Here is a 49,608-nt window from a genome sequence, read left to right on the forward strand (position 1 = left end):
GTTCTCGTTCCAACTACTTTGCTCGCTGGTCAACATTTTGAGAATTTCCGAGACCGTTTTTGCTCAATTTCCTATCAATATTGAATTATTATCTCGCTTTCGTAGTGGCAAAGAAAGCGAAAAAGTAATTGAGTCATTAAAAAATGGCCAAGTGGATATCGTTATTGGTACTCACAAACTTTTTTCCAAAGATATCCAGTTTAAAAATTTAGGTTTACTCGTAATTGATGAAGAGCATCGCTTTGGTGTCAAGCAGAAAGAACATATACGTTCCTTGCGTACGCATGTTGATATTCTATCAATGACTGCGACCCCTATCCCACGAACACTCAACATGGCAATGGCCGGCATACGTGATATTTCCCTAATCGCAACACCACCTGCCAAACGACTAGCAATTAAAACGTTTTGGCAAGAAAAAATAACTCTATCCTGCGTGAAGCCATATTGCGTGAAATTTTACGCGGTGGGCAGGTTTATTTTCTCCACAACAATGTCCAAACGATTGAGCGTGTAAGTCAAGATTTACAAGAATTAGTTCCAGAAGCAAAAATTCGCAGCGCCCACGGTCAGATGCGTGAACGTGAACTAGAGCGTATTATGTCCGATTTTTATCACCATCGATTTAATGTGTTGGTTTGTACAACCATCATTGAAACAGGTATCGATATACCAACTGCCAACACAATCATTATAGATAGAGCAGATAAATTTGGTTTAGCGCAATTACATCAATTACGTGGTCGCGTTGGTCGTTCTCACCATCAAGCTTATGCTTATCTTCTCACACCCAATGAAAAATCATTAACTGCAGATGCTGTTAAACGGTTAGAAGCCATTGTTTCTCTCGAGGATTTGGGTGCAGGCTTCACTTTAGCTACTCATGATTTAGAAATTCGCGGTGCTGGCGAATTATTAGGAGAAGAGCAAAGTGGCAATATACATGCCGTAGGTTTTAGTTTGTTTATGGAAATGCTAGACAGGGCCGTCAGCGATTTAAAAGCAGGGAAAACACCTGAATTGACCGCACCAATCCAACAAGGCCCAGAAATTGATCTACGTTTAAGCGCAATTATTCCTGAAGATTATATCGCCGATGTACATACTCGCCTTATTATGTACAAACGTATTGCGAATGCAAAAGACAAACAACAATTACGTGATTTGCAAATTGAAATGATTGATCGCTTTGGCTTACTGCCTCAACCAGCAAAGCAGTTATTGCTAATTACAGAATTAAAATTATTGGCAACCCAATTAGCGATTAATAAAATTAATGCAGCCCAACAGACGGGCAAGATTGAATTTGGTGAGAACCCTGCCATCGATCCCGGCATGTTGATCAATCTGATTCAGCTACAAGCAAAACGCTATCAAATGGAAGGACCTACCCGTCTGCGTTTTACCTTGGATAGTACCTCCCCAGAAGAGCGTATTCATGAGATTCAAGCTTTATTAATGAAACTAGCTAATAAAGCCAGCGCGTAATCTAGGCCCAAATAATGACATTATGGTCTGTAATTGCTTTCTGTATTAAGTCTTGATAAGTTGATTCTACACTACGGCGCTTAACTTTCAGTGTTGGCGTAAGCAATCCATTCTCAGGTGTCCATGCCTTTTGTGAAATAATCACATGGCAAATTTTTTCATAACTTACCAGTTCACTATTAATTTTATGTAGATCTTCTTGCAGGCTCTTCTTTACTCGCTCTTTATCCTGGCTCTGTCCCGCTTCACTTAAAGTAATTAGTAAAACATTATGAGGCAGTTCCCTGCCAACCATACAAAGCTGCTCTATAAATTTATTGGCTGCAAATCGTTTCTCAATGGCTGCTGGAGCAATAAACTCTCCTTTTTGATTTTTAAAATTCTCTGATAAACGCCCTAGTATTTTTACATTATTGTATTCATCGATTTCAGCCACATCTCCGGTATGCAACCATCCATCGTTGGTAAAAGCAGTTTTAGTTGCTGCTTCCTCTTTAAAATATTCCTTCATCAAACAAGGTGATTTCATAAGCAACTCGCTCTCATCTCCGAGTTTGATCTCAACGTATTTTCTTGGTGTCCCCACATAACCGGGACGACGTAGTTCTAAAGTAGAAAAAGTAGCATAAGCAAGATTTTCTGTTTGTCCATAGCCTTCTTGAATATGAATATCGAGCTTGTCAAAAAAACCAAGAATTGATACCGGTAAATGAGAAGCACCAGAAAAACTATTAGTGCAGCGGCCAAGACCAAGCTGGTGTTTAATTTTCTTTTTGATTAAAGAGGCAATACCAGGTATTTTAAGTAAAAAACTCAAGATTATAGGGGATAATTTCTGCTCTATTTTTGCTGAAAGACTCCCCAAATCCGTGGCACTGCAGTAAAAAAGGTTGGCTCAGCCTGACGTAAATTCGCAATAAATTTATCCAGGCCTTCCACAAAAGACACATCACAGGGTATTGTTACACTTCCCAATTGGATTGCTGAACGTTCATAAACGTGAGCCAGCGGCAAGTAAGACATAAGATGATAATGAGTAACTGTTTTAATACGCTGAATATCTTCAGGAAATATCTTTAGGTAATTAGCAATTATTGCATGCGTATATACAGCTCCCTTTGGCACACCGGCGGTACCTGAAGAATAAATAATCGTGAATATATCATCTGGAGAAGAGTCTACAATATCTGTTAAAGGTTCTTTAGCGAGAATATCTGCCCAACGATTATCGGTATTGAGCTCCGGATGATAATCAAAATTTACTGTCGGTAAATCAGCAGGAATGTAACCACGAACTCGTACACAATTATCTAATTTTCCAATAAATACCAGTTTTACTTCAGCATGCTTTAAGACAAATTCAATACTATCCCTGTGCTGGTTTGCAAATAAAGGTACACTCACCATACCTGCCAAACTGATACCGAAATCGGTAATAAACCATTCGGCACAATTTTTGGAAAAAATAGCGAGATGCTCACCTTTTTTCAGACCAGCATCCTGCAAAAATCGGGCAACTTGCCGGGCTTGGCGAATGACCACCTGCCATGTATATTCATACCATTTTCCATTACGGGGTTGTCTTAAATAGACTTTTTCACCACGCCTTTTTTCATTTTCTACTAAAAGCTGGTTAAGCGAATTTTGTAACAATTTCTTTGTCATAGCCTAGCCTTGAATGTTTTTAATTACTATTTTAGTAGTAGAAATTTAAAAACCTCAAGTTACATCTTGATTATTAACTTAAACGATTACAGCAAATTTTTTCTACAAATAATAGGTTAAGACATTGAAGACGCTGCCGGATAGGACAGATCCTTATCATCTATGGGGAGCTCTTCACTATTTTTTGCCATAGTAGCCTTTCGATGAGCGAATTTTTTCCGCTCATTGCTGAATATACCATAGTATTCAAGATGCCTACTTCCTGTTTCCATTTGCACTTCTTTGTGCGCTCTTGGCGGCTTACCCAACTCTTCACGTAAATAGTCTATCATCTCTATCTGCTTCGTTGCGTTGGCCTTTCGAAGAGCAAATTCTAGTATATGTTTTCGAGGTTTGTTATCTGATAGTAAACTACAAAAACCTTGCACAAGAGCAATTTGTTTGCCGTTAACAGCAGATAATAAACCTTGTTCAACTGTACGTTGCGAAGGAGCATTGGTTGGCAAGTTACAAAGATACAATGCCATTGCTGTATCACCCAATTTAATGGCTGCGTGCAACGCATTTTCAATGCCCTGACGAGAAGGTGGATTAGTTAAATGACAGAAAAACTGCACAGCAGTTAATTGCCGTGATTTCACTGCCGATAATACTCCAAAATCTACTGAGCCCTGTAAAAAACGATTTGTTGGCAAACTGCAAAAATAAGCTATAACATCTCGCTTGCCTGCTTTTATAGCTGCTTGTAACGCTTTTCCTTGGACTTGTTGACTGGGTTTATTTGATTCTATATTTGATAAATATTTTACTAAAGGCAAATGGCCATTTTCCGCAGCCTCTATTAAGGCCGACTCAATAAGAGATTGGCGTAAAGGATTATCCGCCAAGCCACAGAAATAGCTTATAAACTCAAGATTTCCAACTTGAGCCATTTTATTAATTACTCGTTCAACCACGATTTGGCGAGGCGCATTATTTTCTAATCTATAAAGACGTTTAGCTAACTCCAAACAATGAGCGTCTGCCGCCTGCATAAACATTTTTTCAATTTGTAACTGCGAAGGTGCTACTGACAAAGAACAAAAATATTCCGCTAAATCGCAATGTTCCAACTTAGCTGCAAGTTTAAATACCCTCTCAATAACCTCTTTACTAAAAGAATGCTCTGCTAACTGGCATAGATAGCGCACTACATTGATATGATTATTGGTAACCGCAGCCTCAAGTGCTTTTTCTATAATTTTTTAGGAGGTAAGCGTGTATTGTCGTTACAAAAGGTCTGTACAGCAGTTAATTCCCCTTGTTCAGCAGCCTGAATTAAAACAATACCAGTTGTTATTCTTGTGAATGGCTTAATTGTGTCGACACAAAAATAATTGATCACAGACCAATGACCAGCTTCGGCCGCAAGCAACAACGCTTTATTCATCATAGATTTACTTTGTTGTTTTATTGCCGCAATATCAATAAGAAGTCCCAAATTACCTTGTCTAACAGCTTTAAGAAAAACTGTCTCACCACCATAATCCCTCTCTCTCCAATTGAGGCGTTGAATGGGAATAGCTTCAAGTTTGTCGATAATTGTATTTCTAATCAATTCATCATCAATTGCCGTCAGGATTTCAAGTAGTACCCGCTCATATTCGCTAATATCTTCTGATGGTTGTATTGGAGGCTCCAGTGACAATAACTCCATAAAGGCATTAATATCAAAAGTACTACCCTGCTTTTTAAAACAGGCTTGGGCAATTCGAATATGCAATTTATATTTATCATAAAAATCAAATTTGGCTTGAGCATTGAGATAAGTTAAAGTCTGCAATTTTCGAGACACCTCAAACCAAGTGTCTTCAATTAACTGATAATTATCCTTAGTCAGTGGACTCTGTTCAGTACAACGAGCAATGCACTCTTCAATCTGTTGTTGTAACTGTGTAGAATAACGAACCAGGTGAATCGCCCATCCAGGGTATCTTTTTAACTGCCGCAGCAACTCCATATCATCGATTAAGTGAGCGTTATCAAAAAGTTTCTCAATAATTGCATCAAATGCCTGGCCAGCAGAAGGATGCTTATATTTCAATAAGACGGCAAGCATTATCAATAATTGAGCAACCACATCAGGTCCCGAGGAGTCAGAAACATTAAGTTGCTGAATATATGCCTCTATATTAATTGCTTTTATCTTTTCAAATAATGTTGGCTTATAAGCCAATAAATGCAAGATTGCTCCACTATTTAATGAAATCAAATGCTCAGCAGTTGATTCCTCTATTAATTGAGCTAGCCCCTTCAACAATACAGGCCTTCTTGCAGCAATAAAATTAATCAGAGCTGGCAACTCTTTTGCTAACATACTTTCATGATTCAATCTGTGCTTTAAAGCATTCAACCAATCTTCATTGTCAGATGTAGTGGGGGTTACAACCGCAGCAAATAAAAAAGGTTGACCAAATAACTTAAAAAGCGCAGTAAAATTTTCTTCTGTAGGCGTAAAATCCAGGGGCGCACCCATCACTTGCACCGAAGGAAGTTCTCCTTCTCTATGTAGAACGCCATCTAAGCTATAAGACTCAAATCCCCTCTCATCACAACTCACCTTTCCAACCTGAGTAACTAATTCTTCTGCTTCAGGAAATTGGGCCAGGAGTGTATATAATTGACTGATAGCACTTTCTTCCCGATGAAGTGTAAATAGATGATATCTTAGAAAATCATGCAATAAATTCGTTCTTATGATTGATTCAGAGGAAGCTCCTCGCTGTAACAGCCATAATAATAACGCTGCGAATTTTTCAGCATCATCCAATTCAGTCTTAAATAATTCACTCACCCCTAGCGCGTTTTCCTGTTGAGCTAATTGCTCTGTGAAGAAGACTAGATATTTTCTGACTGAGTTTACTGCCTCACCCATTTTGATGTCGGCCAACTCTTTCGCTACCTGGCGATTTATCTCCTCACAATTATTAAATAAAGCTTTATTTTCTTCATAAAATTTTAATGTTTTAGTTTTATTTTCATGGAGCAAAGCCATAAATAGATGCGTACTTTTGTGAATAAGTGTGGCCTCTTCATTTTTCTCGAGAAGACTCAAACAATATTTAAGAGCAAAAGAGAATAAGCTATCGTCTGCAACCGCAGTCAATTCTTTTTTACCGAACTCTATAAAATCCAAGAAACGTCGATGATTCTCTACATCCTGAGCCTCTGGAAGAGAGGCCCGGCTTCCTATATCTCTTCTGCTAAGCCGTGCTATTCTAACGTTTGCAATTAATCTTCTATGATTTTGTTGCTCGACCGCATACTCTTGTTCAAAAAATGAGCGCGTCAATGGTTGGTTTTCAAAAGGAAAGTCTTCTTCGTTACCCTCTATCCATGCCAATAACATGTTTAACATATTCACTCTCCTTATGAATGGGTATCATTTGATTATAAAGAAGACATTCTAAAGAACAAGAGTTTTTTGCACGATGGGATAATTTTTAGGCTTGACGCCTAGGTGATAAACGGAAAGATCGCCGAAGATTCAACATGGTAGAATATAAGCAGAAAATGTTTAAGCACCCAAATTTAACGGGTGCCACCAATAGTCAGAGCATCAATTTTAAGGGTTGGTTGCCCCACGCCTACGGGGACTGATTGACCATCTTTACCACAAACACCTATACCACTGTCCAACGAGAGATCATTTCCAACCATAGAGATTTTCTTCATTACTTCGGGGCCGTTACCAATTAAAGTAGCACCCTTAACAGGTTTGGTCACTTTGCCATCTTCGATGAGATAAGCTTCGCTGGCAGAAAAAACAAATTGCCCAGATGTTATATCAACCTGACCTCCACCAAAATTTACTGCATATAAACCACGTTTTACCGAACGCAGAATTTCTTCGGGAGTGTAATGCCCTGCCAGCATATAGGTATTTGTCATTCTTGGCATTGGCAAATGAGCATAAGACTCCCGCCGGCAATTGCCTGTAGGTTTCATCCCCATTAATTTGGCATTTAATTTATCTTGCATATAGTTGACTAGTACACCATCCTCAATCAGGGTAGTACATTGGGAAGGAGTACCTTCATCATCAATGGTGAGTGAACCCCGCCTATCTTTTAGAGTACCATCATCCACTACAGTCACACCCTTGGCGGCAACCTGCTGCCCCAAACGGCCTGAAAAAGCAGATAAGCCTTTACGATTAAAATCACCTTCCAAACCATGCCCTACCGCCTCATGAAGCAAAACACCAGGCCAACCAGGCCCTAAAATCACAGGCATAGTACCAGCAGGGGCTTCTTCTGCCTCCAGATTAATCAATGCTTCACGTACTGCTTCCCGCGCATAACTCAGTGCCCTTTCCTGCTCCATAAAGTACGAATAGGCAACGCGGCCACCACCGCCAGAGCGAGCTGATTCTCGACGTCCATTTTTATCTTCAACAATCACACTCACATTAATACTAACCAAAGGCCTGATATCAGCAATCATTTCTCCGTGTATCCCAGCCACCATAACGACTTCGAAACAACCACTTAAAGAAGCATTTACCTGAATCACTCTCGGATCTATCCGTCTCGCTTCTTTATCGATTGCCTCAAGCAATGCAATTTTGTCTTGTTTATTCATTCCTTCGATGGGATTTATATCGGCATAGCGTGTAATAGGAGAAACCGCTACTTGAATAGACTGAGTAACCTTTGTACCGCTAAAAGCAATAGAACGCGCCGCATCGGCCGCACGCTGCATTGCTGGCAATAAAATATCATCGCAATAAGCATAACCCGTTTTATCACCACTGACTGCACGAATACCAACACCACGATCGATGGAATAACTACCGCTTTTAACCTCTGAATCTTCCAGATACCATGATTCGTAGCTACTACTTTGAAAATAAAGATCAGCATCATCTACATGTCGCCCCATCATTGAGCGAATTAATTTTTCAACAACCGATTCATCCAGAGAGGCTGGTTTTAATAATAAATCTTTAGCAATAGTTAATACTTGAGACATAATTTTACCTTCAAAAATAACGGTCATTTATCCAAGAGAACATGGTGGTCATTACAAGGAAATTGTCGACGCAATTGATGCAACCGTTGTAAATCAATATCAGCTGTCAACATACCTACCCCACTCTCCTGCTGAGTCACCACTTTTCCCCAAGGTTCAACTATCATGCTATGGCCATAGGTTTGCCGCCCATTTTCGTGATGCCCTCCCTGATTAGGAGCTATAACATAACATAAATTCTCAATTGCACGCGCTCTCAACAATACTTCCCAATGTGCAATTCCTGTAACTGCAGTAAATGCTGAAGGCACCGTAAATAATTCAGCACCTCTTAATACTAATTGTCGATACAATTCAGGAAAACGCAAGTCATAACAAACCGACAAACCCACTCGTCCAATGGGTGTATCTACCACTACTATCTCATCGCCTCGCTCTATTGTTGTAGATTCCTGATGAGCTTCTTGCTCAGAGACACGAACATCAAAAAGATGAATTTTGTCATAACGGGCTGCACAGCGCCCTTCATCATCAAACACCAGACAACTCGTTTTCACACGTTCATGCAGACCTTTCAAAGGAAGCGTTCCAGCAATAACCCATAAGCCATACTGTTTGGCCAAAGAACTAATCTTGTCTTGAATTGTTCCTGCCCCATATTTCTCAGCAATTTGCAATTTATCGCTTTCACTCACGCCCATAAACGCAAAATTTTCTGGCAAAACGAGCAAATCAATTTGTTTTTCCCTTGCATCAATAAAGAATTGTTCAATCTGTTTTAAGTTATTTTCAACGGAAGCGGACGAAACAATTTGTACAGCAGCAACTTTAGGCATAAATTATCCAACCAGTAATAAAAAACCATCTATAATTATCGATGATTAAATCAGGATCTTTCAATGCTTAAGAGAAGATTTATAATCTTGATTGTGAAATTCTTTTTAACAACCATAAGCAAACACAGCATTTAAATCGCTTGCCAGTATGTATCCAGATCTATAGACTTGAAAAATGGGCAAGCCGACCATAGATATGCTAAACTAGAAATATAAATTATCTGGAGTTATTGCATGAACCGAAATGACGTTACTGTGTTAAGCCAACGTAGTGATTCAGTACTTGCCACAAACAAAGTACTGCGTAACACTTACCTTTTACTTGGCATGACTTTTTTATTTAGCGCGTTAACTGCTTATGCCTCTTACGCTTTTGCTGTTAAACCCCTAAATCCGTTGCTCATGATTGTTGGTGTCTATGGCTTGATGTTCTTGACACAGGCATTGAGAAATAGTGCCCTGGGAATAGTAAGCGTCTTCGCGTTCACGGGTTTTCTGGGTTATACCTTGGGCCCGATTCTTAATTTTTACATTGCCAGCTTCTCAAACGGCCCTCAACTAATTGGCACGTCACTAGGTGCGACGGGTATGATTTTCTTTGCCTTATCAGGCTATGTATTAACTACTCGTAAGGATTTTAGCTATTTAGGCGGTTTTCTGTTTGTAGGCATCATGGTCGCTTTATTGGCAATGATTGCTGGTATCTTCTTTCAAATTCCAGCGCTTCAACTGGCCATATCAGCAGCCTTCGTACTGATTTCTTCCGGCTTAATTTTATTCCAAACGAGTGAAATTATTCATGGCGGGGAAACGAATTATATTTCAGCAACCGTGTCATTATTCGTATCTATATATAATCTGTTCGTGAGCCTACTTAACTTATTAAGTGCTTTTTTCAGGACGCGACTAATATACGTCTCCTCAACCTGAATCCCGGTGAAATTAGCCGGGATTTTTTTGGTTCTATTTTCTACTCACTCAAAACCGGTGCCATACATACTGTAGAATCATAGGAATTTTATTTTGAATCCCTCGGGTTTTCGGCTACACCTGCACCTAGTGGCTACCTGGTTTTTTCGCCTTGCTGCCAACTCGCACTTGCCCGAAATAAAGCAGGCAAATCAGCCACTGATTTCTGACTCGGTTTATCAAGATTATATATTTCGCGGGATTTTTGATAATAAACACCTAAGGGTACCGGGAATTCTGGAAAATTAAGTTGAGCCAAGCGCATCGCAGCAATATAGTTGCTTGAATCGTGGTGATACAGATTCTTATTACTCAAGTTGGCACTCGGGATACATTGTAAAGATTCATTCTGTAAAGCCAACACCCATTCTTGCTCTGCTCCGAAGTACAAAGGTTGTCCATCTTCCAACACAATCGTTCTATCTGCTCGATTTGTTTTTAAAGCAAAGGCATCGAAAGCACCATGATTGAAAATATTGCAATCCTGATAAATCTCTACAAACGCGCAGCCCTGATGCTCATACGCTTTCTTAAGAATTACAGCCAGTTGATTGGGATCCTTATCTACGGCCCGTGCAACAAAACTAGCCCCCGAAGCCAGTGCAATCATCAAAGGATTAATAGGTTCATTAGTCACCCCGTCCGGTGACGTTTTTGTGACTTGCCCTTTTTGAGAAGTTGGTGAAAATTGTCCTTTTGTTAACCCGTAGACTTGATTATTAAAAAGCAAAATATTGATATTTACATTACGTCTTAAACAATGCATCAAATGATTACCACCGATACTCAGCGCATCACCATCACCAGTAATAACCCATACCGTTAAATCATCACGCATGGCTTTAAGGCCCGTAGCCACCGCCGTTGCTCTGCCATGAATAGTATGAAAACCATAAGTATTCATATAGTAGGGCAACCGGCCAGCACATCCAATTCCTGAAACAAAGACATGCTGTTCAGGTGGTAAACCTAACTCCGGTAATAAACGCTGCAAGGCAGCTAGAATAGCGTAATCACCACATCCTGGGCACCAACGTACCTCGGTTGCATGAGTGAAATCTTCACGTTTATAACTGTTATTCATGGTTAATTTCCAATTTAATGGCTTGAACAAGATGACTTACAGTGAAAGGTTGGCCATTGCACTGACTAATAGATTGTGCGCCAAGTAAATAAGTTGCCCGTAAAAGTTGACATAATTGTCCTGAATTTAATTCAGCAACCAAAATCTTATCAAAACCAGTCATGATCTGACCTAATTCTTGTGGTAAGGGATTCAGATGCCGTAGATGTAACAGAGCAATAGCTATACCCTCAGCACGGCATTGATTCACTGCCGATTTAAGACTGCCGTAGGTACTACCCCAACCTACTAACAGAATTTTGGCGTTTTCATCGCCATCTAACTGTAAATTGGGATAATCGCGAGAAATGCCTGCGATTTTCTCTGCTCTCAATTTGACCATTGTTTGGTGATTATCAGCATCATAGCTAACTCTGCCTTCTTCACCCTGTTTTTCCAAACCCCCTATTTGGTGAATAAATCCTTCTGTGCCAGGAACATTCCAACTACGAGATAGAACCTCATCCCGCTGATAAGGTTTGGGAAAACGATTAAAATCAATAACAGGTATCTTAATTGATTCAACTGCAGGTATTTTCCAGGGCTCAGCGGCATTCGCCAAATAAGCATCAAGCAAAACAATCACCGGCGTCATATATTTAATTGCCAAAGTAAACGCCTCAATAATCGTGTTAAAGCAATCCGAAGGCGATTTTGCTGCGAGAACAGGCAATGGGGCCTCTCCATGACGACCATACAAAGCTTGACGCAAATCACTTTGACCTGTTTTAGTAGGCAATCCAGTCGACGCCCCTGCACGCTGTACATCCACTAAAACAAGAGGTAATTCTGTCATCACAGCCAAACCAAGACTCTCACTTTTCAAATCCAGTCCAGGTCCTGAAGTACAGGTCAAGGCTAAACAACCGCCATAAGCAGCACCTATACAAGAACAAATTGCTGCAATTTCATCTTCTGCTTGTAACAAACGAACACCATAGTCCACTAATCTCGCACACTCATGCAAAATAGCAGAAGCAGGCGTTATGGGATAACCTGATACCAACAGTGGTATTTGAGTGCTTACAGCAAGCGTTGCCAGGGCAAGCGCCACCGCTTCGACACCGGTGATTTGTCTATATTCACCACTTTCACGGCTTACCTGCCCAAGCATGAATTGCCGCCGACTCAACTCCAGCGTCATGGCATAATTATAACCGGCCAATAAAGTCAACTCATTAGCTTTAGCAATCTGTGGATTCGCTTTAAATTTTTTATTAATAAAAGCCAGACAACTAGCCGTTGGCAAATCAAACAGCCAAAGCACTAAGCCTAATACATAAAAATTCTTTGCTTTTTTAGCTTGGGCATGGTTCATCGCTAGTACTTCAACTGCTTGCAAAGTCTGGCTTATTAACGGCAAAGAAACAACTTGATACTGTTCTATAACCTTGTCAAAAAATTCGCTAGTTAGACCTGCCTTTTGCCAATCCTTAGCCTGAAAACTATCTTCATTAATAATTAGTAAGCCGCCTGGATTTAAGTATTCCAGAGAGTTCTTTAAAGCTGCAGGATTTAAAGCCACCAATACGTCCAAGGTCTCCCCAGCAGTAAAAATAGCCTGTTCAGCCATCGCCAACTGAAATCCCGATACTCCCGCAACAGTCCCTGCAGGTGCTCTGATTTCCGCAGGAAAATCAGGCAAAGTCCGTACATCACGTCCAGTAAGTGCGGCAGTGATGGTTAACTGCTCACCTACAAGCTGTACGCCATCACCAGAATCACCGGTCAACCGAATAACAATTGCATCAGTATTCGACATAGTTTCTTGCTTCCAACATAAGTTGGCGCATATGTTTCACCGCCTCTTTCAATCCACAAAATAAAGCTCGGGCGATAATCGCATGGCCAATGTTTAATTCGTGTAATTCTTTGATAGCTGCAATAGGCTTCACATTCTGATAGTTTAATCCATGACCAGCATTAACAATCAAATTGAGGCTTGCGGCATACTCTGCAGCTTGTTTAACTCTTTGCAGTTCGCGTGCTTGTTCAGCAGCATTACTGGCATCAGCATAGCAACCTGTATGTATCTCAATAACGGGCGCTCCAATCTCAGCCGCTGCTTCGATTTGCTTTGGATCCGGATCGATAAATAAAGAGACCTCACTACCTATTTCCGTTAAACGTTTCACTGCATTAGAAACTAGTTGGTAGTTAGCTAACACATCCAATCCACCTTCAGTAGTCAATTCTTCGCGTTTCTCAGGCACAAGGCAGGTATGCTCCGGCATGATTTCTTCGGCAAAATCCAGCATTGCATCAGTAACAGCTAATTCCAAATTCATACGTGTTTGCAATATTGATTTAATCAGTCTGACGTCACGAGCTTGAATATGGCGTAAATCCTCACGCATATGCAGGGTAATTCCATCGGCACCCGCTTCTTCAGCATCGATAGCTGCCTGTACAGGATCAGGATAACGTGTACCTCGAGCCTGGCGCACAGTAGCAACATGATCAATATTAACGCCTAGTAAAATTTCTTTAATCATTATTCACCATTTCATTCAAATAATATTCTGCTAAATTATGACTCGAAACAATTCTGGCTTCTATACTTGACAACATTAAACAAGCGATTTGTATGCCAATTTAGTGACTTCTTTCGAAACTCACTGCATTGAAGAGCAGCGCAAGGAGAAATAGTGTGAAGAACCACCGTATGTAACCCCGGTACATGAGGATTCGAGCAGCGTATTAACGAAGTAATGCTTCAATACAGTAGTGTTTTGAAAGAAATCGATTTAATTCTTTTGCCGGATATACAAGGAACGTGATTTAAGCACTCGTCCACCTAATAGATGATCAATTGCCTGACGCATAATTATTTTTGCCATTTTCAGTACATTCAAATCACTGAGTTGCCCTTGAGAAAAGGCGAGAATATCACCACCAGACACCCCTCCCTCGTTGGAAGCCATAAAGCCTGTGCTAGCAATAAATTGATATTGTTTATGACTGACAATTGCATTAGTAGAACAAGCTTCCTCAGTAAAGGAGATAGAACAACCACAGGCTGCAAGAAGCACATACTCAAAACGTCTTAAAAGTGCTTCAATCACTAACCTATCAGTTGCAGTAGTTAAACCACGTAAAGTTAGCAGATAAACATCAAAGAGTTCTGGGTGGGCATCCATGGGGGCTAGAGTATAATAGAGTAACTCGTTCAGATAAAGTCCGGCAAAAAGCGCCTCTCCATTAAGTTTAAAACTAGTGGCAATATTTTCAATGTTACGCGCATAATACCAATCTTTCCGGGTATCAATGGCTAACCATAAGGAAGTAAAGGGCTGTATAATAGCTTGTTTTTTCGGAGTGCGCCCTCCCTTGCATAAACAGGTGAGCACCCCCTTTTCGCGAGTAAAAAAGTTATCCGCACACTCGTATCACCAGAGGGACGTTTATGTAAAACCCAACCCTCCAACGTGTCAGTGGTCATAGCCCAATTGTTTCAATAGACGCTCATCATCAGACCAACCGGATTTTACTTTACACCAGCATTGTAAAAAACTTTTTTACCCAGTAATTGCTCCATATCCAAACGAGCGCCGGTAGCCATCTCTTTCAATTTCTGCCCTTTGTCACCAATAATAATACGTTTATGATTGGCTTTGTCGACTAAAATTAACGCGTGTATACGTACCAAATTACCTTCATCTTTATAGGATTCAATATCGACCGTTGTTGAGTAAGGTAACTCCTGGCCGCAAAGACGAAAAATTTTCTCTCGTAACAATTCAGCGCATAAAAAACGTATAGGTCGATCCGTGAATTGATCGTCCGCAAATAAATGGGGGCCTTCAGGTAAATAATTTTTTAATTGTTCTTGCAAATTATCAACTTGCACGCCTGTCTTAGCAGAAAGAGGTATGATAGCTGCAAAATCATGACGCTGGCTTATCTGCTCTAACCATGGTAACAGCAAGGATTTATCGCTAATTTTATCTACTTTATTAACAACAAGAATACAAGGGACATTGGCCTGCTTAATCAGCCGTAGTACATAGTCATCCTCATCCTCCCAATGTGTTCCATCCACTAAAAAAGCAATAACATCGACATCGCGCAAGACACTAATTGCTGTTTTATTCATCAGACGATTCATAGCCTTTTTTGATCCCTGGTGAATTCCAGGAGTATCTACATATACATACTGATAGTCATCGATAGTCTGTATGCCTAAAATACTGTGTCTTGTAGTTTGTGGTTTTTAGAAGTAATACTTAGCTTTTGTTGTAAGATACGATTCAATAAAGTTGATTTACCTACATTAGGTCGCCCAACCAAGGCAATATAGCCGCAGTAACTTGTCATTAATCCTAAATCCTGTTTATTTTTAGCGCATTTTAACAGTCCACCTATAAGATTGCTAGCAATGCCTATTGATTTTTCCTGCAACTGGAACTTTGTACAATAATAAAAAATCAATCTAAAACAAATAGCCAATCATTTATAAAATAAATCCCCATTGATTATCCAGTTCAATGTTGTACAAATTTACTTGCCATTGTTGTATAAAAGCATATAGTGTTGCATAAGGGTTCCTCGATAACCAAATTTAACATGGGCAGAACGGAATATATTGATGGGCGCTTACAAGCAATAATACCTTTGCAAGTTAAACCTTTTGCCCATCAAGCAGTACCAACCATTACAGGTTCCCCCGTTACCAATCAAGCTGGTACCGTATTATATGGCTACTACGGTATGGATTATCGCCTACCAGGCGGTGATTGCCTACGCATGATTGCCAATCATAATAAAGGAACTGTACAATTATTTTTGTTAACAGCTGACCCGGAAAAATTACAACAACTTCCTGGTGAGCGGACTGCCTCATTAGTTGCTAATGCTATCAGTCATGTGAATCGTTATCGTATCCGTGTTAACAGTTATGAAAAACCCCTCACGGACGTACAAACTGCAAAATATGAATTGGCATCACAGTGTATTCTTAATCTTCAACAGCTACTGCCTCATGAACGTGATGTGGCTCCTGATAACTGGACCGCTCAAGAGGCTTTACGTGGAAAGGTCATCGCAATACTGGATGAATGTTGCTCTAAAAATCGCCTACTTGCCAATAACCCTATTATCTCGGAAGGAGAGCTATATCGCATTCTTTTCGAAGCAGCGAAAATGGCACAGCATTATGAGTTCAATCGTATTTATCAGGTAACCCGACTCGATCAACTCGATTTTACCCAATATGATGCTGAGGCATTCAGTCCTACACCGTCTTGTTTTGTCTGGGACAGTGAATTACGCATTGGACAAGACGAAGAAGCATTAAATGACACCATACGGGTTATTTGCCAACTTTATGGCCTTAATCCGGCACCAACCTTAACTATTCCAGCAAATCGTTTCAAACGCCTGGCATTATTTTTACGCCAACTCTGGCATGATAGTCGCGATTGGGTTAACCATTTGGTAATTCCGCATCAGCCAACGGAAGTAATTAACACCAACACAAGACTTAACGGTTTATCAATCACACGTATCAAACCTTATTACCATTTAAGTGGTTTGGAACAAATTGGCTACAAAAACTCGATGATTTAGTTGCAGCGTTTACTAAACAAAAGATAGCAAGACTAAGAGCAAATTCTTCGCAGGAAGCAATATTATTGCTTACTAATCGCGAAAACGGCAGCTGGGTAGAATTACCGAATCAACAAATCATTGTGCGTGTAGACAACCAAATAGTAGTACTCAATTTTTTGTAGAGGAACACACTTATTATCCTTTACCCAGCGGAGAAGATTTATTTACGTTAAGCCAGCTCAGTAAACATCATCTTTATTTACCTGAGCGTATCAATTTACGTGTTAAAGCTTTTTTTCTCGTCTACCGACCTTTTTCTTTCAGTTATATGAACATTTATACCAATTAGTGGCGTATGAGTTAGGTAATGAATTTATTCAACATATTCATAGTAATCATGTTTTAGTTGAAAGTAAGCCCAACACACCGCCTCCGTACCTCATCTCGTTGCAACATTTTTTAAGTAAAGAGGGTGTCCTTTCTAATGGGCAAACTCTAGAAAATTTCGTGAAAACACAAATCGCTGCAAGTCGTTATGTAATCGCCCGTGAAAACCACCAGCCAAGTCCACCTGCTTACGATAATCCCCTACATCGAATACTAGGAGTATTACGCCATATAGCAGGATTTTTTATTGAGACGAATGAAAAAATCCCATCGTCGGCACTCTAGCAATGGCTGCCTATGCTTACGGTGCGGGAGCAGTTATTGCACCAGAAATGCTAACGAATCTCTTGACCAAACTGCATATGCATAAACTCATTTCAGGTATTAAACCTACCCAGGAGTTTGGAAAATGGATGAGTCATGGCGCTGCCTCTGAAGCAGTTTCTGCAGCAGTCACTTATTGGCAAACTGTTGTTGTGGGTGGTGATCTCGATCAATTTTTTGTTAAAGCAGCCACTGTATTGAAAGAAGATCCAGCAGAGGTTGCCATAATTGCTGCTTTAGCCTTGAGTTTAGGCTATGGCCTGTGCAAAACAATCCCACCCTTACAAGAAGAGATGGGTCGCTTTCCCTACATTAATTATGCGGCACTTGGGGCAAAGGGAGGCGCTGCAATTTATTCCACAGTCATGTATCCAGGAGAGGATTGGTTGTTTGGTTCAATTAACTGGCTCTTAAAAGGCGGATTGACCCTAGCCAAAATACTCGTGGGTCCTCTCGTCGAGGGCTATCATTATGGCTATAGAAAAGGTTTCTTATCTGGCCTTAAAAAAGCTGGTTATTGATTCGCTATAGCAGCAAACAAACTCTTACGGCACTAGGTGATTTATTGTTGGCTTTAACCACCATACCCCTGCTGGAAATAGGAAGTCTATTTATTCATGTTCCCTTTTTGGGTCTAACAGGCTTGTTAAGTAAATCGCTTGCGATTATGGGAAATTGGTACCTTTTAGGTCAAGCTCTGCTTGATTTTGCCCATTGGCTAACTAACCGTAACTATTTACCGGGATTTCGCTTATCCCCTCTTTATGGCTTTAACATTTCCTTTAAACTTTATGTGGAAAATTTTTGGCTTAATAGCAGTCTCAATCTGTTGCGGATACTTACCCTGACTCCTGTAGCCTTACTTAAAAATCTAATACTCTTACCTATCATTGATGTTTTATCATTTTCTATCCGCCTTAGCTTAACTTGCCTAAATCCCATTATCAGACAACTAGCCTATACCGCAGGCACTCTACTGATTGTTGCCGCATTAGTCTGGGACAATACGGCAGGCCATATTTTTCGGTTAGCAGCCAATGGCGTAACTCATAGTGCTAATTGGTTAGAGCGTTTAGCCGGACATGTAAAGCAAAATTTGTTAGCACAGATACAAACTACACGTCGTCGATTGTATGATTGGGCTTTTTGCAAAGAAGACAGGTTATGGCATGAGATGCATACAAATAATGATAATGATTACTTTATTAAAGAGCCTATGCGTTTAGAAAAATTAGAACCTTTTCCACACAATAGTACTCGCTGTTTATTAGAGATATTACTCGACACTAATGAGTTAGTATCAACAAAGGACAAGAAAGAAAGGGTAGAGGAAAAAATGAACTAATCAATCATCCTCCTTTATTTAACGACACTGATAGTCTCAGGTCCCGCACATCTTTGCCTACTGGCGGCGACAGTAGACCCCTCGTGGCGAACTTCCTCTAAAACGAATTATGACAAGTAAGGGATTCACACTCATTGAAACACTTATAGTAGTAGTCATTGCTGGTATACTTATCACTCTCGCCTATCCAAATTATCTCGATTATATTACGCGAACCAGACGTGTTGACGGTAAAACTGGCCTCATTGGTTTGGCAAATCGTATGGAACAATATTATGCCGTGCACCATAGCTACCAATCGGCAACTCTTGCCGCAGGCAAAAATACCGATGTACAAAATACTAATTTGTCGCCTGAGGGCTGGTATATTTTATCAATTGTGTCGCAGACCGACACAACCTATGAATTAAAAGCAAAGGCCCAGAAAACCCAGGTTTTCGACAAAGTGATTTGTCAAGAATTAACTCTTAATCATCTAGGAATGAAAGGACCTGGTTCCAACAGTAGAGAGCTAACCTCTTGTTGGTAGACGATTATTAAGAAGGCTTAATAATTTAGTTCGTCCAAAAGTCATTTTGACTATTGTGTAGCCAGTTTAGTTTCGTGTATACTTTACATAATAACTACCTCTTTTTTGTGAGAGTTTACTATGTCTGCACCCACCAAGCCTACCAAGCTGGCCCCCCTTCCTAATGCCAAATCTGAGCAAATTAAACAGGCCGTACACGATCATAGACAACAAGAAGAGAGTACATTAACAACATTACCGTCTAAAGATGAAGTAAGCCTTACGCAATCTCCCAAAGATGATAGGGCAGAAGAGCAGGTATTAACCTTACAGACTCCTAAAGGTAAAGTAACCTTAAATGAATCCGACGTAGAGAAATGGTTTGCGAACACTGAGAAAGCATTAAGAGCAGAAACCGGCCAAGATAAAAAAGGTCCAGTCACTCAAGAATCAAATGATCGGGAGTTGGGAGCCAAATTTCTCAGTCGCTTTGGTCTTAAATCTGCCAAAGACGTAATCCAGTTTTTAAACTCCCCTGCCGGCCACACTGTAAAAGAAACGATTGCAGAGAAATGGTCAGAGCGTGAGGCAATTAAAGCAGAGCGAGCTTTCGAGCTCCGAGAGAAAGAAAATTAAGAAAACGACAACTCGCCTATTTCCTGGCAGCCGTGATGATGCATAAAGCAGCGAAAGCGAAGGAATTAAATCGTGCCTACGCTGAAGCAGGCCAGCAAGCGATAGAGCGTAGTAAAGAGATTGCCACGGGTGGTTCTTATAGCGCGAGTGAAACAGCCGCTTCTGCCTATGCTGCCTCACTCAATCAGCAACTAGCAGCCTACGAACACGCTATTAAAGCACTTGAAGGACAATTAGAGGTTAAAACGGCACATGCCAATACACTTGCCTCTCAAATAGCTGCTATTCAACAAAAATATCAAGCTTTGGGTAACCACGTAACACAAGCCCATACCCATATTGCACAAGCACTGAGTAGTGATCTTAGCCATGATAATGTTATCGATGCTTATGATATTAGAATTCGACATATAGAAACCAAATTAAACAAAAACAATTAGACCACGCTTCATTCCTTAAAAGAGGTGAAAGTCCAATCGCTAAAGATCGTATGAAATATCTGGATATAGCTGGAGTAATTTCAAAAGAGAGTCACGATTTAGAAACACTACTTCTTGTGTTAAAAGCCCGAGCCTTACTCCATCGCGGAAACAAGGGATCAGTACCCATCTCTGATCAAGACCGCATAGAGTTTATTGAAAGCCGTGCAGCTCAATTGGATGAAAAAATTCATCTGGATTTAGGCGTCATACATGAGTTACTGAAAGACGGTGATGTTAAAAAAGAACAGCAAGCAATGGCTATGATACAAGAACATCAAGGTCTTGTTGCAGAAATGGTCACTCTTAAAGATATGATTTCCGTACTTAAAGGCGAGAAAAGACTCGTTAACAAGGACGGTACAGAAACCATGTCCTATAAAGACGCTGCTTATATTTTATCTCCAGGACAACGCATTGTTAAAGATGAGCATGGTAAATCTTATTTATTAACTGGTCATCAATCTTTAGATCTCATGACCCCATATGAAAAAGAGAAAGCCCATACCAATTTACGTAGCATCGCAACCATGGATAACTTGCTACACCATAATGAAAAACTTGAGCTTAAAGGAAAGCAGCAGGAACTCAAACAAGTACATCAAGAAATTCATGATCTTCAAGATCAAATTCAATTCATGCAGCAACGAAAAGCAGAGGTTCATGAAGCGCTAAAAGTACTTCATCATGATCCTCGTCCTCAGCATGTCTCAAGCCCGGGGATTTTCAATCCAACCCCTAAACCGGTTCCTTCTGAGACGTGGTTGCAAATTGAATATCTTTTGGATAGATTAAAAAATAATCCAAATAAAGAAGACGCTCAGAAACTACGCGATCTCATTCCTAAGGATAATAGCAAATTACAAAATTTAATTAATCAGTTTGGGAGGGCACTTAACGCTAATTCCCAGATTGAAATGCAAAGCTATCTCCAAACAATAGAGATTTCAGCTGTATCAGCTTATAAACCCTTTGTAACCTCTGTAACAAGCCCACAGAAACAGAAAAGCGAGGAGTTCCAATCTTCTAGCGAGTCAGTCAAATTTCATCCGACTCCCTTTAAAGATCCATACAACCTTTAAATCCATTCAAATAATGGATTTTTGACTTGCTAAGCGGCTGTAACTCTTCTAACATGAACGGATGTTGCAGCCTGTTAGCGAATAGCCATGATGACTGATAAATTGTTTGGAAATCAATCAATTATTGTAACCCTTGATGTCGATGCCTTATTATTTGACAGGCTAAAACAAATCTCTCAAGCGGGTTTCTCTGTCGTAGAAATTAATTGTAGTGAACAAAATCTATTAAGAAAAATTGTACAGGAATTCCCGGGACTACGTATTGGTGCCGGTAATATTATTAGCACGCAACAATTGGAAGATTGTTATAATGCTGGCGTACATTTTGTTTCAAGTCCTGGTTTTCTACCGTCCATCGCGCAAACAGCAGCTATCTATTCCATTAACTATCTACCAGGCATTGCAACCATTTCTGAAGCAATGCAGGTTATGGCTTTAGGCTATCATCAGGCAAGACCCTACCCTGCAAATCTGATTTTTTGTGCTTTATTGAATAAATGCTTACCTATGTTGCGTTTATTTCCAGCCGAAGTCGAATGGGATGAGGCAGAGCACTATCTAAGCCTGCCTGCCGTTGCCGCAGTAAGCATTCTTAATCCAGAAAGCAAGCAATTAAATGCATTAGCGGCTGGGGTTCTTGCCTAGATCAATCAGGAGTAGAATAGCACCGATACAAATAGCGCTATCAGCCAAATTGAAAACAGGCCAATGATGGTTTTTATAATAGATGTCGATGAAATCAGTTACACGGCCTAAAACCGCTCGGTCATATAAATTTCCCACTGCTCCACCTAGAATCAAGCTAACAGCAGCTGATTGTAATTTTGCTTTCGCCGGTATACGGGTAAGCCAAACAATTAATACTAAACTCATTACAATACTAAAACCGGCAAAAAACCAGCGGTGCCAGCTTCCTGCTCCGCTAAGAAAGCTAAAAGCAGCGCCTGTATTATAAGCCAGAGTGAAATTAAACATAGGAAACAATGGTTCAGGCTGATAGGGAATCAAATGAGTAGTAGCCCAATATTTAGAACCTTGATCAAGCAACAGAACCAGTAAACTTAGTAAAAACCAGGGCCATTTTTTCATACAAAGTTTCTCTCTTCATCATGACCACTAATATTACCAACGCAACGCTGACATAAGCCAGGATGATTTGCGTCCTGGCCGACATCCTCACGCCGATGCCAACATCGTTCGCATTTTTCATATTGACTCGCTTCGACAACAATTCCGACTGCTTCTTCAGTACAGGGAGGTATTTTTTCCATTCTTTCTCCCACTCCTTTTTTATAATCGTCAAACAACTTCACACTAGCAGCCGAAGTTATTAAAACAAAGCGGAGCTCGTCCCCTAGTTTATCAAGCATAGCTTTGGTCTCTTCCTTAGGGCAAAGTATCAATACTTCTGCTGCCAAAGGAGAGCCAATTACTCCTTCTTTCCGTTTATCTTCCAGCGCCTTATTCACTTGATCCCGTATATTTTTGAACACGTTGCCAGAAAAACCATATCGACATCTGTGATTACAGGCCAAGCATCATACCACTGCTCAATAAAAACGGATTCACTTGTCTGCCCAGGGATTGCTTGCCAAATTTCATCTGCTGTAAACGATAAAATAGGTGCCAACCAGCGCGTTAACGCATGGATAATATGATACATAGCCGTTTGGCAAGAACGTCTGGCAATGCTGTTTTTAGCAGTTGTGTACTGACGATCTTTAATCACATCTAAATAAAAACTACCCATATCAACGGCACAGAAATTATGAATTTTTTGATAAATCACATGAAAATGATAATTTTCATAGGCAGTCAAAATTTCATCTTGTAGCTGCTGGCATCGTTTAATTGCCCAGCGATCCAATTCAATTAATTGACTTGCGTCCAGGCAATGTTCTCCCGGTTGAAAATCAAATAAATTAGCCAGTAAGAAGCGCGCTGTATTACGAATACGACGATAGGCATCAGCATTACGTTTAATAATTTCATCAGAAATACTGACTTCATGACGGTAATCGGTCGATGAAACCCACAACCGCAGAATATCAGCTCCGTGCTGATTAATCAGTTTATCTAACGCAACGTAATTCCCTTTCGATTTCGACAATTTTCTACCTTCTGCATCAACCGTATAGCCATGAGTTAACACAGTCTTATAAGGTGCATGACCATAGATAGCCACTGCAGTAGTTAACGAAGAATTAAACCAACCACGATGTTGATCAGAGCCCTCAAAATAGACATCTGCAGGTAAACCGAGTGCAGCGTTTTGCTTTAATACACTGTAATGGGATACTCCTGAATCAAACCAGACATCCAAGGTATCACTTATTTTTTCATAATGTTCTGCATCATCACCGAGGAACTCAGCAATATCAAGCTCAAACCAGGCATCAATACCTCTTTTTTCTACCCTCAACGCCACTTGCTCTAACAGTTCTATCGTATTGGGGTGCAACTCTCTTGTTGACTTATGCACAAATAAAGGCATCGGTGTGCCCCAGGCACGTTGACGTGAAATGCACCAATCAGGTCTGCTTTCAACCATATTACTAATACGTGCTTTGCCCCATTCAGGTACCCATTTGACTTGATCGATAACTTTACTGATTGATTGGCGTAAACCATTTTTGTCCATAGCGATGAACCATTGCGGTGTCGCCAGAAAAATCATCGGTGTTTTATGCCGCCAACAATGAGGATAGCTATGACGAATCGATTCGTTATGCAAAAGCACCTGCCTCTCCTGAAGTACTTCCATTACCTTGTCATTCACCTTCAAAACAGAAAGACCAGCAAACAAAGGAACATTCTCGGCATAACAACCATTGGCTAAGACAGGATTAATCAGAGGTAAACCATAAGCTTGCCCCACCTGATAATCGTCTGGTCCATGAGCCGGCGCTGTATGCACACAACCTGTTCCCGAATCAGTAGTAACATGCTCACCAAGAACGATAGGCACTTGGCGCTCGTTAAAGGGATGTTGCAAAGCAATTCTTTCGAATCGTTGTCCTTTAACCTGACCACAGAGTTTGTATTTTTCTATTCCATAACGCTGCATTACTGACTCAACAAGCTCTGCAGTAATCAAGAAATAATGTTTATCCGCATCGACCAGGACATATTCAAGTTCAGGGTGCAAACAAACAGCCTCGTTAGCAGGTAAAGTCCAAGGCGTTGTTGTCCAGATTGGTACAATGACTGGCTTAACTGGCAACTCACCAGCAACTGCCTTGAGAATATCTTGTGGATTCACTGCTACAAAAGCGACATCAATGGATGGTGACATTTTGTCTTCGTAATCCACTTCAGCCTCAGCCAAAGCTGAACCACAATCAATACACCAATGAACAGGTTTAAATCCCTGTTGTAAATGACCATTTTCAATAATTTTACCAAGTGCGCGAATAATGTTTGCTTCGTAGGAATAATCCATGGTTATGTAGGGATGCTGCCAATCACCAAACACACCCAGGCGCTTAAACTCATCCCGCTGAATATCAATTTGACTTGCCGCATAGTCACGACATTTGTTACGAAATTCGGCAGCACTAATCTTAAGGCCGGCTTTCCCAACTTTCTTTTCCACATTCAGTTCTATAGGCAAACCATGACAATCCCATCCCGGAACAAAGGGGGCGTCAAAACCACTCAGTGATTTGGATTTAGTAATAATATCTTTCAAAATTTTGTTCAAAGCATGACCGCAATGAAGATGTCCATTTGCATAAGGAGGACCATCATGCAAAATGAAACGCTTAGCACCTGAACGAGCCTGTCTAATTTTTTCATAAATACCTTTATCATCCCAATCAGTCAGCATCTGGGGCTCTCGTTGCGCAAGATTCGCTTTCATCGGGAAAGATGTATCCGGTAAATTCAAGGTATCTTTGTATTCAGCCATCTGGGTCTACTCTATTAACACGTTAAGTTCAAAATCGACTCGTACCAAGAGTTGTAGCATATCTACTACCTTGGCACACTGCGATGCTCGAAAATCAATCATAACTCAAGCTAGCGAAATGCCAGCGTTCCTTTGAATTGTTCTTTAGCCGCAACTACATCATCCTGAATTTGTTGAATCAAGGCATCTACAGATGAGAATTTAATTTCATCTCGCAATTTGTGCAAGAAAAATACTTGCAGCATCTCACCATATAGACTTTCATTAAAATCGAAGAGATGTATCTCAAGGATATTTTTTGTGCCATCAACAGTTGGTCTGCTGCCAATATTGGCAACTCCTTTCAACAGTTCACCTGTACTTCTACATACTTGAACACAAAAAACACCTTTCAGTGGCAAGGTTAAACGATGCATACCCAAATTTGCCGTAGGTATACCCCATTGTTTTCCTCGCCCATCCCCTTTAATCACTCGTCCGCAAAGACTAAAGGTCCTTCCTAACAAAACAGTTGCTTGCTCAAGTTGGCCTTGCAACAGAGCATGTCTAATCTTAGTTGAGCTTACACGCTCTTCCTCAATAGTAAAATCAGGGAAAGTTTGTACAAGACAACCCACTCGCTGTCCCAACTCTTCTAGCAAAGCCACATCACCTTGCCGGGCATGGCCAAAACGAAAATCTCTTCCTATCACCAAATATTTCACATGATGTAAAGAAAAAAATAATACTGCGCAAAATCTTGAGCAGACATTAAAGCTAAATGCTCATTAAATTTTAGACAATATACATAGTCAATTTTACATTGTTGTAGTATTTGTAATTTTTCTCGCAAGCTGGTTAATCGCGCGGGTGCCCGCTGCTTGTGAAAATACTCTCCCGGCTGAGGTTCAAACAAAAAAACAGTCACTGGCAACTGTATTTTATCTGCTTGCGTACGCAACTGAGACAATAATGCTTGATGACCGCGATGTACCCCATCGAAATTACCAATGGTCGCAACAGTCCCCGCAGAAACCTCATCTAATCTACGTAACAGCTTCATGCTTATTTAAAAATAATAAAAAGATAGATTATACCGAGTTTATTCTAGATTGCGAAACCTTAAGCTCATCGTTAGAAAATATTGCCCGGTATTTATTCAGCAACAGCTTTACCAAAATGACGTCGCACCACAACAAAAAATACTGGCACAAAGAAAATAGCTAATACAGTTGCCGTAAACATCCCCCCTGCCACACCAGTACCCACTGCATTTTGTGCACTGGAGCCAGCACCTGTACTTATTACCAGAGGTAATACACCAAAAATGAAAGCAAGTGATGTCATTAATATTGGGCGCAAACGCATTCGTGTGGCTTCCAGCGTTGCCTCAATTAAATGCTTGTTTTCTTTTTCGATGAGATCTTTTGCAAACTCAACAATCAGGATCGCGTTTTTAGCTGATAATCCAATAGTAGTCAAAAGCCCTACTTGAAAGTAGATATCGTTATTTAGACTGCGAAAACTGGCTGCTAATAAAGCACCAATGACACCAAGTGGAACGACCAGGATTACAGAAAAAGGGATAGACCAACTTTCATACAATGCAGCCAAACATAAAAAACAACCAGTAATGAAAGCACATAAAGTAAAGGAGCTTGATTACCTGATAATCGCTCCTGATAGGACATACCAGTCCAATCAAAACCAACACCGGCAGGTAATTTTGACGCCAAGCGCTCCATCAAATTCATTGCATCGCCGCTACTTTTGCCAGGAGCAGCTTCACCTAAAATTTCTATAGAAGGTAAACCGTTGTAACGCTCCAAACGTGGCGAACCGAATTGCCAGTGGCTAGTACTAAATCCCGAAAAAGGAACCATTTGTCCCTTTTGTCCTCGCACATACCAATCGTTAATATCTTTTGGCAACATCCGATAAGGTGCATCAGCTTGGACATATACTTTTTTACCCTGCCACGATCAATAAAATTATTGACGTAGCTGCTTCCCAAGGCAATAGCAATCGTGTCATTAATATCACTGATTTCAGCCCCCAAGGTTTCTGCTTTTTCTTGATCAATATTAAGTTTAAATTCAGGGGCATCTTCCAAACCATTAGGTCTTACACGTACTAGCGTATTAGGATAATCGGCGACCATATCCAAGAGTTTATTACGCGCTTCGGTTAGTTTTTCATGACCTATCCCACCTCTATCAATCAGCTCAAAATCAAAGCCACTGGCTGTACCAAGTTCGATAATTGCCGGCAAATTAAAAGGAAACACCAAGCCATCTTTAATATTGGCAAAAGCCTTCGTTGCTCTATTAATAATTGCAGGAACTTTGTTCTTAGTACCTTTACGCTCACTCCAATCTTTTAACGTAGTAAATGTAATACCCGAATTCTGTCCACTTCCATTAAAACCAAAACCAACAACAGTAAATGTTGAAACCACATTGTTTTTCTTTGGTCGCATAATAGCGATAAACTTGATCAGCAACTTTTTGTGTACGCTCCTGTGTTGCTCCAGCCGGTAACTGTATCATGGTTAATATCATTCCTTGATCTTCTTCAGGAAGAAAAGCTGTCGGTAATGTAAGGAATAAATAGCCCATTCCCACTACAATCAAAAGATAAATAAGCAGATAGCGGCCGGTTTTATTAAGCAATTTTTCAACGAGGTCATGATAGCGATGGGTTGTTAGTTCAAAATGACGATTAAACCAACCAAAAAATCCTTTCTTATTGTGATGCTCAGCAACAGATAGTGGTTTTAAGATAGTAGCGCAAAGTGCTGGTGATAAAATAAGAGCAACCAAGACAGATAGCACCATCGCCGACACAATAGTCACTGAAAATTGACGATAAATAGCACCTGTCGAACCACCAAAAAAGCCATCGGCACAAACACCGCTGATAGCACTGTTGCAATTCCAACTAAAGCCCCTTGAATTTGTCCCATAGAACGACGAGTAGCTTCTTTGGGAGGCAAATTTTCTTCCATCATGACACGTTCAACGTTTTCAACAACGACTATTGCATCATCAACAAGCAACCCAATCGCCAACACCATGCCAAACATAGTCAATGTATTGATGGTATAACCAAACATAGACAAGATAGCAAAAGTGCCTAATAAAACGATGGGCACAGCAATTGTCGGAATTAAGGTAGCCCGTATATTTTGCAGGAAAAGATACATGACTAAAAAACCAAAATAATCGCTTCAATCAGGGTTTTCACCACTTCATGAATAGAAATTTTTATAAAAGGAGTGGTGTCATAGGGATAAACTACTTTAAAACCAGCAGGAAAATAAGGCTCCATTTTACGGAGTTCTTCTTTAATAGACGCCGCTGTATCCAAGGCATTCGCCCCCACCGCAAGCTTAATACCCAAACCGGAAGCCGGAACACCATTATAGCGTGCTATCAGCGCATAATTTTCACCACCCAGAGCAATTCGAGCAACATCACGTAAACGGACTTGAGAACCGTCAGAATTGACTTTAAGCAAAATTTTTCCAAACTCTTCAGTTGTCTTTAACCTTGTTTGAGCAATGATTGGCGCGTTTAACTGCTGCCCAGGAACAGCAGGAAGTCCACCTAGTTGTCCCGCAGCAATCTGATTATTCTGTGCTTTGATAGCCAAAACTACATCGCCTGGTTGCAGTTGATAATTATTCAATTTATTTGGATCAAGCCAGATGCGCATTGCATATTGCGCACCGAATAATTGCACATCCCCTACTCCATTTAGGCGACTAATAGGATCTTTGATATAGGACGCTAGATAGTCGGCCAGATCATATTGATCCATACTGCCATCTTCGGAAATAGCTCCTACGACAAGAAGAAAGCTGCTGCTCGATTTTTCAATAATCAATCCCTGTTGTTGAACTTCTATAGGCAGCAATGGGATAGCCAACTGAAGTTTATTTTGTACCTGAACCTGAGCGATATCAGGATTGGCACTGGAATTGAAGGTCAATGTTATCGTCGCCGTTCCAGAAGAATCACTCTGAGAAGTCATGTAAAGCAGTTTATCTAGACCACTCATGTTCTGCTCGATGATTTGAGTGACAGTATCCTGTACTGTTTGCGCATCAGCACCTGGATAAATAGCAGTAATTGCAACGGCAGGAGGAGCAACCGTTGGATATTGGGCAATAGGCAATTTGGAAATAGCCAAACTACCTGCTATCATGACAAGGATGGCCAAGACCCAAGCAAAAATAGGCCTGTCTATAAAAAATTAGGCATAGTTTACTTGCTCTCTTTGTGGTTTGGTGCTTGATCTGCAGCTGCTTTATTTTTGTTTCCTCTACTTCCTCAGCTTTTACAGTCATACCTGGTTTTATCTTTTGTAGTCCTGATACAATCAATTTATCACCATTTTTCAAACCACTGCGAATTAACCATTGGTCACCAATGGCCTGATCTGTTACCAAAGTACGTTCAACGACTTTATTTTTGCCATCAACCAGCAAAGCAGTTGCTTGTCCCTGAGCATTGCGCGTAATACCTTGCTGTGGTGCCAAAATTGCCTCTTCCTTAATCCCCTCTTTTATTCGTGCACGCACAAACATACCAGGTAACAGTACTTGCTTTGGATTGGGAAATATAGCACGCAAAGTAATAGAGCCTGTCGTTTCATCGACAGTAACATCTGAAAATTGTAAAGTTCCTTTTTGATTATAAAGTGTGCCATCTTCAAGCAATAAATCAACCACTACACTATCATCACCTTTTTTAATATGCCTTTTTCCAATTGGCGTTTCAAACGTAAAAATCCTTACTGGACTGAGTAACATCAACATAAATTGGATCAAGTTGTTGTACGGAAGCCAGGGCTTCAGATTGATTTGCTGTGACCAGTGCTCCTTCCGTTACCCTGGATTTACCAATTCGCCCGCTAATGGGCGAATATACTTTGGTATAGTAGAGATTAATACGTGCCGTTTCCAACGCTGCTTTGGCCGCAACAACACTAGCCTCTGCCTGTTTTAAATTAGCCGTAGCCGTATCATAATCCTGATGACTAACATAGTTAGTACTTAACAAAGGTTTATATCGCTTGACAGTTATACTGTTGATTTCAACATTGGCTTCCGCCTTGGCTAAATCACCTTGAGCGCTATCATAAGCAGCCTGATAAGTGGCGGGATCAATTTGGTACAAAGATTGGCCTGCTTTGACATCACTTCCCTCAACAAATTGACGCTTTAAAATAATACCATTTACCTGTGGCCTGACTTCAGCTACACGGTATGGACGAGTACGTCCGGGCAATTCTGTGGTTAAAGTCAGCGGACGGGCTTTCAAAGTAACAATACCCACTTCAGGAGATGCATCAGCAGTTTTTGATTTATCATCACCGCATGCTGACAGTAGGAACATGCTCAGACAAACCGGCAAAAAGCGAATTGCATGAATCTACCGTTATACTTCATTGAAAATCCTCAGTATATTCAACTCCAAAGGGCTACTAAGAATAACGCGCGTACTGTTATATAACAATCTTAGCGGATATAAAAAATCATCAAACTTTTACCCTGGATGGTATTGTGATTTGACAAGCAGCCCAATAACATGAGAACTGTATTAATTTTTTCTTTTCAAGAAAAAGAACCTCGAAGAGCACATTTAAATTTGCTCGAATGAGCATACATTATGATATTTTCTTGGAGTCATAAAACCATGGAAAACGTTTTAGTTTGCCTTCTTCTCCTGTTTCTATTAGTGATCTCCGGGGTGATTTCCAGATTCACACCCTCCCTACCTACACCTATCGTGCAAATTACCTTCGGTGCTTTGGTTGCTACCATTTTCCCTGATTTTCATATAGGTTTTAATCCCGAATTGTTCATGCTTCTTTTTATTCCACCTTTATTGTTCAATGATAGTTGGCGATTCCCTAAACGGGAGTTTTTGTTAAATACAAGACCTATCGTCATGTTATCGATAGGCCTTGTATTTTTTACAGTGTTAGGACTTGGTTACCTCATGCATTGGCTGATTCCTTTCCTGCCTTTACCCGCCTCCTTTGTCTTAGCCGCAGCACTCTCTCCTACGGACGCTGTAGCCTTAAAATCAATGACTAACAAGATACAAATGCCTAGACGTATTAGGCATATTTTGCAAGGAGAAGCATTATTAAATGATGCCTCAGCCCTTGTTTCTTTTAAGTTTGCCATAGCAGCTATGCTAACGGGTGTTTTTTCCCTGGGCAGTGCTACTGCCAGCCTCTTTTTAATTAGTCTTGGAGGATTAGGAATAGGTGCTATTCTCACCTATCTATTTGTTGCCTTGCTAGGCCGCTTAAAACTTAAAAGCGAGCATGAGACTGCAACCGAAAATCTTTTATTATTACTACTACCTTTTACAGCTTATCTCGTTGCAGAAAAACTTGGTTTCTCTGGGATATTGGCCGCTGTTTCAGCTGGATTTACTATTGATAAAGCCGGATTTTTAGACCGAACTATGGTAGGCATGCGTATCGAAGGCCGTTTTGTCTGGGGTATGTTGGAAATTACTTTAAATGGTATTATCTTCATCTTATTAGGTGTCTATTTACCGAATTCGTTGAACTTACTCGCCAGTACAAACTGTACGATAGAGCAATACCTAATGATCGTTGTCTTTATTACTCTAGCACTCATTAGTCTACGTGCTCTGTGGATCTACTTAACACTCCCCTTTGAAGCGCTAATTGCACGTCGTCTTCATAAGCCATGGCATCGCCCCAATTTAAGGATAATTGCGGCAATTTCCCTTGGAGGAGTACGGGGAGCCATTGCCCTGGCCGCCATATTATCACTCCCTGAATTTATGCCAGGCGGCATGCCTTTCCCAGCACGCAATCTATTGATTATCGTTGTTGTTGGCGTGGTTCTTTGCTCTTTACTAATCAGTTCAATAATTTTGCCTTTAATCTTGCCGGGCTTAAATGCCATTATTACCCGTTCCAACAATGACGAGGAAAAGAAGCAATTCTTGCTGCTGCAGAAGCAGGTATCCGAGCTATTGAAAATCGAATGCAAACTTTAGTAAATGATATGAACGAACAAGATGCTGCGATCTGCACACAGGTTGGTAACTCATTAATAGCCAAACTAAATCAATTCATCGCTTCAAATATTGGAACCGAAACTGAGAAAATGATTAATATAATGGCTTTAACTTTTGAAGAAGAGCTCCGCCTCGCAGGCTTGGAAGGAGCTCGGCAAGAATTACGTTTACTTAGAAAACAAGGTAAAATTAATAACACAACCATGATGGCTATTATTACTAAACTAGATTTAAGGCAAATTTCCTTGGTTGGTAACCAGAGAAATTATGAGCTTCATACACAAGCAGAACATAAAACATTAACAACAGAAGAAATTAATCAAGGCTGTTCCACTATGGTTTATGATTAACTCAATAACGCGCGAAGCGTAACTCCTAAGAAGGAAATATACAATATAATTTATTTTCAATAAGTTGTATTATATTTTGAATCTATCTCTCAGGAACAAGTCACGGCAGGTTGGAATGAAATGGAACTACTGGATATCGCAGGCTTGCCTGCGATATCCAGTTTCAAAAATTGAGAACATTATCTGGAGCTAAATCGTAGTTCTACGAAATTTTAAGTGCGTATTATTTAAGCATTGCTATAATAAAAATTTCAACCCTTGTTCTTAACTCACATTATTTATTAATTTTTAGAGACTACCATGGCTCAACCTTTAATTAATATAACCAGAAAGCAAGCCTTGGTTTTTGCCGCTTTTTTAGTTTTATATGAATTTTTAACCTATATTGCGAACGATATGATCATGCCAGGAATGATCAAAGTCATTGAATCATTTCATGGTCCAGAGTCTGCGGTTGCTACTTCGCTAACAGCCTATATGTTAGGTGGTGCCAGTTTACAATTATTCTTGGGTCCTATCTCAGATCGATACGGACGACGCCCAATCATGCTTGCAGGAGCACTCTTTTTCTTCCTTTGTACCTTATTGATTGCTTGTTCAAACTCAATCGATCAATTTCTTATTGCCCGTTTCTTCCAAGGCATGGGTTTGTGTTTTATCGGTGTTATTGGCTATGCCACTTTACAAGAAATTTTTGCTGAAATGGATGCCATACGTTTAATCGCCATTATGGCCAATGTCTCTATAGCTGCTCCATTATTAGGTCCCCTTTTAGGAGCTACCTTCATTCATTTTTTTAGTTGGCGGTTTATTTTTATTATTATTGGCATTTTCGCTCTCGTAGCCTTTTGGGGGGCTTTGGCGGTTCATGCCTGAACCTGTTGGGCAAACAAAATCGGATGGAGAAAAAATCAAGCGCATCTCACTATCACCACGTGTAATCGCTGTAAACTATAAAAATCTGATGATAAACTCACCGTTTATGCTAGGCTCAATTGCTCTTGGACTTATGGGTCTACCTTGTCTTGCTTGGATTGCTTTAGCTCCTGTTATTTTAATTGCCGATGCAAAATTATCCGTTATCCAATATGGTATATGGCAAATGCCTGTATTTGGTGCATCTATTGTTGGCAACTGGTATTTGCAAAAATTAACTCATCGTTACTCTGTAGAGAAAATACTACTGATTGGCTCAGTCATTATAGGCATCGGCCTCGTCATCACTTCTGTTTTACCTTTTCTATTTGGTCATTATTTTATATGGTTAATGCCCGGCCTTATTATTTATTTTTTGCTTTAGGTGTTACGGGAGCACCCATGAATCGCTTCATCCTTTTCTCCACACCAGTGAGTAAAGGAACCACTTCGGCATTAATGAGCATGATTGGTATGTGTATCCAGGCAATTGGTATAGAGATAGCTAATTATTTATACAGCTCTCATAATAATAATGTCTTTGGTCTTTATTGTGCAGCAATTGGACTTGTTTATTTTATTTTGCTCGCTGCTACTTTTTTCTTGACGAACGCTCATCCCAAAAAATCCATATAGCCAGTCGACTTTAACAAGATAATAGAAATGGACTTGTAGTTCTATTCAGAGCGCGTTACAAATGTAGGGCAAATTAATCTACAAAGGATGAAGCATGAAATTATTTTTTGCACGAGGCGCCTGTTCGATGGTCATACGCATCATTATCAATGAAATCGGTCTTAAATGTGATTATGTATCTGTCGATCTCAAAACAAAAAGAACAGAAGATAATAAAGATTATTTAGCTATCAATCCGAAAGGAGCTGTTCCTGCACTACAACTGGATAATGGTCAAATTATTACTGAAAATTTGGTTATCCAGCAATATCTTGTTGATGAACATAAGGCGAATAAATTATGTCCACCACTCGGAGATATTAATCGTTATCAAGTACTTAGCTGGTCAAATTATATAACCACAGAGTTACATAAAAGTTTTGGCGCCCTTTTTAATTCAGCTATTACACAGGAATTAAAAGATAAAATTTATATACCCATCATTAAACAAAAATTCGAATTTCTCGATAAGCAATTGTCTAAACATCGTTATTTAACAGGAAATCAGTTCACTCTACCTGATGCCTATCTCTTTGTGATGCTTATGTGGTCTACTAATTTTAAGATCGATCTCTCCGGATACTCACATTTGTCCCACTACTTTCAAGAACTTCGTAATAAAGAATCAATTATGAAATCACTTAAAGAGGAAGGATTGGCTTAAATGCGCTTGGCAACCTAGCCTATCAAGGCTAGGTCTGATACATGTCACAGTAAGCAATAAAAATTAGCGTAACTAGGGACTAAGAGTGCTCTACTTGAGGACGTACAATCAATACATCGCACTCTGCACCATGCAGAATGGCATTTGCCGTTGAACCTAACAATAGAGCAAGGCCATGTTTACCGTGGCTACCAGTCACAATTAAATCAATTTTCTTTTCTTTAGCCACACGTAAAATTTCATTCTTGGTAGAACCAAATTCAATCATGCAATGCGCACTATCCACGCCTAATTTCTTAGCTAAAACCGCTAACTCTTTTTCTGCTTGCTCACGGATTGAGACCTCTACTTCTGCAAAACCAGCAAAACCTGGGTAAGCATAGGCAGGAATTGGTTCAACGACATGAACAAGAAGCAAATCAGCGCCGTTCTCATCAGCAATTTTTTTGCCTTATGCGCCGCTCTCACTCCAACTTCATCGAAATCTGTTGCGAATAACACCCTTTTGTACATGATTCTCTCCTTGGCCACATCTGGATACTAAAGACTAGCAGAAAAATTTTTAATTTCCCATAAGAATCAGTTTACTATAAAATCGCTATCTCGTGTAAGCCAACTTAAGAGTTAAAAACAAGCTCCAACTCAATAGTTTGCAGGATTATTTAAAAATTAGGGGTGTCCTCACTATTTTTATCAAACTTTACTGCCGTGGTAATCCTTATCCTCCCCGGACTACACACATCGCAACGAGTTTTTAAAGAAATCTAGTGTGAGACTGAGATCATACCCATCGAACCTGTCGGGTCATGCCGTCGTAGGGATTGTTAATGTTGTTAGATTTATTTGGTGCATTTGTCTCACTATTATCCACCTACTTTTTTATCCGTCTGGATAGTAAAGCTTGGTTAACCACTTTATTAGCCACTTGCTTAAATGGTTGGTTATATTGGCAAAAAGGTATTTATGCCGATATGCTGCTTGAAGCATTTTATTTCTTTAGTACATGTTATGGCTGGTACTTATGGCGTTTACCCTCAAAAGAGAATAAGCCGTTCATTCTCCAAGTTTCGCTAAAACAATGGTTGCTAGTTGGAGCCATAGTTAGCATACTCTACATTATTATTGTCAAATTGCTGCTAACCTTTACTCATTCAAACGTCGCAATATTGGACGCCCTAACAACGTCCTTAAGTCTGGTAGCACAGGGACTCATGTGTTATAGAGCTATTGCAACCTGGATCCTTTGGTTTTTTACCGACGTACTATATGCCTACATGTATTTACAGAAGGGATTACCTTTTCATTGTTTATTAATGTTGCTATACACAACCATGGCGATTGCTGGTTATCTTAGTTGGGCAAAGCGGCGTACTGTTAAAAGTAAACCGCTTCATCTTATAAGACAACCTAACCTAGTGCTTTGAGGCCTGATAAAGAACGAATCCAAGGTTTAAATCGTACCAATTCGGCGGGTAAATTATTGACCACAACTTTCGCTTGAGCAAATTGATCATATTCACCAAGAGTCAACACATACCAATCCATACCCTGACGCTTAGTTAGCCGTATTGCTGCATGAAGCTCGATATGATGGCTACGTATAAAGCGTTTCAAATCATCCTGGTTTTGGCTAGATTGCAATTGAATAGTATATTGCTCTTTTACAGCCTTATCTTTTATTACCTTTCCGTTTTCCGTTACTGATTGAGCAATTCTTTGCTTAAGTTCGGTATCAGAAATATTTTCCCTGGTCGCCGGATTTCCTCTCTCAATACCAGTTAAAGACTGCTTTTGTAAGGTTTTAGGTATAACTACAACTCTATCCATAACCACGAGGGAGTCATCATTTCCTTCATCGTCATCAAGCACTATATTTGTTATTCTCTTTAGAGGAGGTGGCTGAACTGGCTGAACCTCTGCTGCAATATACCAAGCAGGGATTTTACTGACCAATTCTTGTTGCCGAATAACAGGCATTTCACTAACTAGCTCGGGCTCCTGCTGAATCTGAGGCACAGCAGGCACTACTGACGACAAAGGCTCTTCGCTAATCACTGTAACTGGTTCGGGGAGATCTTGTTCTGGGGGCAAGAGTTTGTCTGGCGATACCAAATGTTGATGTTGCCAGAGATAAACAGATGCCAAGACAACAACTACCATACTTGTTGCGATATTCAGACGTTTTGCAAATGATTTTTGCTGCACGCCCGCTTTCAATGACCTAGGGCAAAAATAGCTTACCATTTGACTATTAATCCGGGCGATATTGCCTCCTGTTAACTGATAGAATTGTCCTAAACGCTTATCAGTCATTGTTTTATCCAATCGCTTTGGTGCAGGTAAAGCATGCAACAGATAGGTTTTCATCTCACTTTCTGTCAACACGCCAGGTTCTAAAGTATGAATCAACGCCTCAAACGAATCGGCTTTCAATTTGTTTAAACTGGCTATGATAGAAAAATCTGAGACTAAACAAAAATGAAAGAAATTATTTTCTTTTTGCTGCTGTAAAGCTATTAAGATATCCTGCAATAGAATATCTGGTATATGATGCGCTTCATCAATTATCACTAAAACATGCGCTTTACGTTCATTAATTTGATGCAAAATATTAGCAATAGTCGGCTCGGCATCATCCCGCAAATGAAAAATAGCAGCCAACTGGATTAAAAAATCTGCTTGCGAGAAAGGCGCTGTAGCGGTTACAACATGTGATTTGATTGAAGTATCAAGACCCGCTTGCAACAAACTAATAAAAGTTGTTTTCCCCCCGCCCTGTTCCGCTAAAACGGTTAACATCTTGTTATTAAATAATACCAAATGATTGATAAAATCAATTTTAGTCAGCCAAGAACTGGGTTTAAAAACATGTTTGGCACGTGGGTTCTCATCCTGATTACCTGATTCGATTGCCTCGTTATGCATTGCCTAATCTCCTTAAACCGCGCTTTGTAACGTTGAATACAAAAGATTTTCTGGTACACAGTCTTCGATGTAACAGTTTCCTATTGCTTTCATAAGTATGAAGCGTAAGTTCTTGTTTTTACTTTTTTGTCTTGTGACATTAAGTTACGTAAATCATTTAGATCAATATCGCTTGGAATCCTGTTTGGTAATTTAGCCATAGTTAACAGGTTATCGACTAAAAGCAAGGATTTTTCATCCAGACCAGCATGATAGTATGATAATAAAGCTGCACAATAAAGACCAATTGCTACTGCTTCACCATGTAACCAACGGCTATATTGAGAATAAGCCTCCAAAGCATGGGCAAAGGTATGGCCAAGATTTAATAGAGCCCGCCTCCCCTGTTCACGCTCATCTTCTTGCACAAATTTGGCTTTTATTTGACAACAATGGCTAATAATTTCCGGTAATTTTTTGACTCCCTTAGATCAAGATCTTCTTGCAAAGCACTATAGATGAGCTCAAAAAATTCTCCACCAGCTAATAAGGCATGCTTAATTACTTCAGCAAGCCCTGCACAAAACTCACGTTCAGGAAGAGTTTGTAACGTCTCTAAATCCATGATGACCGCTTTGGGCTGATGAAAACTGCCAATCATATTTTTTGCTAACGGATGATTGATAGCCGTTTTACCTCCAATAGAAGCATCAACTTGAGCGAGCAATGTTGTTGGGATCTGTAAAAAATCCACACCGCGCTGATAGGTGGCTGCTGCAAAACCAGTCATATCTCCGATAACACCTCCGCCCAAAGCTATTAGTGTGGTGTCACGATGATGTTGTTTGGCAATCAGTGTGTCATAAATAGCAAATAAACTCTGTTGATTTTTGAACTCCTCGCCATCATTGAGAATCACCACATCACACTGTTTATCAGCAAGTGCCAATTGGAGGTAATCAAGATAAAGCGGTGCAACCGTAGTATTTGTTACTACAAGCACCTGTTTACCGGGAATATAACGGCGCAAAACCTCTTTATCAGTCAGAATATTTCGTCCGATAATAATTGGATATTCATAGGCAGGTAACCGAATAACCAACTCCTGATATAAATCAAACTTCGCCATAGATATATTTGATAATGTTATTTGCTACGGCTTTAACTGTTAATTTGTCCGTTTCAAAACTGATATCAGCAAGTTCATCATAATAAGGTTCGCGCTCATCACGTAACGATTCTAAACGCCCCTCCAAATCATCTGTTTGCAATAAAGGACGCTTGGTATCACGCTTTGTTCGCTCATACTGTTGTTGTAAAGAAGTTTTCAAATAAATAACCGTGCCACGGCCTGCCAAAGCATTACGATTTTCTGGTGTCATAACTACACCACCGCCAGTGGCCAAAACAATATTGCTTTTTTGCGTCAACTCATCTATTACTTTTTGTTCACGACGACGAAATCCTTCTTCCCCTTCGATATCAAAGATCCAAGAAATATCGGCTCCTGCACGCTCCTCTATCACTTCGTCAGAATCATAGAACTCAAGTTTGAGCTCCTTTGCCAAAGTACGGCCAATCGTACTCTTACCTGCTCCCATTGGCCCTATTAGAAATATATTTCGTACTTTAACTATGCTCATTTTTAATTACATACCCCTTCAGCTGAACACGAGAATAAAGTGCATTCTCTGTTTAATTTAACATAGCACTCCCCAAAAAAGATTCTTAGGGAATTGTTCCTACTCGCTTACCGAACTTATCTGATCCAATCCTTGCTACAAATCTATGTAACCGTTCCTTATCAGCTGTTATCGCCAAGTTGTTGCTTATTATCCTAGGAGTAATGAAAATGAGCAACTCCTCATTTTTAATCATAGCTGATTGATTTTTAAATAACACACCAATCAACGGGAGCCTCCCTAGAAAAGGAACACGATTAATTATGTTATTTTTATCCCGCTTGTAAATTCCTCCTAAAACAATAGTTTGACCGTTATTAACCAATACATTTGTATGCACTTCCTTAGTCAATATAGCAGGTACACCATTAAATACTTTAGTCGACAACGTGTTTTGATTGATTTGTAAATCCATCAAAATTTTGCTGGCGGGCGTAATTTGCGGTGTTACCTTCAAGCTTAATACAGCTTTTTTAAAAGCAACAGTTGTTCCACCACTGGAAGTTGCCTCCTGATAAGGAACCTCCTCCCCCGACTCTATAAAAGCAGCCTGCTGATCTGTTGTTAGAAGACGGGGGCTTGATATTATTTCTCCTCGCCCTTCACTTTCAAGTGCAGAAAGTTCCAAATCAAGAAGAACCCCATTATCTAACTTGGCTAAAGCAATACCAATTGAAGCAGGTGATGCCGTGATTGGCATAACTGCAAGATCAAGATTTAAACGCTCAGCAAATCCAATTTTATCACCTGAAACTGCGTTTTTTAATAGCTGCTCAGTACAACCTGTCCTATTCTTTAAGCAGGCTGGTTTCAATGCACTGAAATGCAAGCCTAACTCCTGAGCAAAATCTTTAGTTACATTAACAATCCGTGCCTCAATTAGCACCTGCTTGACTGGAATATCGAGTTGTCTAACTACCCGTTTTATTTCTTCTATTTGAGCCTGATTATCTCTTATCCAGATTGTGTTGGTTCTTGTATCGACCGTTAATCCACCTCTAGCAGACAGAAGCGCTATATTTTTGTCTTGTAATACAGCAGCAATATCAGCTGCCTTTGCATAGTTAATCTGTAATAAATCTGATCGTATGGGGCCTAAATTTATTAGATCTATCTCAGCTTGTAACTCCTTTTTCTCATGTTCATTTATTTCTTCAACAGGAGCTATCAACATAACCTTGCCAACAATTCTCTTACCTAAAGCTCGTGTTGTAAGAATAATATCCAAAGCCTGATCCCAGGGAATATCATTTAAACGAAGTGTGATATTACCGGTTACTTTATCACTGACTACCAGATCCATTCCAGTAAATTCAGCCAACAACTGAAGAACAGACCGTACCTGAATATTCTGAAAATTTAAAGAGATAGATTTACCAATATATCTCTTTTTCCCAAAACTAGTTTTCTTGACAGCAGTATTAAAGAAGGGGTTATTAAATGCTAATAACTCTCTTTCTTGCTGTAAAAATAGCCTGCCATTTTTATCTGGAGAACGAACATTGAGCCCATTGCCTTGAGCAAATAGATACCCCCCAATCGAATCAAACAAGAAAAAACAGAACAATTATATGCAATCCATGCTCCTAGTTATGCAAATTTAACGTGTAATAAATGATATTTTTATGTCGCTTTCCCCTCGTTGAGATCGTTTTTTTAGTGTTAACGATCTTTCCCCTATCTTAATTATTTTCCCATAGCCAATACCTGGCTCCTCACCTAATTTGCTATAAGTTATTTCACCATTTTTATGAGCAAATAATGCCCATTTATTTGCTTTATTTTTTAGTAATCCTACAAATTTCAATGTCTCTCTACTGGAGCCAGCTAATCGTGATTCTTTCCCTTTATTTTTTGCCATTTTTTCTTAAAAGGGCTTTTTCTATGCCGATATAGGGGGTATCTAAATGTTGTTTCCTTCGCACACTGAATACTGCCAGCATAATCAGTTACAATTCTATTTTTACTTGTTTGATGTACTTTAAAAATTCTTTATCCTGAGAAGAAGTACATGCACTCACCAATGTTGCTATTAGTAGAATAACTAGCCTTTTTTTGTTTCATAATGGTCTATAAATCGTTGCGATTAATTTCATTATCAGTATTTCTGTTTTAACCTTTTGTTTCTCATCAAAAATAGGTAATAACTCAAAATCATCAATAGTCACAATTTTGTCCCACTGGGCAATTTGCTTTAAAAAGAGGGTCAATTGCTCGTAACGTCCTCGAACAGTCATCTTGATTGGTAATTCAACATAAAAATCCATAGCTACTTCTGGTAAAGGAGCAAAAAATTCAAAAACTAGTCCATTGTCAGTGCCTACTTTAGAAATTTCCTCCAATAGCACAGCGATACCTCTTGATGCCGAGAACTGCTTAAGTAGACTTTGGTATTGTTTATTCAGCTCTTTTAAGTTCTTACGCCTAACTTGAAGACTAGCCGCCTTGTGCTGTTTCTTTTCGAATTCAATCTTCAAATTAACTTCTTGATTTTGCAATCGACTATATTGTTGCAAGCTCGGCTTTATAAAAAAACATAATCAAAAACTGTTATTAAAGTAGCGAGTCCTATTATCCTCCAACCGTTTATTTCAATTATCCATTGCTTAATACGCGCTATTGCGAAATGGTTCACTCTAAATTTATTCATTTTGAAAAATGTAAGCACATGTAGGTACCTGTAGATTAAAATTTACTGTAAATTTATGGTACTCATTTATTTTTTCCACCCTATTTTTTTAATTTCAATCCATACTGGCACTTTGACAAAAGGTTTTTTTTCAAGATTGCGTATTAAACTAACTACACTGTGACTTGTCGCCGAATATCCAGCCAAGGTAATTGTGTCGTGACTCTTTTTTACTCCGGCCAGGTAAGCATCATCAGGCATAACTCTATTTAATTCGTTAAATAAATGAAAAAGTAAAATACGAGTCAAAGCCAAGTGCCGCATGACTATCATTCGTGAGATCAAACGCTTTTTTCTTCCTCTAATTTATTAATTTCTTGGATTTGACAGGCAAATTGAGTGATTTCCTCCTCTAGTTGCTGGCTGTGTTGTGACTGCTTAGAAAGCAGTGATACTGTATAAGCATGCATTGAAAAAGTAGTGCTCACTGTTCCTAGTGCTATACCCCAAAAAATTATAATAGCTCTCTTTCTTTCTCGGCACCGTTTGTGTTCTCGCCAAGGTAACAGGTTAATTTCGCTCATCCCCTCAGCCATCCTGTCTCAAAGCCAAACCACAAGCGATCATGAGTGATGGGCCAATATTCATGATCATTTCTGAATTTAGCTCTTTTGAAATAATGAGAGATTGCAAAGGATTAACAAGTTGAGTTGAAATTGTTGTTTTTCTTGTAGCCTGTCTGCAAGCTTTGCCAAACTTGCCAAATTGCCAGCTAACAAAATTTGTGCAATCACAGGTTGATAAGTCAATGATGAAACAAATTGCCAGACCTTTTGCATCCCCGCTAACAACATTTCTACAAACGGCTGAATTATTTTTCTCTCATAAGTATCAGGTAAAATAAGTACCTCTGCTTCAATGTGCCGAGCTTGCTCATAGGGAATACCATAATGTTTTTGAACTAATTCCAATAATTGCCGTTCACCTAAAATTTCTTCATGTGTAAATAGGATATTACTACTATCAGATACAAAGAAATGAGTTAATGACGCGCCTATGCTAATTAGAACAATTATGTTGCCCTGTCGTAATGAAAGTTGCTTAGTAATCAATTGCAGACTTCGCCCGATGGCATATGATTCTACATCAACAATTTTCACCTGCAAACCTGCACGCTTCACTGCTTCTACACGTCGACCCACATGTTCAGTCTTAGCTATAACCATTAACACATCAAGCATCGAGGGCTTTGTTCCGCAATGACCTAGTATTTTGAAATCAACATTAATTTCATTAGGTGGATGAGCAACATAATAGTCTGCTTCAATCAGGACGGCTTCCTCTATCTCGGAATGATCTAAATTTGCACTGAGTTGAATAATTTTGCTAATAACGAGAGAATCAGGTAATGCAATGACTGCCGTATAATCGAAGAAATTATGCTGTAATAATAGTTCTCTGAGACCAGCGCTTACTGCGTTGATTTCCTTAATCGGGTCTGTTTCGCCTTCAATCACCGGCAACAATTTATACCCATAGCCTTCGACGCAAGAGTTTCCATTAGCATTTGGTGATATTGCGAGCAACTTGATTGAAGTCGAACTGATATCGACTCCGAGTATTGAACTCGGCTTAGGGTTGAACCATCTGACCACTTGCATTTTTCCTGTGAATTCCGTTCTCAAAATGGACTTGCATTAAGAAAATTAATTATCCTAGTAAAATTCTTAATAGCGCTGTTGATTCTAATCTAACCTTTTATAAAAAGGAATATTTTTATTGTTATTCCTTTTTACGTGGCCTGAAAATTAAACGTTCTAACTCCCATTAATCTATTTGTCCAACGCTTGCGCTCATCGTATTGTTTTAATATAGTGGATGATCTGGGATGCAACTCTGTATCCTGATTTCAGTTAAAAGGAGTTACTATGTCGCGTTTGCAAAATTTAGTTAATTCTCTCGTTACCGTTGTGCTCAATTATACCGACCCTAAAAGACTAAAGGGACACACTGAAGAGAGCTTACTTCAAAAATCACATGATGATTTAATAGAAGACTTAGCTCAACTCATAGGGGACTCAACTGTTTCCTATGTGACAAGGCGTACACTGCTTGATTACTTTCTTTACGAATTAAATACACTAAAGCCCCTTGCTGATAAATCTACCCCCTTTGGCGAGGCCGAGCTCAAACGTATAAAAACACATTTACTGGCTCTAATTACTAATACCAAAAACTTACTAAAAATCGATAAAACAGATTCTCTCTCTGTAAGTTATAATGAAGAAGAGCGTGACGTATCGGTAGAAATTTTTGGCTTTATAGATGGCGGTACTTTATATTCATCAACTTGTCGTTCCGGGCAAGTGATTCAACATTGGCATGAAGATATAGAAAAGCTATCAGTATTTCCCACCGATAGTCTAAAAAATCCTCAATTATTTCTTGACCATATAGTCGACGAACATCACACAGCCATTCTCCTGCCACATTTAATAGAAGAGAATCAAAGATTAAAAGAAGAGAATAGACGTCTTAGCCAGAGCGAAGCGTTAGCAAAGAGTGAAAAAGAAGCTCTACAAAAAAAGCTGAATCGTTTGACGAACTACAAGAAAAATTTCGCATTATTGAAGAAAGAGAAAACCTGTTGGTGGAAGAAAATAGGCGTCTCCTGGAGGAGCATCCTCGACTACTAAAACGAGGAGAGAGTAGCCAGGAAGAAACTGAACGCTTAAACAGCGAAAATACTCATTCAAGTGAAAAAAAGACGTCTTTAATAGCAACGAATAGCTTTTTGAGAAGAAATATAACACAACGGCCTTTAGTAGGAATTGGCGCACTTGGCCCTCATTTTTTGCACCGAGCATATTGACCAACCCTGCGTTTATACTTCCCACAACGCCTCAATTAACAGTTAAAAAGAGACGCCAGATTCAATGCCTCCACAACTTCTCTGATTTCATTATCATTACCTCCTTCTCAAGGTAGTATGAGAAGGAGTTTTCTTCACTAAAAATTCGCAAAATATCCTCAAATAGCGCTATAATCGGCAAATTCGATTCTATTTATTTATCTCATGAAAAAACCTGCATATTTCTGGCGTAAAGGCTTATGGGCTCTCACTAGCCTTTGTTTTCTCCTTCTAGTGTGTGCAATTCTGCTTTACTTGTATCTTGAAAGCCAGCTCCCTAATGTAGACTCTCTAAAAACGGTGCATTTGCAAGTTCCTCTGCGAGTCTATACGCAAGATGGCTTACTGATCCAGGAATATGGTGAAAAACGCCGTATACCTCTTACCTATGAAGAAATTCCTCCAACACTGGTTCATGCAGTCTTAGCGACTGAAGATCAGCGTTTTTTTGAACACCCTGGTGTAGACATTTTCGGTTTAGGACGTGCTACTGTTCGTATGATTCAAACAGGTACGAAATCGCAAGGAGGTAGTACGATTACCATGCAGGTAGCCCGTAACTTCTTCTTGACTCGTAAAAAACCTTTTTACGTAAATTCAATGAGATTTTGTTAGCTATCAAAATCGATCGTGAATTAAGTAAAGAAAAAATCCTGGAACTCTATCTCAATAAAATATACCTTGGTAACCGCGCTTATGGAGTAGGTGCTGCAGCAATGGTCTATTATGGTAAAACTTTAAAAGAATTAAATCTGGCCGAATTAGCCATGATTGCAGGTTTACCTCAGGCACCATCGACCCAAAATCCCATTGCCAACCCGCTTGCCGCTAAAAAGCGCCGTGATCATGTTCTGGAGCGCTTGTTAGAAGAAAAATATATTGATGAAAAACAATATCAAGAAGCAATTAACCAACCCATCACTGCTAAATATCATAGTACAAATATTGAAGTGAGCGCTCCTTACGTTGCCGAAATGATTCGTCAATCCCTGTACGATCATTTTGGTCCTAAAGCCTATACCAAGGGCTATAAAGTGTACACAACAATAAAAGGTCCCTTACAAACTGCAGCGAATAAAGCTGTTACCGACACACTACTCGCCTATGATCGTCGGCATGGCTACCGCGGTCCCGTCGCCAAGGTCAGTGGAGTCGATGATCAATCACCAGATTATTTACATAAACTGCTTGCCCGATACCCGATAGTTAATGATCTGCAACCTGCTGTTATATTAGAAGTCGGTGAAAAAGAAGCGACTGCCGCTACCCGATATGGCCATAACTTTACTATTCCTTGGGAAGGCTTATCCTGGGCAAGACCAGCACTCAAACATGGCTGGATGGGTAAATCTCCAACTAACGCTCAACAAGTAGTTGCTGTTGGTGATATTGTCTATGTGCGTTATCAGAATGAGCAATGGTACTTAACTCAGATCCCACAAGCAGAAGCAGCACTTGTTGCCTTAAATCCGAATAACGGTGCTATAGAAGCCTTGGTAGGCGGCTTTAATTTCCAAAAGAGCAAATTTAACCGCGCCACGCAATCTGAGCGGCAACCCGGCTCAAGTTTTAAACCTTTTATTTACGCAGCTGCTTTGAATAAAGGTTATACTTTAGCCACCCTTGTAAATGATGCTCCAGTAGTCGTTGATGATCCCAGTCAAGCAAACTTGTGGCGCCCGCATAATGTGAATCTCACCTTTAATGGCCCTACCCGCCTTAAAGACGCTTTGATTCATTCACGCAATCTAGTCTCTATTCGAGTTTTAGATGATATAGGTTTTGATTACGCAATTAATTTTATTACTCACTTCGGTTTTCACAAAGAAAATCTTCCGAAAGCTTTATCATTAGCCTTAGGAAGCTTATCGGTGAGTCCTATGGATTTAACTGCTGCCTATGCTGTTTTTGCCAACGGTGGTTATAAAATCGAACCTTATTTGATCGATCATATCACCAACAATGACGGCAAAATTCTTTTGCAGGCCAAACCATCAGTTGTTTGTGACAATTGTGACCCAAACAAGGCTGATCCAGCCACACTGGCACCACGAGTCATCCCAGCTGACGTCGCCTTCTTAATGAATACCGCTTTAAAGGGTGTCGTTCAGCAAGGGACCGCTCGCGCAGCTAAAGTATTAAATCGCCAGGATATTGCAGGCAAAACAGGAACAACCAATGATCAGGTCGATGCCTGGTTTGCTGGCTTTAATACTGAATTGGTTGTTACTACTTGGGTCGGATTTGATAATCCTCAATCCTTGCACGAATATGCTGCAAACCTTGCTCTCCCTCTATGGATTGATTTTATGAAAGTCGCCTTGGCCAACATGCCGGAGCGGGAATTACCTCAACCACAAAATATTGTTGCTGTTCGGATTGATCCAAAAACGGGCTTACTTGCGAAAAATAATCAGCCTAATGCTATTATTGAATATTTTCGTGAACATGAGGTGCCTGGAGCAGAGGATTCTACACCTTCAAATTCCATAACAGCCTCGCCAGACGCAGGGCAGGATAATCAAGAACAAGAACAAGAAAATTTATTTTAGCTCTGTAGGTCGGGGGCCTCTTGACCCGACGCGTCTCCCCTGCGAACCAATTCGCTATTGGACGAAATCACGCCGTAAACGCCAAGATAGTAGGGATAATTAAGGACTGTTTAGATTTCGCTAGCTTGAGTGATTATGGCATGATGTTCGAGTATCGCAGCGGAGCATACACATTAGTATGTGAGCAGCGAAGCGCAGGAAATCATGCCATAATCACCAAGATAGTAGAAATGTAAACTGTTCTAACCTGCCAACGCATCAGTAGCAGCTACATATTCATAGCCTAATTCACGAGCCACCGCTTCATAAGTGATCATACCTCTATGCACATTAAGACCATTTAACAAATGACCATCGCTTAATAAGGCTAATTTCACACCTTTAGTAACCAAACTCATGACAAAAGACAAGGTTGCATTATTTAAAGCAAATGTTGAGGTTCGTGGTACAGCTCCAGGCATATTGGCTACACAATAATGCACCACATCTTCTACCATATAGGTAGGCTCATGGTGAGTAGTTGCACGGCTTGTTTCAAAACATCCACCTTGGTCAATCGCGACATCAACTACGACTGATCCCGGACGCATCGTTTTTAACATAGTGCGAGTTACTAATTTTGGTGCGGAAGCGCCTGGAACAAGAACAGCCCCTATCACTAAATCAGCTTCAGCAACATAATGTTCCAAAGCTTCCACCGTGGCATAAATAGTATTTAATTTTGAACCAAACTGAAAATCAAGTTCTCGTAGACGGGATAATGATTTATCTATGACTGTCACACGTGCTTCCATACCCATTGCCATTCTCACCGCATTCGATCCTACAACACCACCACCAATTACGACGACATTCGCAGGAGCGACACCTGGCACCCCACCTAATAAGACCCCGCTTCCACCCTGAGCCATTTCAAGGCAATGAGCACCCGCCTGAATCGACATGCGACCAGCAACTTGGGACATAGGGGTCAACAATGGTAACCCACCATCATTTTGAGTCACTGTTTCATAGGCAATTGCTGTAGCGCCAGATTCTTTAAGTAGTCGTGTTTGCTGCGGATCAGGTGCTAAATGTAGATAGGTAAATAAGGTTTGTCCCTCGCGCAAACGTCGGCACTCGACAGGCTGTGGCTCTTTTACCTTCACAATCAATTCTGCTCGTTCAAATACCTCATCTGCTGTAGCAACAATTTCAGCACCAGCTGTATGATATTGTTCATCGCTGATACCAATTCCTAAACCAGCACCCTTTTCCACCAAGACTGTGCTACCAGCACGCACGATTTCTTTAACACTGCCGGGAACAAGTCCCACACGATTTTCCTGTGGTTTAATTTCTTTTGGTACACCAACAAACATAGCTCTTTCCTTCTAATGTTACTTAAATTTTGATCCAAGCAGATAAATTCCTGAAACCACCAGCGCAAGATGAATAACTTCAAAACCCAGATAGTAGAACTATTCTCTGCAACGTTAGCTCCCCGGGAGAAATTCTCAAGCGCTCTTCTTTAATTGCTCAATGAGTTGTGGTACTAATTCAAATAAATCACCTACCAATCCATAATTAGCGATTTGGAAAATTGGCGCATCTTCATCCTTGTTAATAGCAACAATAACTTTGGAATCTTTCATACCGGCAAGATGTTGCACCGCGCCTGAAATCCCAATAGCGAGATATAAACTAGGCGCAACTACCTTCCCTGTTTGACCAACCTGATAATCATTAGGAACAAAACCCGCATCTACCGCAGCCCTGGAGGCACCTACTGCGGCTCCTAATACATCAGCAAGTTCTTCTATTAACTTAAATTTTCTGCACTCTGCAAACCACGCCCACCAGAAACAACAATCTTGGCGCTGCCAAGATCAGGTCGCTCTGAACGGCTTAATTCATGTCGAACAAACTTGCTAGTCGTCGATTCAATTATCTTATCAATATGCTCTATGCAACAGGGTG

General features: G+C 40.0%; 36 protein-coding genes and 12 pseudogenes. 18 read left to right on the forward strand and 30 right to left on the reverse strand.

What is annotated here, in order from left to right:
• A pseudogene (locus BN58_RS25525) lies at positions 1-1,488 on the forward strand (TRCF domain-containing protein); the annotation flags it as partial.
• A 1-nt stretch (position 1,489) separates the two neighbouring features.
• On the opposite strand, the gene BN58_RS36270 reads toward BN58_RS25525, so the two are convergent.
• From BN58_RS36270 to BN58_RS13795, 6 genes are all read right to left on the reverse strand, one after another.
• The gene (locus BN58_RS36270; protein ID WP_269570308.1) at positions 1,490-2,305 is read right to left on the reverse strand and encodes an AMP-binding protein; all 816 of its coding nucleotides are present in this window, start codon (positions 2,303-2,305) and stop codon (positions 1,490-1,492) included.
• Positions 2,306-2,328: 23 nt separating this feature from the next.
• Entirely contained in the window at positions 2,329-3,153 is an 825-nt protein-coding gene (locus tag BN58_RS36275) for an AMP-binding protein (protein WP_019217331.1), read from the reverse strand.
• A 116-nt stretch (positions 3,154-3,269) separates the two neighbouring features.
• Positions 3,270-4,343: an ankyrin repeat domain-containing protein gene (locus BN58_RS13780; protein ID WP_020424302.1), complete on the reverse strand. Its 1,074-nt coding sequence runs from the start codon at positions 4,341-4,343 to the stop codon at positions 3,270-3,272.
• A 44-nt stretch (positions 4,344-4,387) separates the two neighbouring features.
• Positions 4,388-6,550 (reverse strand): hypothetical protein, encoded by a 2,163-nt coding sequence (locus tag BN58_RS13785; protein WP_020424303.1) that lies wholly within the window; start codon positions 6,548-6,550, stop codon positions 4,388-4,390.
• A gap of 173 nt (positions 6,551-6,723) precedes the next feature.
• On the reverse strand, positions 6,724-8,166 hold the full coding sequence (gene tldD, locus BN58_RS13790; RefSeq protein ID WP_026069486.1) for a metalloprotease TldD: 1,443 nt from the start codon (positions 8,164-8,166) through the stop codon (positions 6,724-6,726).
• 23 nt (positions 8,167-8,189) lie between these two features.
• Positions 8,190-9,002 carry a carbon-nitrogen hydrolase family protein gene (locus BN58_RS13795; RefSeq protein ID WP_019217333.1) on the reverse strand — a complete coding sequence of 271 codons (813 nt, stop codon included), beginning with the start codon at positions 9,000-9,002 and terminating at the stop codon, positions 8,190-8,192.
• Between the two features lie 234 nt (positions 9,003-9,236).
• Here BN58_RS13795 and BN58_RS13800 point away from each other — a divergent pair, with 234 nt between their 5' ends.
• A complete protein-coding gene (locus BN58_RS13800; protein WP_019217334.1) occupies positions 9,237-9,932 on the forward strand; it encodes a Bax inhibitor-1/YccA family protein in 696 nt (231 codons plus the stop codon).
• A gap of 133 nt (positions 9,933-10,065) precedes the next feature.
• On the opposite strand, the gene BN58_RS13805 is transcribed toward BN58_RS13800, so the two are convergent.
• From BN58_RS13805 to era, 5 genes and pseudogenes are all read right to left on the reverse strand, one after another.
• Complete coding sequence (locus BN58_RS13805) at positions 10,066-11,055, reverse strand: 2-oxoacid:ferredoxin oxidoreductase subunit beta (protein WP_019217335.1); 990 nt, start codon at positions 11,053-11,055, stop codon at positions 10,066-10,068.
• Positions 11,048-12,856 carry a 2-oxoacid:acceptor oxidoreductase subunit alpha gene (locus tag BN58_RS13810; protein WP_019217336.1) on the reverse strand — a complete coding sequence of 603 codons (1,809 nt, stop codon included), beginning with the start codon at positions 12,854-12,856 and terminating at the stop codon, positions 11,048-11,050. The genes BN58_RS13805 and BN58_RS13810 overlap by 8 nt, the downstream gene beginning before the upstream one ends.
• Positions 12,843-13,589, reverse strand: coding sequence for a pyridoxine 5'-phosphate synthase (gene pdxJ / locus BN58_RS13815; protein ID WP_019217337.1), 747 nt, complete (start codon positions 13,587-13,589; stop codon positions 12,843-12,845). The genes BN58_RS13810 and pdxJ overlap by 14 nt, the downstream gene beginning before the upstream one ends.
• 252 nt (positions 13,590-13,841) lie before the next feature.
• Positions 13,842-14,444: a DNA repair protein RecO gene (recO, locus tag BN58_RS25535; RefSeq protein WP_019217338.1), complete on the reverse strand. Its 603-nt coding sequence runs from the start codon at positions 14,442-14,444 to the stop codon at positions 13,842-13,844.
• Between the two features lie 81 nt (positions 14,445-14,525).
• Positions 14,526-15,411, reverse strand: a pseudogene (gene era, locus BN58_RS25540) (GTPase Era).
• Between the two features lie 249 nt (positions 15,412-15,660).
• Here era and BN58_RS28750 point away from each other — a divergent pair.
• The 9 genes from BN58_RS28750 (at position 15,661) to BN58_RS13870 (ending at position 22,050) form a co-directional block, all read left to right on the forward strand.
• On the forward strand, positions 15,661-16,662 hold the full coding sequence (locus BN58_RS28750; RefSeq protein ID WP_019217340.1) for a hypothetical protein: 1,002 nt from the start codon (positions 15,661-15,663) through the stop codon (positions 16,660-16,662).
• A 330-nt stretch (positions 16,663-16,992) separates the two neighbouring features.
• A complete protein-coding gene (locus BN58_RS28755) occupies positions 16,993-17,316 on the forward strand; it encodes a hypothetical protein (protein ID WP_019217341.1) in 324 nt (107 codons plus the stop codon).
• Between the two features lie 2 nt (positions 17,317-17,318).
• Positions 17,319-17,876, forward strand: a complete 558-nt coding sequence (locus BN58_RS28760; protein WP_019217342.1) for a hypothetical protein — start codon at positions 17,319-17,321, stop codon at positions 17,874-17,876.
• A complete protein-coding gene (locus tag BN58_RS28765) occupies positions 17,873-18,700 on the forward strand; it encodes a hypothetical protein (RefSeq protein WP_019217343.1) in 828 nt (275 codons plus the stop codon). The genes BN58_RS28760 and BN58_RS28765 overlap by 4 nt, the downstream gene beginning before the upstream one ends.
• A gap of 109 nt (positions 18,701-18,809) precedes the next feature.
• Positions 18,810-19,229, forward strand: coding sequence for a type IV pilin protein (locus BN58_RS25550; protein ID WP_019217344.1), 420 nt, complete (start codon positions 18,810-18,812; stop codon positions 19,227-19,229).
• Positions 19,230-19,349: 120 nt separating this feature from the next.
• Positions 19,350-19,844, forward strand: a complete 495-nt coding sequence (locus BN58_RS13855) for a hypothetical protein (RefSeq protein WP_019217345.1) — start codon at positions 19,350-19,352, stop codon at positions 19,842-19,844.
• 35 nt (positions 19,845-19,879) lie between these two features.
• On the forward strand, positions 19,880-20,284 hold the full coding sequence (locus tag BN58_RS13860; protein ID WP_026069487.1) for a hypothetical protein: 405 nt from the start codon (positions 19,880-19,882) through the stop codon (positions 20,282-20,284).
• A 50-nt stretch (positions 20,285-20,334) separates the two neighbouring features.
• Positions 20,335-21,405, forward strand: coding sequence for a hypothetical protein (locus BN58_RS13865; RefSeq protein ID WP_019217347.1), 1,071 nt, complete (start codon positions 20,335-20,337; stop codon positions 21,403-21,405).
• Between the two features lie 87 nt (positions 21,406-21,492).
• Positions 21,493-22,050 carry a hypothetical protein gene (locus tag BN58_RS13870; protein WP_019217348.1) on the forward strand — a complete coding sequence of 186 codons (558 nt, stop codon included), beginning with the start codon at positions 21,493-21,495 and terminating at the stop codon, positions 22,048-22,050.
• Here BN58_RS13870 and lspA read toward each other — a convergent pair.
• From lspA to BN58_RS36315, 7 genes and pseudogenes are all read right to left on the reverse strand, one after another.
• Positions 22,027-22,494 carry a signal peptidase II gene (lspA, locus tag BN58_RS13875; RefSeq protein WP_019217349.1) on the reverse strand — a complete coding sequence of 156 codons (468 nt, stop codon included), beginning with the start codon at positions 22,492-22,494 and terminating at the stop codon, positions 22,027-22,029. The genes BN58_RS13870 and lspA overlap by 24 nt on opposite strands.
• Positions 22,491-25,315, reverse strand: a pseudogene (ileS, locus tag BN58_RS25555) (isoleucine--tRNA ligase). The gene lspA and the pseudogene ileS overlap by 4 nt, the downstream one beginning before the upstream one ends.
• A 110-nt stretch (positions 25,316-25,425) precedes the next feature.
• A pseudogene (gene ribF / locus BN58_RS25560) lies at positions 25,426-26,357 on the reverse strand (bifunctional riboflavin kinase/FAD synthetase).
• Positions 26,358-26,449: 92 nt separating this feature from the next.
• A pseudogene (locus BN58_RS37900) lies at positions 26,450-27,773 on the reverse strand (efflux RND transporter permease subunit).
• Positions 27,715-29,503 (reverse strand): annotated as a pseudogene (locus BN58_RS37905) (efflux RND transporter permease subunit). Before BN58_RS37905 ends, BN58_RS37900 begins: the two co-directional pseudogenes overlap by 59 nt.
• Positions 29,490-30,116 (reverse strand): efflux RND transporter periplasmic adaptor subunit, encoded by a 627-nt coding sequence (locus tag BN58_RS36310; protein WP_269570314.1) that lies wholly within the window; start codon positions 30,114-30,116, stop codon positions 29,490-29,492. The pseudogene BN58_RS37905 and the gene BN58_RS36310 overlap by 14 nt, the downstream one beginning before the upstream one ends.
• Positions 30,076-30,696 carry an efflux RND transporter periplasmic adaptor subunit gene (locus tag BN58_RS36315; RefSeq protein ID WP_019217351.1) on the reverse strand — a complete coding sequence of 207 codons (621 nt, stop codon included), beginning with the start codon at positions 30,694-30,696 and terminating at the stop codon, positions 30,076-30,078. Before BN58_RS36315 ends, BN58_RS36310 begins: the two co-directional genes overlap by 41 nt.
• A 300-nt stretch (positions 30,697-30,996) precedes the next feature.
• Between BN58_RS36315 and BN58_RS25575 the strand changes: the two genes are divergently transcribed.
• The 4 genes and pseudogenes from BN58_RS25575 to gstA all read left to right on the forward strand — a co-directional run bounded on the left by BN58_RS25575 (position 30,997) and on the right by gstA (position 34,971).
• Positions 30,997-32,346, forward strand: coding sequence for a Na+/H+ antiporter (locus BN58_RS25575; protein ID WP_232220639.1), 1,350 nt, complete (start codon positions 30,997-30,999; stop codon positions 32,344-32,346).
• Between the two features lie 8 nt (positions 32,347-32,354).
• The gene (locus tag BN58_RS34545) at positions 32,355-32,717 is read left to right on the forward strand and encodes a hypothetical protein (protein WP_232220640.1); all 363 of its coding nucleotides are present in this window, start codon (positions 32,355-32,357) and stop codon (positions 32,715-32,717) included.
• 300 nt (positions 32,718-33,017) lie between these two features.
• A pseudogene (locus BN58_RS37105) lies at positions 33,018-34,268 on the forward strand (MFS transporter).
• Between the two features lie 94 nt (positions 34,269-34,362).
• Complete coding sequence (gene gstA, locus BN58_RS13935; RefSeq protein ID WP_019217354.1) at positions 34,363-34,971, forward strand: glutathione transferase GstA; 609 nt, start codon at positions 34,363-34,365, stop codon at positions 34,969-34,971.
• A gap of 79 nt (positions 34,972-35,050) precedes the next feature.
• Here the strand turns inward: gstA and BN58_RS25585 are convergent.
• Positions 35,051-35,484: pseudogene (locus BN58_RS25585) on the reverse strand (universal stress protein).
• A 314-nt stretch (positions 35,485-35,798) separates the two neighbouring features.
• Between BN58_RS25585 and pnuC the strand changes: the two are divergent.
• The gene (pnuC, locus tag BN58_RS25590; RefSeq protein ID WP_019217356.1) at positions 35,799-36,395 is read left to right on the forward strand and encodes a nicotinamide riboside transporter PnuC; all 597 of its coding nucleotides are present in this window, start codon (positions 35,799-35,801) and stop codon (positions 36,393-36,395) included.
• On the opposite strand, the gene BN58_RS28770 is transcribed toward pnuC, so the two are convergent.
• From BN58_RS28770 to pilM, 9 genes and pseudogenes are all read right to left on the reverse strand, one after another.
• Complete coding sequence (locus BN58_RS28770; RefSeq protein ID WP_019217357.1) at positions 36,379-37,896, reverse strand: AAA family ATPase; 1,518 nt, start codon at positions 37,894-37,896, stop codon at positions 36,379-36,381. The genes pnuC and BN58_RS28770 overlap by 17 nt on opposite strands.
• A gap of 12 nt (positions 37,897-37,908) precedes the next feature.
• A pseudogene (gene aroB / locus BN58_RS25600) lies at positions 37,909-39,004 on the reverse strand (3-dehydroquinate synthase).
• A complete protein-coding gene (aroK, locus tag BN58_RS13960; RefSeq protein ID WP_040916570.1) occupies positions 38,991-39,518 on the reverse strand; it encodes a shikimate kinase AroK in 528 nt (175 codons plus the stop codon). Before aroK ends, aroB begins: the two are co-directional and overlap by 14 nt.
• Before the next feature lie 85 nt (positions 39,519-39,603).
• Positions 39,604-41,109: a type IV pilus secretin PilQ gene (locus tag BN58_RS25605; protein ID WP_019217359.1), complete on the reverse strand. Its 1,506-nt coding sequence runs from the start codon at positions 41,107-41,109 to the stop codon at positions 39,604-39,606.
• Positions 41,110-41,157: 48 nt separating this feature from the next.
• Positions 41,158-41,418 carry a pilus assembly protein PilP gene (locus BN58_RS13970; RefSeq protein WP_019217360.1) on the reverse strand — a complete coding sequence of 87 codons (261 nt, stop codon included), beginning with the start codon at positions 41,416-41,418 and terminating at the stop codon, positions 41,158-41,160.
• 199 nt (positions 41,419-41,617) lie between these two features.
• On the reverse strand, positions 41,618-42,073 hold the full coding sequence (locus tag BN58_RS25610; protein ID WP_019217361.1) for a type IV pilus inner membrane component PilO: 456 nt from the start codon (positions 42,071-42,073) through the stop codon (positions 41,618-41,620).
• 200 nt (positions 42,074-42,273) lie between these two features.
• Positions 42,274-42,510 (reverse strand): PilN domain-containing protein, encoded by a 237-nt coding sequence (locus tag BN58_RS25615; protein ID WP_019217362.1) that lies wholly within the window; start codon positions 42,508-42,510, stop codon positions 42,274-42,276.
• Positions 42,511-42,527: 17 nt separating this feature from the next.
• A complete protein-coding gene (locus tag BN58_RS28775) occupies positions 42,528-42,770 on the reverse strand; it encodes a PilN domain-containing protein (protein ID WP_156812534.1) in 243 nt (80 codons plus the stop codon).
• A gap of 4 nt (positions 42,771-42,774) precedes the next feature.
• Positions 42,775-43,847 (reverse strand): annotated as a pseudogene (gene pilM, locus BN58_RS25620) (type IV pilus assembly protein PilM).
• A 267-nt stretch (positions 43,848-44,114) separates the two neighbouring features.
• On the opposite strand from pilM, the gene BN58_RS13995 reads away from it, so the two are divergent.
• Positions 44,115-44,882 (forward strand): hypothetical protein, encoded by a 768-nt coding sequence (locus tag BN58_RS13995; protein ID WP_019217364.1) that lies wholly within the window; start codon positions 44,115-44,117, stop codon positions 44,880-44,882.
• Positions 44,883-45,262: 380 nt separating this feature from the next.
• Positions 45,263-47,649, forward strand: a pseudogene (locus BN58_RS25625) (penicillin-binding protein 1A).
• A gap of 242 nt (positions 47,650-47,891) precedes the next feature.
• Here BN58_RS25625 and ald read toward each other — a convergent pair.
• Positions 47,892-49,010: an alanine dehydrogenase gene (gene ald / locus BN58_RS14005; protein ID WP_019217365.1), complete on the reverse strand. Its 1,119-nt coding sequence runs from the start codon at positions 49,008-49,010 to the stop codon at positions 47,892-47,894.
• A gap of 135 nt (positions 49,011-49,145) precedes the next feature.
• Positions 49,146-49,608 (reverse strand): annotated as a pseudogene (locus BN58_RS25630) (electron transfer flavoprotein subunit alpha/FixB family protein); the annotation flags it as partial.

This window comes from Legionella tunisiensis (genome assembly GCF_000308315.1).
Classification (GTDB): domain Bacteria; phylum Pseudomonadota; class Gammaproteobacteria; order Legionellales; family Legionellaceae; genus Tatlockia; species Tatlockia tunisiensis.

Bases quoted from the DNA above. Each gene is read 5' to 3' on its own strand.
- BN58_RS25615 (WP_019217362.1), bottom strand. From the start codon at position 42,510: ATGCGGCACTTGGCTTTGACTCGTATTTTACTTTTTCATTTATTTAAC.
- BN58_RS13870 (WP_019217348.1), top strand. From the start codon at position 21,493: ATGATGACTGATAAATTGTTTGGAAATCAATCAATTATTGTAACCCTT.
- BN58_RS28750 (WP_019217340.1), top strand. From the start codon at position 15,661: ATGGGCAGAACGGAATATATTGATGGGCGCTTACAAGCAATAATACCT.
- BN58_RS36315 (WP_019217351.1), bottom strand. From the start codon at position 30,696: ATGTTCCTACTGTCAGCATGCGGTGATGATAAATCAAAAACTGCTGAT.
- BN58_RS13800 (WP_019217334.1), top strand. From the start codon at position 9,237: ATGAACCGAAATGACGTTACTGTGTTAAGCCAACGTAGTGATTCAGTA.
- tldD (WP_026069486.1), bottom strand. From the start codon at position 8,166: ATGTCTCAAGTATTAACTATTGCTAAAGATTTATTATTAAAACCAGCC.
- gstA (WP_019217354.1), top strand. From the start codon at position 34,363: ATGAAATTATTTTTTGCACGAGGCGCCTGTTCGATGGTCATACGCATC.
- BN58_RS13855 (WP_019217345.1), top strand. From the start codon at position 19,350: ATGTCTGCACCCACCAAGCCTACCAAGCTGGCCCCCCTTCCTAATGCC.
- BN58_RS25575 (WP_232220639.1), top strand. From the start codon at position 30,997: ATGGAAAACGTTTTAGTTTGCCTTCTTCTCCTGTTTCTATTAGTGATC.
- pdxJ (WP_019217337.1), bottom strand. From the start codon at position 13,589: ATGATTAAAGAAATTTTACTAGGCGTTAATATTGATCATGTTGCTACT.
- BN58_RS13805 (WP_019217335.1), bottom strand. From the start codon at position 11,055: ATGAATAACAGTTATAAACGTGAAGATTTCACTCATGCAACCGAGGTA.
- aroK (WP_040916570.1), bottom strand. From the start codon at position 39,518: ATGAGCATAGTTAAAGTACGAAATATATTTCTAATAGGGCCAATGGGA.
- BN58_RS13785 (WP_020424303.1), bottom strand. From the start codon at position 6,550: ATGTTAAACATGTTATTGGCATGGATAGAGGGTAACGAAGAAGACTTT.
- BN58_RS13970 (WP_019217360.1), bottom strand. From the start codon at position 41,418: ATGGCAAAAAATAAAGGGAAAGAATCACGATTAGCTGGCTCCAGTAGA.
- BN58_RS13860 (WP_026069487.1), top strand. From the start codon at position 19,880: ATGATGCATAAAGCAGCGAAAGCGAAGGAATTAAATCGTGCCTACGCT.
- BN58_RS34545 (WP_232220640.1), top strand. From the start codon at position 32,355: ATGAACGAACAAGATGCTGCGATCTGCACACAGGTTGGTAACTCATTA.
- BN58_RS25550 (WP_019217344.1), top strand. From the start codon at position 18,810: ATGACAAGTAAGGGATTCACACTCATTGAAACACTTATAGTAGTAGTC.
- lspA (WP_019217349.1), bottom strand. From the start codon at position 22,494: ATGAAAAAATGGCCCTGGTTTTTACTAAGTTTACTGGTTCTGTTGCTT.
- BN58_RS13795 (WP_019217333.1), bottom strand. From the start codon at position 9,002: ATGCCTAAAGTTGCTGCTGTACAAATTGTTTCGTCCGCTTCCGTTGAA.
- BN58_RS28775 (WP_156812534.1), bottom strand. From the start codon at position 42,770: ATGAGCGAAATTAACCTGTTACCTTGGCGAGAACACAAACGGTGCCGA.
- BN58_RS13865 (WP_019217347.1), top strand. From the start codon at position 20,335: ATGAAATATCTGGATATAGCTGGAGTAATTTCAAAAGAGAGTCACGAT.
- BN58_RS28770 (WP_019217357.1), bottom strand. From the start codon at position 37,896: ATGCATAACGAGGCAATCGAATCAGGTAATCAGGATGAGAACCCACGT.
- BN58_RS28760 (WP_019217342.1), top strand. From the start codon at position 17,319: ATGGCTGCCTATGCTTACGGTGCGGGAGCAGTTATTGCACCAGAAATG.
- BN58_RS36275 (WP_019217331.1), bottom strand. From the start codon at position 3,153: ATGACAAAGAAATTGTTACAAAATTCGCTTAACCAGCTTTTAGTAGAA.
- pnuC (WP_019217356.1), top strand. From the start codon at position 35,799: ATGTTGTTAGATTTATTTGGTGCATTTGTCTCACTATTATCCACCTAC.
- BN58_RS13810 (WP_019217336.1), bottom strand. From the start codon at position 12,856: ATGTCGAATACTGATGCAATTGTTATTCGGTTGACCGGTGATTCTGGT.
- BN58_RS36310 (WP_269570314.1), bottom strand. From the start codon at position 30,116: ATGTTGATGTTACTCAGTCCAGTAAGGATTTTTACGTTTGAAACGCCA.
- ald (WP_019217365.1), bottom strand. From the start codon at position 49,010: ATGTTTGTTGGTGTACCAAAAGAAATTAAACCACAGGAAAATCGTGTG.
- BN58_RS13995 (WP_019217364.1), top strand. From the start codon at position 44,115: ATGTCGCGTTTGCAAAATTTAGTTAATTCTCTCGTTACCGTTGTGCTC.